Source organism: Pseudoalteromonas sp. SG44-17 (assembly GCF_014164235.1).
In the GTDB taxonomy this organism is placed as follows: Bacteria; Pseudomonadota; Gammaproteobacteria; order Enterobacterales; family Alteromonadaceae; genus Pseudoalteromonas; species Pseudoalteromonas rhizosphaerae.
The window spans coordinates 1-41,768 of sequence record NZ_JACJEV010000034.1; the positions used below are offsets into that span (position 1 = coordinate 1).

At 40.8% G+C, this 41,768-nt stretch carries 47 protein-coding genes and 1 tRNA gene; 30 read left to right on the top strand and 18 right to left on the bottom strand.

Annotation, left to right across the window (positions count from 1 at the left end):
* The 15 genes from H5182_RS22400 to alr form a co-directional block, all read left to right on the top strand.
* Window positions 1-110, top strand: a 110-nt coding sequence (locus tag H5182_RS22400; protein WP_404936222.1) for a TrmH family RNA methyltransferase, incomplete at its 5' end; no start/stop codon positions are given.
* A 253-nt stretch (window positions 111-363) separates the two neighbouring features.
* Window positions 364-705, top strand: coding sequence for a 30S ribosomal protein S6 (gene rpsF / locus H5182_RS18245; RefSeq protein WP_145236974.1), 342 nt, complete (start codon window positions 364-366; stop codon window positions 703-705).
* 54 nt (window positions 706-759) lie between these two features.
* Window positions 760-1,077 carry a primosomal replication protein N gene (gene priB, locus H5182_RS18250; protein ID WP_182731625.1) on the top strand — a complete coding sequence of 106 codons (318 nt, stop codon included), beginning with the start codon at window positions 760-762 and terminating at the stop codon, window positions 1,075-1,077.
* A 12-nt stretch (window positions 1,078-1,089) separates the two neighbouring features.
* Window positions 1,090-1,317, top strand: coding sequence for a 30S ribosomal protein S18 (gene rpsR, locus H5182_RS18255; RefSeq protein ID WP_002962753.1), 228 nt, complete (start codon window positions 1,090-1,092; stop codon window positions 1,315-1,317).
* 36 nt (window positions 1,318-1,353) lie between these two features.
* Complete coding sequence (gene rplI / locus H5182_RS18260) at window positions 1,354-1,806, top strand: 50S ribosomal protein L9 (RefSeq protein ID WP_145236982.1); 453 nt, start codon at window positions 1,354-1,356, stop codon at window positions 1,804-1,806.
* A 278-nt stretch (window positions 1,807-2,084) separates the two neighbouring features.
* Window positions 2,085-2,522, top strand: coding sequence for a type IV pilin protein (locus tag H5182_RS18265; RefSeq protein ID WP_310736427.1), 438 nt, complete (start codon window positions 2,085-2,087; stop codon window positions 2,520-2,522).
* A gap of 2 nt (window positions 2,523-2,524) precedes the next feature.
* Window positions 2,525-2,974 carry a GspH/FimT family pseudopilin gene (locus H5182_RS18270; RefSeq protein ID WP_182731624.1) on the top strand — a complete coding sequence of 150 codons (450 nt, stop codon included), beginning with the start codon at window positions 2,525-2,527 and terminating at the stop codon, window positions 2,972-2,974.
* On the top strand, window positions 2,974-3,387 hold the full coding sequence (locus tag H5182_RS18275; RefSeq protein ID WP_145236995.1) for a prepilin-type N-terminal cleavage/methylation domain-containing protein: 414 nt from the start codon (window positions 2,974-2,976) through the stop codon (window positions 3,385-3,387). Before H5182_RS18270 ends, H5182_RS18275 begins: the two co-directional genes overlap by 1 nt.
* Window positions 3,387-3,911 carry a PilW family protein gene (locus H5182_RS18280; protein ID WP_182760417.1) on the top strand — a complete coding sequence of 175 codons (525 nt, stop codon included), beginning with the start codon at window positions 3,387-3,389 and terminating at the stop codon, window positions 3,909-3,911. The genes H5182_RS18275 and H5182_RS18280 overlap by 1 nt, the downstream gene beginning before the upstream one ends.
* The gene (locus tag H5182_RS18285; protein WP_182760418.1) at window positions 3,911-5,743 is read left to right on the top strand and encodes a hypothetical protein; all 1,833 of its coding nucleotides are present in this window, start codon (window positions 3,911-3,913) and stop codon (window positions 5,741-5,743) included. The genes H5182_RS18280 and H5182_RS18285 overlap by 1 nt, the downstream gene beginning before the upstream one ends.
* Before the next feature lie 191 nt (window positions 5,744-5,934).
* The gene (locus H5182_RS18290; protein WP_182718069.1) at window positions 5,935-6,486 is read left to right on the top strand and encodes an RNA polymerase sigma factor; all 552 of its coding nucleotides are present in this window, start codon (window positions 5,935-5,937) and stop codon (window positions 6,484-6,486) included.
* The gene (locus tag H5182_RS18295) at window positions 6,473-6,955 is read left to right on the top strand and encodes a hypothetical protein (RefSeq protein ID WP_182731620.1); all 483 of its coding nucleotides are present in this window, start codon (window positions 6,473-6,475) and stop codon (window positions 6,953-6,955) included. Before H5182_RS18290 ends, H5182_RS18295 begins: the two co-directional genes overlap by 14 nt.
* A gap of 11 nt (window positions 6,956-6,966) precedes the next feature.
* Window positions 6,967-7,911 carry a DUF4097 family beta strand repeat-containing protein gene (locus tag H5182_RS18300; protein WP_145237012.1) on the top strand — a complete coding sequence of 315 codons (945 nt, stop codon included), beginning with the start codon at window positions 6,967-6,969 and terminating at the stop codon, window positions 7,909-7,911.
* Window positions 7,912-8,011: 100 nt separating this feature from the next.
* Complete coding sequence (gene dnaB, locus H5182_RS18305; RefSeq protein ID WP_145237015.1) at window positions 8,012-9,391, top strand: replicative DNA helicase; 1,380 nt, start codon at window positions 8,012-8,014, stop codon at window positions 9,389-9,391.
* Window positions 9,391-10,470 (top strand): alanine racemase, encoded by a 1,080-nt coding sequence (gene alr / locus H5182_RS18310; RefSeq protein ID WP_145237018.1) that lies wholly within the window; start codon window positions 9,391-9,393, stop codon window positions 10,468-10,470. Before dnaB ends, alr begins: the two co-directional genes overlap by 1 nt.
* Before the next feature lie 9 nt (window positions 10,471-10,479).
* On the opposite strand, the gene H5182_RS18315 is transcribed toward alr, so the two are convergent.
* Entirely contained in the window at window positions 10,480-10,719 is a 240-nt protein-coding gene (locus H5182_RS18315) for a DUF2960 domain-containing protein (protein ID WP_145237021.1), read from the bottom strand.
* Window positions 10,720-10,850: 131 nt separating this feature from the next.
* Between H5182_RS18315 and H5182_RS18320 the strand changes: the two genes are divergently transcribed.
* From H5182_RS18320 to H5182_RS18330, 3 genes are read left to right on the top strand one after another with little or no spacing between them, the layout of a single operon-like run.
* Window positions 10,851-11,102, top strand: coding sequence for a hypothetical protein (locus H5182_RS18320; protein ID WP_145237024.1), 252 nt, complete (start codon window positions 10,851-10,853; stop codon window positions 11,100-11,102).
* Between the two features lie 25 nt (window positions 11,103-11,127).
* Window positions 11,128-11,751 carry a nicotinamide riboside transporter PnuC gene (pnuC, locus tag H5182_RS18325; protein WP_145237027.1) on the top strand — a complete coding sequence of 208 codons (624 nt, stop codon included), beginning with the start codon at window positions 11,128-11,130 and terminating at the stop codon, window positions 11,749-11,751.
* An 8-nt stretch (window positions 11,752-11,759) separates the two neighbouring features.
* Window positions 11,760-12,566, top strand: coding sequence for a phosphotransferase (locus H5182_RS18330; RefSeq protein WP_182760419.1), 807 nt, complete (start codon window positions 11,760-11,762; stop codon window positions 12,564-12,566).
* On the opposite strand, the gene H5182_RS18335 is transcribed toward H5182_RS18330, so the two are convergent.
* Window positions 12,563-12,745 (bottom strand): helix-turn-helix domain-containing protein, encoded by a 183-nt coding sequence (locus H5182_RS18335; RefSeq protein WP_145237033.1) that lies wholly within the window; start codon window positions 12,743-12,745, stop codon window positions 12,563-12,565. The two genes, H5182_RS18330 and H5182_RS18335, sit on opposite strands and share 4 nt — an antisense overlap.
* Window positions 12,746-13,001: 256 nt before the next feature.
* Here H5182_RS18335 and H5182_RS18340 point away from each other — a divergent pair.
* Window positions 13,002-13,076: transfer RNA gene (locus H5182_RS18340), tRNA-Arg, on the top strand.
* Window positions 13,077-13,429: 353 nt separating this feature from the next.
* The gene (locus H5182_RS18345; protein WP_145237036.1) at window positions 13,430-15,535 is read left to right on the top strand and encodes an ATP-binding protein; all 2,106 of its coding nucleotides are present in this window, start codon (window positions 13,430-13,432) and stop codon (window positions 15,533-15,535) included.
* A 6-nt stretch (window positions 15,536-15,541) separates the two neighbouring features.
* On the opposite strand, the gene H5182_RS18350 is transcribed toward H5182_RS18345, so the two are convergent.
* Entirely contained in the window at window positions 15,542-16,513 is a 972-nt protein-coding gene (locus H5182_RS18350; RefSeq protein WP_145237039.1) for a zinc transporter ZntB, read from the bottom strand.
* A gap of 149 nt (window positions 16,514-16,662) precedes the next feature.
* Between H5182_RS18350 and H5182_RS18355 the strand changes: the two genes are divergently transcribed.
* From H5182_RS18355 to H5182_RS18365, 3 genes are read left to right on the top strand one after another with little or no spacing between them, the layout of a single operon-like run.
* Window positions 16,663-17,091, top strand: a complete 429-nt coding sequence (locus H5182_RS18355; RefSeq protein ID WP_145237042.1) for an ATP-dependent zinc protease — start codon at window positions 16,663-16,665, stop codon at window positions 17,089-17,091.
* 10 nt (window positions 17,092-17,101) lie between these two features.
* Complete coding sequence (gene rimK / locus H5182_RS18360) at window positions 17,102-18,007, top strand: 30S ribosomal protein S6--L-glutamate ligase (RefSeq protein ID WP_145237045.1); 906 nt, start codon at window positions 17,102-17,104, stop codon at window positions 18,005-18,007.
* A complete protein-coding gene (locus tag H5182_RS18365) occupies window positions 17,994-19,052 on the top strand; it encodes a succinylglutamate desuccinylase/aspartoacylase family protein (RefSeq protein WP_145237048.1) in 1,059 nt (352 codons plus the stop codon). Before rimK ends, H5182_RS18365 begins: the two co-directional genes overlap by 14 nt.
* 72 nt (window positions 19,053-19,124) lie before the next feature.
* On the opposite strand, the gene H5182_RS18370 is transcribed toward H5182_RS18365, so the two are convergent.
* The 4 genes from H5182_RS18370 to recQ all read right to left on the bottom strand — a co-directional run bounded on the left by H5182_RS18370 (window position 19,125) and on the right by recQ (window position 23,658).
* Window positions 19,125-19,691 carry a mechanosensitive ion channel domain-containing protein gene (locus H5182_RS18370; protein ID WP_145237051.1) on the bottom strand — a complete coding sequence of 189 codons (567 nt, stop codon included), beginning with the start codon at window positions 19,689-19,691 and terminating at the stop codon, window positions 19,125-19,127.
* Window positions 19,692-19,743: 52 nt separating this feature from the next.
* Complete coding sequence (locus tag H5182_RS18375) at window positions 19,744-21,450, bottom strand: hypothetical protein (RefSeq protein ID WP_404936223.1); 1,707 nt, start codon at window positions 21,448-21,450, stop codon at window positions 19,744-19,746.
* 69 nt (window positions 21,451-21,519) lie between these two features.
* Window positions 21,520-21,819 carry a DUF3630 family protein gene (locus H5182_RS18380; RefSeq protein ID WP_182760421.1) on the bottom strand — a complete coding sequence of 100 codons (300 nt, stop codon included), beginning with the start codon at window positions 21,817-21,819 and terminating at the stop codon, window positions 21,520-21,522.
* 15 nt (window positions 21,820-21,834) lie between these two features.
* On the bottom strand, window positions 21,835-23,658 hold the full coding sequence (recQ, locus tag H5182_RS18385; protein WP_182760422.1) for a DNA helicase RecQ: 1,824 nt from the start codon (window positions 23,656-23,658) through the stop codon (window positions 21,835-21,837).
* Between the two features lie 110 nt (window positions 23,659-23,768).
* Between recQ and H5182_RS18390 the strand changes: the two genes are divergently transcribed.
* Window positions 23,769-24,224, top strand: a complete 456-nt coding sequence (locus tag H5182_RS18390; protein ID WP_182731614.1) for a thioesterase family protein — start codon at window positions 23,769-23,771, stop codon at window positions 24,222-24,224.
* Window positions 24,225-24,276: 52 nt separating this feature from the next.
* A complete protein-coding gene (rarD, locus tag H5182_RS18395) occupies window positions 24,277-25,200 on the top strand; it encodes an EamA family transporter RarD (protein ID WP_149980647.1) in 924 nt (307 codons plus the stop codon).
* Here the strand turns inward: rarD and H5182_RS18400 are convergent.
* On the bottom strand, window positions 25,197-26,432 hold the full coding sequence (locus tag H5182_RS18400; protein WP_182760423.1) for a response regulator: 1,236 nt from the start codon (window positions 26,430-26,432) through the stop codon (window positions 25,197-25,199). The genes rarD and H5182_RS18400 overlap by 4 nt on opposite strands.
* Window positions 26,433-26,521: 89 nt before the next feature.
* Complete coding sequence (locus H5182_RS18405; RefSeq protein ID WP_182760424.1) at window positions 26,522-26,896, bottom strand: DUF413 domain-containing protein; 375 nt, start codon at window positions 26,894-26,896, stop codon at window positions 26,522-26,524.
* A gap of 91 nt (window positions 26,897-26,987) precedes the next feature.
* Between H5182_RS18405 and H5182_RS18410 the strand changes: the two genes are divergently transcribed.
* Both H5182_RS18410 and H5182_RS18415 read left to right on the top strand, forming a co-directional pair.
* Window positions 26,988-27,863, top strand: coding sequence for a LysR family transcriptional regulator (locus H5182_RS18410; RefSeq protein WP_145237078.1), 876 nt, complete (start codon window positions 26,988-26,990; stop codon window positions 27,861-27,863).
* Between the two features lie 159 nt (window positions 27,864-28,022).
* Window positions 28,023-28,940: a porin gene (locus tag H5182_RS18415; protein ID WP_182735124.1), complete on the top strand. Its 918-nt coding sequence runs from the start codon at window positions 28,023-28,025 to the stop codon at window positions 28,938-28,940.
* Between the two features lie 50 nt (window positions 28,941-28,990).
* Here the strand turns inward: H5182_RS18415 and recG are convergent, their stop codons facing one another.
* From recG to asnC, 3 genes are read right to left on the bottom strand one after another with little or no spacing between them, the layout of a single operon-like run.
* A complete protein-coding gene (gene recG / locus H5182_RS18420; RefSeq protein ID WP_182718081.1) occupies window positions 28,991-31,072 on the bottom strand; it encodes an ATP-dependent DNA helicase RecG in 2,082 nt (693 codons plus the stop codon).
* 60 nt (window positions 31,073-31,132) lie between these two features.
* Window positions 31,133-31,819 carry a tRNA (guanosine(18)-2'-O)-methyltransferase TrmH gene (trmH, locus tag H5182_RS18425; protein ID WP_182732244.1) on the bottom strand — a complete coding sequence of 229 codons (687 nt, stop codon included), beginning with the start codon at window positions 31,817-31,819 and terminating at the stop codon, window positions 31,133-31,135.
* Between the two features lie 54 nt (window positions 31,820-31,873).
* Window positions 31,874-32,332, bottom strand: a complete 459-nt coding sequence (gene asnC, locus H5182_RS18430) for a transcriptional regulator AsnC (protein WP_145237092.1) — start codon at window positions 32,330-32,332, stop codon at window positions 31,874-31,876.
* A 198-nt stretch (window positions 32,333-32,530) separates the two neighbouring features.
* On the opposite strand from asnC, the gene asnA reads away from it, so the two are divergent.
* Window positions 32,531-33,526 carry an aspartate--ammonia ligase gene (gene asnA / locus H5182_RS18435; RefSeq protein ID WP_145237095.1) on the top strand — a complete coding sequence of 332 codons (996 nt, stop codon included), beginning with the start codon at window positions 32,531-32,533 and terminating at the stop codon, window positions 33,524-33,526.
* A 51-nt stretch (window positions 33,527-33,577) separates the two neighbouring features.
* On the opposite strand, the gene H5182_RS18440 is transcribed toward asnA, so the two are convergent.
* From H5182_RS18440 to H5182_RS18465, 6 genes are all read right to left on the bottom strand, one after another.
* Window positions 33,578-35,182, bottom strand: a complete 1,605-nt coding sequence (locus H5182_RS18440; RefSeq protein ID WP_145237098.1) for a DUF342 domain-containing protein — start codon at window positions 35,180-35,182, stop codon at window positions 33,578-33,580.
* A gap of 153 nt (window positions 35,183-35,335) precedes the next feature.
* Window positions 35,336-35,728, bottom strand: a complete 393-nt coding sequence (locus tag H5182_RS18445; RefSeq protein WP_145237101.1) for a RidA family protein — start codon at window positions 35,726-35,728, stop codon at window positions 35,336-35,338.
* Window positions 35,729-35,740: 12 nt separating this feature from the next.
* Window positions 35,741-37,846 (bottom strand): bifunctional GTP diphosphokinase/guanosine-3',5'-bis pyrophosphate 3'-pyrophosphohydrolase, encoded by a 2,106-nt coding sequence (spoT, locus tag H5182_RS18450; protein WP_182718083.1) that lies wholly within the window; start codon window positions 37,844-37,846, stop codon window positions 35,741-35,743.
* Between the two features lie 128 nt (window positions 37,847-37,974).
* Window positions 37,975-38,250: a DNA-directed RNA polymerase subunit omega gene (rpoZ, locus tag H5182_RS18455; RefSeq protein WP_064667923.1), complete on the bottom strand. Its 276-nt coding sequence runs from the start codon at window positions 38,248-38,250 to the stop codon at window positions 37,975-37,977.
* A 117-nt stretch (window positions 38,251-38,367) separates the two neighbouring features.
* On the bottom strand, window positions 38,368-38,988 hold the full coding sequence (gene gmk / locus H5182_RS18460; protein ID WP_145237107.1) for a guanylate kinase: 621 nt from the start codon (window positions 38,986-38,988) through the stop codon (window positions 38,368-38,370).
* Between the two features lie 112 nt (window positions 38,989-39,100).
* Window positions 39,101-39,961 (bottom strand): YicC/YloC family endoribonuclease, encoded by an 861-nt coding sequence (locus H5182_RS18465; protein ID WP_182760425.1) that lies wholly within the window; start codon window positions 39,959-39,961, stop codon window positions 39,101-39,103.
* Window positions 39,962-40,139: 178 nt separating this feature from the next.
* On the opposite strand from H5182_RS18465, the gene rph reads away from it, so the two are divergent.
* Both rph and pyrE read left to right on the top strand, forming a co-directional pair.
* Window positions 40,140-40,853 (top strand): ribonuclease PH, encoded by a 714-nt coding sequence (gene rph, locus H5182_RS18470; RefSeq protein ID WP_145237114.1) that lies wholly within the window; start codon window positions 40,140-40,142, stop codon window positions 40,851-40,853.
* Window positions 40,854-40,873: 20 nt separating this feature from the next.
* A complete protein-coding gene (gene pyrE, locus H5182_RS18475; protein ID WP_145237117.1) occupies window positions 40,874-41,518 on the top strand; it encodes an orotate phosphoribosyltransferase in 645 nt (214 codons plus the stop codon).
* The last annotated feature ends 250 nt before the right edge of the window (window positions 41,519-41,768 follow it).

Here is a 41,768-nt window from a genome sequence, read left to right on the forward strand (position 1 = left end):
TGTTAGTTAAAATCCCAATGGCGGGCACTGTTTCAAGCTTAAACGTATCTGTAGCAACAGGTATTTGTTTATTTGAAGTACTGCGTCAGAGAAATACGACACAGCCATAAAAGAAAAGCTTTAAGCTTGTAGCCGTCAGTTTAGAGATAAAATTTGAAACCATGCTTGACTTAATAAGCATGGTTTTTCTTTTTGAGCGGATAGCTGATTTTTCAACTTACCACTTAAAGCTAAAAACCTACTTGCTTAATTTTCCGACTAAGCGTAAAATGCGCGCTCATTTCGGCCTATTTAATATTAATTCCTTGCCTTAAACCGACCGGCTGAAACGGTAGAAGGCTCTATTAACCGTAAGGAATATCCATGCGTCATTACGAAATCGTATTCATGGTTCACCCAGATCAGAGTGAGCAAGTTTCTGGTATGATCGAACGTTATACTGGTTCTATCACTGAAGCTGGTGGTGTTATCCACCGTCTTGAAGACTGGGGCCGCCGTCAACTGGCATACCCAATCAACAAGCTTCATAAAGCTCATTATGTTCTTATGAACGTTGAAGCACCTACTGAAGTAATCAGCGAGCTAGAAACTACTTTCCGCTACAACGATGCAGTGCTTCGTAACTTAGTTATGCGTACTAAAGACGCTGTAACTGAAGCATCTCCTCTTGTAAGAGAAGAGAAGAAAGAAGCACCAGCTGCTTAATTGTTTTGAGTCCAAGCATGGCACTTGATCAGCGATAATTTTAAGGTAAACCATATGGTCAGTCCTTTTATGAATCAGCTGGTTATTTCTGGGGTTGTTTGTAAAACACCTAAGTTTAGCCAAAGCCCTGCTGGTATCCCGCATTGTATTTTTGTTGTAGAACACAAATCAATGCAAATTGAAGCAGATCTTAACCGTAATAGTTATGTACGGCTTCAAGTGGTTGCTAGTGGTAAGCAAATGCAACAACAGACTCAACATTTGCACGTTGGGCAGGCATTGCAAGTGAGCGGTTTTTTAAATCGTCACGAAGGTCGTAACGGCCTTAGCCAATTGGTTTTGCATGCTCAGCATATAGAAAGAATTATTTGAGGAATTTATCTCATGGCACGTTATTTCAGACGTCGTAAGTTCTGCCGCTTTAAAGCGGAAGGCGTACAACAAATCGATTATAAAGATCTAGCTACTCTTAGAAACTATGTTACAGAAAGTGGCAAAATCGTACCTAGCCGTATTACAGGTACTAGCGCTAAATACCAGCGCCAGCTAGCAACTGCTATCAAGCGTGCTCGCTACTTAGCCCTTCTTCCATACACTGACTTACATAAGTAAGCAGCGGATTAACACGTTTTTAAAAGGTGTAGAAACATGCAAGTTATTCTACTAGATAAGATCGCTAACCTAGGTGGCCTAGGTGACCAGGTTGTAGTTAAATCTGGCTTCGCACGTAACTTCCTTTTCCCACAAGGTAAGGCAGTTCCTGCAACTAAAGCTAACGTTGAAACTTTTGACGCACGTCGTGCTGAGCTTGAAGCGAAAATCGCTGACCAGCTTGTTGCTGCACAAGCACGCGCTGATAAGCTTGAAGCATTAGCTGAAGTTACATTAGTATCTAAAGCCGGTGACGAAGGTAAGTTATTCGGTTCTATCGGTACTCGCGACATCGCTGACGCTATCTCAGCTGTTGGTGTTGAAGTTGCTAAGTCAGAAGTTCGTTTACCTCTAGGTACTATCCGTGAGACTGGCGAATTTGACGTATCAATCGCAGTTCATTCAGAAGTAACGGCTACTATCAAAGTAATCGTAATCGCTGAAGCTTAATTTCTAATTAAGCGAAAAAAGCCGTGCTGAAAAGCACGGCTTTTTTGTTTATTATTCTCACACATATCACTAGCTAGCATATCATTTCCCACATAAATAATTGATTAAAGTCCCTTTTTTAGGTTTTTTATCTGGTATAGTTTGATTTAAAATAAAAACTAATTATTTATACCTATTAAAATGTAGCTGCATTGTAATTAGGTTACAGATTATTGACAGTGACAGCGTTGTCACTGTATATTGTTTGTGCACTGGGCATAGTGTTAAGGATGTTTAAATTGAAAGAGCAGATGATAAAAAATGCGAAGCTTTCTTCTGGTTTCACATTAATCGAGTTATTAATAGTCGTTGCCATTCTAGGCATATTATACAGTGTAGCTATGCCTTCATATATTGAGCATATGGAGCGTAGTCGCCGTGCCGATATTCAACAAGTAATGTTGCAACATGGTGCAGTATTAGAGCGTATTTATTCGCGTAATGGTGGTTATCCAAATGCTTTTGATACGGCAAAAAATACAGATTTTTATACTTTTACTTATACAGCGCTAAACCGCGTTAGTGGCGCTGCAGCTGATGCTAATTTTAAAAGTCGTGCTTTTACATTAACTGCAACCCCAAAAATCGGTTCTGCCCAAGCAGGAGATCGCTGTGGTGCATTAGTGATTAAGCATGATGGCACACAATCAGCTGATGCTAATAGTTGCTGGGAGTAACAATGACTAGAACAGCCGGTTTTACATTAGTGGAGTTGATGATTGTGGTTGGGATCGTTGCGATTATGGCGGTATTAGCGTTTCCTTCTTTTAGCCAGCAAATCATGCAAGATCGGGTTGTTACCACCGCAAATCAGCTCAATAGTGTGTATAAATATGCGCGCAGTGAGGCGGTAAAACGTAATCGTGAGATTAAGCTAGTGGTAAGTGGTGATAAATGGCAGGTAACAGCAGCTGTTGATGGTGTTGATACAGTATTAAAAGAATTCGTCATCCAACATCATGGTGTAACAGTTGGTTTAGTTGATCGTACCGTGTGGTCAAGTGGCGAAATCTCTGCGGCGAGCGAGATTTTAATTAAAGATGACAATGATAAAACGGTAGATTATTACTTGTGCATTTTAAAAAGCGGCCAAAATTGGTTAGCTGAAAAATCAGTGGCATGTGCATAATGATTAAACAAAGTGGCTTTTCATTATTAGAAGTGATGCTGTCAGTTGTTATCGCCGGTATTGCTTTATTAGGGTTGGCAGCAGCTCAGCTCAAATCGCTACAATATGCCACTAACAGTTTTAATTACACTGTATCGCTGGTGCAAGGGCAAAATACTTTAGAGCGTATTTGGCCTCGCTTGTGTGAGTTACAAACGACAAATCCAGCTTTATTCACGGATGCTAACTTTCGTGCCTCTTTAGACCCGCAAATCGATGATTATCAGCTGAGCTTACCTGCGGCGTATGCGCATGATATGCAAATCACAGTTTCATGGGCTGATGAGCGGATCAAGCAACAAGACCCTGCTCAATTAGAAAATCAAATTACCTTAAATGCTAGTTACCCTGAGCTACCAGTTGGGTGTATTTGATGATGGCAATTTATCGTCCGCGAGGTTATACCCTTGTAGAACTGATGGTGGCTCTAGCCGCTGGTTCATTCCTACTAGCTGGAGTTAGCCTTTCATACTCAGCTATTAAAGGCACTATTTCAGTTAGTAAAGAGCTTGAAAATGCGCAAGAAGTAATACGTTACACAAGTAAGGTTTTTACGCGTAGCATTAAACAAACACCAAGCGCACCTTTGGTTGCAGCAGATGGCTCGGCAATTACTGTTACTCAGCCAACTGGGGTTATCACCTGTAATGGCAGTGTATCAACAGCTGATATAAATGAAGTTTATAGCCTAGTAGGCAATAATTTAATGTGTACATTAGGAGCAGCTCCAGCAGAGCGGTTATTGACGGGAGTCGCCCGGTTGAGTTTTGCAATTGATAATAACATTGTCACTATTAATGTTGGCCCAGAGAACTTACCTGCGCAATTTGGAAACACTATTGCCATTGATATTGCGGTCTCTAATGTTATTTTAAACAATGCTTTTGGTGGTGTGTAATGGCTAAAAAACAAAGTGGTTTTACGCTTGTAACAGTACTTATCCTCACCAGTATGGCGAGTATTGTGGTACTTAATTCATTGCGTGAAAATATTATTCAAGAGCGTATGAGTGGCAATTTTCAAAAGAAAATAAATAGCCGTTTACTCGCTGAAAAAGGTGTTTTCGAAGAAGCTAAGTTATTACAGCAAGCTTTTTCAGATGATAAAACCTTAGATATCGATGGCTTGATCGCAGCTACAGGCGCAGCATCAGGCCGCGGTTTGATTGGTGAAGATGCAACTTATAATGCCAGTATTAGTAAAAATGCTGCTGGAGAGCTGGAAATCATCAGCTTGGGTGAGCGTTATGGTGGTGATGCACAAAGTAATTTAGTCGCACGGTTTGGATTTACGCCAGGTAAAGGAGGCTCTGTTTTTGAGAACGCAATTGTGGGCTGTGAAGGGGTGTCACTCAGTGCCAGTGGTCGAATTGATAGCTATGACTCAAGTAAAGGGGATTACGATCCTGACAAGGCTGAGGCTGGCGCTGTCATAGGCACGGTTTATAAAGATAAGGATGTTACATTATCAGGTGCTTCAACTATTTGGGGGAGTGTTCATGCGACTGGCAGTATTACTTTTTCCGGCTCATCTCCAATCACAGGCACATTGCGTGCAAATAACCATATTACAATTGATTCGAATTTTACAGTATCGACTGATCCTGTTTTACCCGATGGTTTTCCACTTGATACAGCTGTAGGCGGAGATGTTTTATCGGCGGGAGGGGTTACCTGGAAGCAAGGAAAAATATTAGGCGTAGTTAGAGCAAATAAAGATCTTAACTTCCCTAATAACAGTGCGAGTACTGTGCTAGAAAATAGAAATAATGACGGCTTAGACGTTTTATATGGCGGCAAATTAAATGCAAAAGATTTAGCACCACACCTTGAACAAGGTGGTATTCCTTACTCAGATCCACGTTATAATGTATCACCAAATGTTGAGTTGGTACCTTTTCAAGATCCTGATAATTTTACAGCAGGGCAAACACAGTGCGATTCAATAAATATAACAACGGTTGTTGATGGTCTGGTTGATCCTAGCGCCGAAAATATTATTGTGAAACACGGTAGTTCAACACTAGTCTCTGATAAGCCAGAAACACGTGTTATCTACGAGTTAACGCCTGAGATAGCTCAGTCTAAGATTGAAAATCAAGGTGATTATGTATGGGAAAAGTGGTTAGGCGCACGTCCTGCGACACTTAATTATACGTTAAACACAATTGAGAACGTTGTTGATGTAAAAGTATTAAAAGCAGGTAACTTCTCATTAAATAATGGCATTTTAAAAGTCGCGGGTGGTGATGTAACCTTGATAGTAAATGGTCACTTCATGATGGAAGGCGCTTCAGAGATCCATATAGCACAAGGCAGCAGCTTAAGCCTTTATGTCAACGGTAAAGTAAAATTGAAAGCGTCTCCAGGGTCGATCACAATGAAGCATGGGTTAACCAAAACTGGTAAACCGGTATTCAGTATTTATTCCAGCAATGAACAAGCCAATGGTATTGATATTGATGCTGATGCTAATTTGTATGCAGCCATCTATGCGCCAAAGACTGATGTTAAAGTCGTCGCTAATGGTGGTTTCAGTGGCTCAATTCGGGGCAAAACGGTTTCAGCGTCTGGCAAAGGTGGTATTCACCATGATTCAAATCTAGCAAATATAAGTAGTGGTGGGGGCAGCGCGTCTGACGGCAAATTAGTTTTCCTTGGCTGGTCATATAAAGTACCGGAAAAAACCACTGAAGGGCCCGAAGAAGATCCCCCAGAAGCAACGTTATAAAACCACTTGATAAAACGGCTAGCTGATAAGTTAGCCGTTTTTTGTTAAAAATAATTTCATGTCATTTAAACCTTTTCACTTACATCTCACGTCTAACTATTCAAGAAACTTAAAATTCTGAAAGATCGTATTTCCTGAGTGCTTAGGTATACTCATTTCATAATAATAATCATAAAGGGACAACATCAACGATGTTGATAGATGCAAAACATGCTTTTACACAGCTAAGCGAAGATGCACTTATTACCCGTGTAAAAAGCGGTGATCAAAATGCTTATGCTGCACTTTATGAATTACATGTAAAGCGGGTTTATGGATTGTGCTTACGGTTACTCGCAGATCGCGAACATGCCGAAGATGCAACTCAAGAAGTATTTGTGCAGCTGTGGCATAAAATCGCTAGCTTTGAAGGACAGTCACAGTTTTCAACTTGGCTGCACAGTGTCACCAGTAATATTGCGATTAGCTATTTACGTAAACATAAGAATTGGTTGCAAAAAGTAGTGAGCTTCGAGCAAAGCGGTATGGATGAACAAAGCGCAACAGATTGCCAAGGTCTAAATGGACTCGACAAGTTAGTATTACGACTACCTGAGCGAGCTCGTATGGTATTTGTGCTGCACGCCATTGAAGGTTATCGCCATGAAGAGATTGCCACTATGTTAGGAATGGCAGTGGGTTCTAGTAAGTCGCAATTTCATCGCGCCCGTCAGTTATTAAAAGAGTGGTATGAAAATGAGTAAGCCTAATTTTGAAACATTTTTAGCTGAGTCAATCAATAACACTGAGTCAGAGATCTCACCACAAAAAGATTTATGGCCAGGTATCGAAAAAGCATTAACGCATGCTCCTCAGGCGCAAGGTAAAGCTGCGCTGTGGCCTAAATTAGCGGGTGTGGCAGCATGCTCAGTGGCGGCTTTATTAACCGTGCAGTTGCTGTTTTCCGGCTCTGAGCCTGCGACAAGTGTGGTGATGAGTGACTATTTTACCCAGCAAAAACAAACCTTGTTGGTGCAATATCAAAATCAGCCTGCATTGACAGATAACTGGCAACAGCAATTAACAGAATTAGAGGACGCTGAGCGGGCAATAAAGCAAGCCCTCGACAATGAGCCTGAGAATCCAGCGTTATTAAAAATGCTCGCACAGGTTTATCAGCAGCAATTAGATCTAATCAATAAGGTGCATGCACCGAAGTGGCAACAAATTTAGGAGTATCAACCATGAAAACATTACTATTAGCACTAACTTTATTGCCGTTTTTCGCCTCTGCTGGTGAGAAAATCAATGAACAAATTGAGGTGCCCGCTAATAAGCGTATTTTTATAGATAACCAACGCGGTGATGTACGTATTGAGGGCTGGGATAAATCACAATTACAGATCACCGGTGAGCTTGATGATAAAGCACAAGGGTATCGTTTAGAAGTGGCAGGAGATCGTATCGAATTTATCGTTAAAATGCCGCGTAACAATAATAACGGTTGGAATAGTGGCGATGGTTCTCAATTAGTTATTTATATGCCAAATAGCAGCGAACTTGAATTTACCGGTGTTAACGCCACTATCAGTGCTAAAAATTTGATCGCCGGGGCTGATATTGATGTCGTTAATGGTGATATTAACTTACAAAACATCAGTGGCAATATTAGTGTGGATACCGTTAATGGTGATGTCAGTGCGATAGGCTTAAAAGGTGATATACGCTATGAAACCGTAAACGGCGAAATTAATGACAAAGACTCACAAGGCACGCTGCGCTTTACTGCTGTCAATGGTGATATTAAATCCAAAACAGCAGCTCAAGAAGTTCGCTTAGAGAATGTTAATGGCGATATCGACTTTGCTTTTCAGGCATTAAAAAGCTTACGTATTAGCACGGTAAATGGTGAGAGTGAAATACATATTAATGAGTTACTAAAAGGTGCGCAAATTACTTATGAATCTGTTAGTGGCGATGCCGATTTTTACTTCCCGACGGATGTTTCTGCGCGGTTTGAAATTGAAGCGCATGCCAATGGTAAAATTATTAATGAGTTGAGTGACGATAAAGTTAAAAAAGCGAAATATGGGCCATCAAGTGAATTGGAGTTTGCGGTTAATGGTGGTGATGCTGATATTGAAATAGACACTATCAGTGGGCGCATAGAATTACGTAAGCAAAAGTAATCTCCCGTAGCAAAGTAGGAAAAGAAATCCTGCTTTGCTCTTTGCACAACGTAGCCAAGTAGATAGAATAGAGGCCATTCATTGTTAGTATTGCGAAGTTATGGCTAAACCAGATAAACAAGTCGACACTCTTAAAGTTCCTCCTCATTCCATTGAAGCAGAGCAATCTGTTTTAGGTGGCTTAATGCTTGATAATCAAGCCTTTGACCGTGTTGCCGAGTTGGTCGTTTCGCAAGATTTCTATACACGTACCCATAAGCTTATTTTTGAAGCCATGGTCGAGCTTGCTGAAATAGGCGATCCAATCGATTTGATCACCATATCAGAGAGCTTAGAGAAAAAGAATTTACTCAGTGGTATCGGTGGTTTTGCTTATTTAGCTGAAATTGCTAAAAATACGCCAAGTGCGGCGAACATCGACGCCTATGCGAATATCGTACGCGAACGTGCTGTGGTACGTGAAATGATTGGCGTTGCCAATGAAATAGCCGAAGCAGGTTTCAATCCGGAAGGGCGCACCAGCCACGATTTACTCGACTTTGCAGAGAGTAAAGTGTTTAAAATTGCTGAGCAGCGGACAAAAAGTAACGATGGTCCGCAAAGTATTCACAGCATCTTAGAAAAAACAGTCGATAAAATCGAAGAGTTGTACCAGTCGCCACAAGATGGTGTGACGGGGGTAAGTACCGGTTATGCCGATCTAGATAAAATGACCACTGGTTTGCAGCCATCAGATTTAATCATTGTGGCCGCCCGTCCGTCGATGGGTAAAACCACATTTGCGATGAACTTAGCTGAACATGCCGCAATGACACAAGATAAGCCTGTGCTTATTTACTCATTAGAAATGCCCTCGGAGCAGATTATGATGAGGATGTTGGCATCCCTTGGTCGAATTAATCAGACCAAAGTGCGCACCGGTCAATTGGATGATGACGATTGGGCGCGTCTTTCATCAACCATGGGGCTACTGATGGAAAAAGGAAAGATGTATGTTGATGATGCATCAGGTCTAACTCCAACAGATGTTCGCTCACGTGCGCGTCGTATAGCTCGTGATCACGGTGGGATAAGTATGATCATGGTCGATTACTTGCAGCTGATGCGCGTTCCCAGCCTCTCTGATAACCGTACTTTAGAGATTGCTGAAATCTCACGGTCACTTAAATCATTAGCAAAAGAACTCCAATGCCCAGTCGTAGCACTGTCGCAGCTAAACCGTACTCTAGAGCAGCGTGCCGATAAACGCCCAATTAACTCCGACTTACGTGAATCAGGCTCTATCGAGCAGGATGCCGATTTAATCATGTTTATCTACCGCGACGAAGTATATAACGAAGACAGTACTGAGAAAGGGATTGCTGAAATTATCATAGGTAAACAACGTAATGGTCCAATTGGTAAAGTACGTTTAACTTTCCAAGGTCAGTTCTCGCGTTTTGATAATTACGCCGGACCTGCTGTAGATGATGATTACTGATGCGTTTAGCTATTGCCGAAATTAACTTACAAGCACTTGCTCATAATTTAGCGCAAGTGCGACAGTTTGCGCCTAATAGTAAAGTTATGGCGGTATTAAAAGCCAATGCTTATGGCCATGGTTTAGTGAAAATAGCGCAGCACCTTAATGATGCTGACGCATTTGCAGTGGCACGAATAGATGAAGCTCTAGCACTGCGGGCGGGTGGGCTGACCAAGCCTATTGTGTTGCTGGAAGGTTTTTTCCATCAAGATGATTTGCCGATTTTATTAGCCAATAACTTTCAAACCATTATCCATGATGAAAATCAGCTCAGGGCACTTGAAAATGCAAAGCTCGATGAACCAATCAGTTGCTGGTTAAAAATCAATACCGGTATGCATCGTTTAGGGATTGCACCAACGCAGTTGAATGATTTTTATCAGCGCTTGCAAGCGACGAATAACGCTAAAGATACAATCAATTTAATGACGCATTTTTCCAGTGCCGATGATGTTAATGATCCCAAAACAGCTGAGCAAATTGCTTTGTTTGATTCATTAGTGCAAGGCAAACAACAAGCACATTGTTTAGCAAATTCGGCTGGTATTATAGCTTGGCCTGCAGGTCATGGCGACTGGGTACGTCCAGGCTTGATGATGTATGGTGTATCACCAATGCTTAACACTTCTGGCAAAGACCATCAGCTGAAGCCAGTGATGCGCTTAACCACTAAGGTCATTGCAATTCGCGATGTTGATGCCGCGCAAGGTGTTGGTTATGGTGGTTGTTGGCAAAGTGCTCAGCCGACTAAGCTTGCAGTGGTTGCCATGGGCTATGGTGATGGTTATCCGCGCCATGCTAGACATGGCACACCTGTAGTGATTGCTGGCAAACGTTATGGTATTGCTGGCAACATCTCTATGGATATGATCAGTGTTGATATTGGTGCAAATGCTGATGGCATCAAAGTCGGCGATGAGGTGGTGATGTGGGGCCCAGAATTACCCGTTGAAGAAATCGCCCAATGTGCCACGACAATCCCTTACGAGTTAGTCTGTAATATTACCCCACGGGTAAGCTATGAATATTTAGAGTAATGCTAAGCGTTACTCTTTGATAAAATACACATCGCTAAAACCCATGCGAGCAAACTCTTCATCACGAAAATTACGCACTGCCGCAGAACCTTTTGAAGTCATAGCAATTTGTTGTTCCATCTTTAAATAATTTGTTAAATCAATCCCTTCAGCCGCGGCAATAGCCTGATACATATCGCGATATTTATCTTTTGCAAAATTAATTTCGCGAGGCTGATTTTTAAATTTGTACGTAATGCGTCGTGCCATGAGTCACTCATAAAATAATTTAATTGCGTTAATTTTACACCTTCTTCGACATCCGCTCTACCTTTGAATGACTTGTAGCTTAGCTCAAGTTACAATAACGGTCATATTTTTAAATAAACCAAGGAATTGTCATGAAATTATCTGTAGAGATCAGTAAGTACCCACTTCATCAAGATTATATCCCATTTATTAAGGGGTTTATTGATCGCTTAAATGAATATGACGATTTAAAAGTAATAACAAATACCTTGTCGACGCAAATTTTTGGGGATTACGATTTAGTAATGTCAGTGCTTAGTACAGAGATAAAACGTTCATACGAAGAGTTTGGCAAAGCTATTTTTGTTTGTAAATTCCTCAATGGTGATCTCTCTCCCCAATAGCAGCTAAAGCCTTAGTGGATCAATTATGGAATTTATTACAGAAACTCTCGCAGGGTTTACTGCAATGTCGCACTGGGAATATATCGCAGTGGCGCTCTCTATGGCATATTTGCTATTAGCAATAAAAGAAAATCTGTGGTGTTGGCCTGCGGCATTTTTTAGCACCCTTATTTATACCATAATGTATTGGAATGGTGCTTTATTAATGGAATCGCTATTGCATTTTTACTATATGTATATGGCGGTTTATGGGTGGGTAATATGGCGAAAAGGCGACGCTAATAAACATCAATTAGTGATTACCTCATGGTGCTTGCATCAACACTTATTCATTATTATTGCGACTTCGATTGTGGCATTAATATTTGGTTATGTGATGAACAATCACACCCATGCAGACTTTGCTTATTTAGATAGTTTTACAACCTGTTTTGCTGTTGTTACAACGTATTTAGTTGCGAAAAAAGTACTGGAAAATTGGCTGTATTGGATTGTTATTGATGCGGCTTCGATGTATTTGTATTACGAGAAAGGCTACTACCCAACATTAGCGCTGTTTATTTTCTACACCATAATGGCAGCATGGGGGTTTAAAACCTGGTATGAAGAGTATGAGCAAAATCAAGCTAAGCCTTTGGCGCAATTATAAGAAGCAGTATGACAGGTAAAGAAATTAGCGGCATTTTTGCCGCTTTTGATCCACAACTAAAGGTATTGAGCAATGAGCGGCTATTTAGCGGCTTAAGTAACGATAACTTTTTAGTGCGTACTGCACAGCAGGCTTTTTTATTAAAGTGCTATCGCGAGCATTGGCCAGCGCAAGGCTTGGCAGCACAAACTGTATTTGCGCAGCAGCAGGTATGCCCCAAACCACTGTGGACTGATGAAGTTAACAAGCTGGCGATTTTTGAATACCTAGAGGGGGATATTGCACAAGGGGATTACACTTTAGAGTTGTTGCAAAAGTTGATTGCTTTTCATTGCCATGATGTTGTTACTGAGGCGATGGATATAAAGTATGAGCTGGATTTTTATAAACAAACTCGCTTATATCAGCAATATCAAGCAAGCGTTGAGGATGCATTAAAGCAAATCGCGTTATTACCCCGTGATGAAGGTTTTTGCCATAATGATTTAGTAAAAGAAAACATTATTGTGAATAGCCAAGGCATGTTTTTAATTGATTTTGAGTACGCTAAAAGTAATGACGTATACTTCGATTTAGCAGCACTAACTGTTAGCTTTGCGTTGAATGATAAGCAAAAAAATAGCTTACTTTCAAACTACCAACAGCAATTGCCTGCTATTCAAAAATTTCACAATTCACTGCAAAAGCTTGAATGCTATCAGTTGGTGTTTTTAGTGTTGTGTATTTGTTGGTATAGCGCACGCTCAGTCGATAATAAAGTGACTGAGTTGCGTACGCAGTTGGATTGTTTGATTAGCTCAATGGAGCATCGTTAAAGACCACCAAAACGCGCCGCAAGTTCTTTGTATTTTGCAACTTCATCTGCATCAAATAGTGGTTCGCCGTTTTCATCAACAGATTTCGATATTAATAAACTTTCCCGGGCAAGACGCTTTACACGTTCAACTTTAACCCCTAAAAACTCCGCTACTTGCTCGGTTGACATTAAACTCATAGATACTTCCTCATGTTAAACCTTTTACAAGCGCCTTAAAAAGTCGTTAAACGGGCATTTATATGTTGCAAAATGGTTAGTGATTTTTATTAAGTATAATTTAATAGCTGTTTTTTGCTTGCTTGTGAAGTAATTTATTATAATTTGCTGAATTATTAAGCATCTAAGCGATAGAAGCTAGCATTTAATTGCATATGCCTTTATTATTGCTCGGCCTAAGCACTGATATCGCGAGTTGGTGTGGTGGCACAAATGTGCTCTCGTGGTGAAATGGATATCACGTGGCCCTCCGGAGGCTGAGTTGTAGGTTCGATCCCTACCGAGAGCGCCATTTGCAATAATGCCCAGCCTTTCATCAAAGGCTATCAATAATAACTCTCTATCTTACTCCACTGTGTTTGCCCTCAATCACACTCTTTTAGTACTCATGATGTAAATAAACCCCTACTAATATTTTGAATTAAATAAATTGCACAAGTGGTAAAACTGACAACTGGACTATACTCATAATTCATTATCTTAGGGAATTGTATTATGCACTACAGCTCGCCTCCATTAAAAATGGGGGGATTACAGTTTCATGTCCTTTTGCATACTAAGTAAGTCGAGCACAGTTGTTATTAGGCAATGCCTGTGAGTGTTGTGTTAAATGAGCTCTTTAGCAAAGGGTACTCTGGAGATTGAATGAATATTAAAACCCGTATTCTGGTGTTTGTCATTTTGTTTGAGATATTGGCTTATTCAACCCTACAGTTATTCAACACGCTAATTTACAAAGAATCTTTGGATGAATTTAAGCAAAATGAAATTCAGGCTGTGTTTAATGGCACTATTTCCCGTATCAATCATCTTACAGAACAAATGCAAGGTCATGCGATCGATCTGGCTCTAAGTGGTGAACAGTTATACTTTCTGCGTCATCAAAAATCTACTCCCATGGCTGATATCAAGGAACTGGCTCAGCGCACGTTACAAAACAAGTTTACTAGTTTTGAGCAAGCTATGGGCGGAGGGCTTTGGTATCAACCGCAGGTACTGGATGAGCAGTATCGTTATTTTGGCCCATATGTATATAAAGAAAATAAACAGCTGCAATTTACGTGGGATCTCAATACACCACAGTACGATTATTTTTCTCAGGATTGGTACCAGCTTGCTGTACAGCAAGGGTGGGGATTAAACCAATCAAGCTATCGTCCTATATTTTGGACTAACCCTTATTACGATGATGCAGGCTCATTCTCGTTGATGATGACCATAGATGCGGTGATGCTTGACGATAACCGCAGTCCGATTGGTATGGCGACGCTCGACTGGTCTTTAGCTGAGTTAAGTGAGTTTTTAGTCAGCATTAAAGTGACCGAAAATGCACAATCATTTTTATTTCACCGGGATTCTGAGTTAATTATTGGCTTTACAGACAAGCCTCAAACGGTACAGCAGTTGACCGATGACTTTCCTTGGGCGGCAACATTAGTAGCTCAAAGTCGGTTAAGTAAGGTCAATAGCTTTGGGTTTGAGCAGCTAGCAATTGAAGATAAGTATATTTTTTATCAGCTTAGTGAGAGCGGTTTTATCTTTGGCTCATTAGTTCCTAAAAATGATTTAAGTAAACAAGTTGATAAAGTGTCTTCTTGGGCTTTAATCACAGGCAGTGGCATAGGGCTCGGCTTTATTATACTGATGATTTTTATCCTCAAAGCTTTGTTTAGCCCTTTTGATCAGGTATTAAATATCATAAAAAGCTCTATTCGTTATGGTAGTAATAAGCAAGTTAATCTACTGCCAGTTGAGTATGCTAAACGCAATGAGTTTACCCCAATTATTACTGCTTTAAATGATGTGTACTTACAAGTAAAAAGCTACGTCAGTGAGATTGAAGATGCGAATACCAAGTTGATGTCTTCACAGCAACAAGTAAAACAGTTAAATGCGGTACTTGAGCGTAAAGTGGCTCTGCGTACTGCTGAGCTTGAGACTAAGACCAAAGAAGCAACATTATCGCTGGAACAGCTAAAACGTACTCAGCAACAGTTAATTGAAAATGAAAAGCATGCGTCGTTAGGACGATTGGTTGCTGGAGTTGCTCATCAAATAAATACCCCATTGGGTATTTGCGTCACGGCTGCATCAGTACTGGAAAGCACCTCGAAAACCATTCATGGCAAAGCGGCTGCGGGTAATATGTCGAGAGAGGAGTTTAATCAGGCCTATGATCATATAATACAAAGCACAGAGTTATTGAGCGTTAATCTCCACAGAGCTACAAATCTAATCAATAACTTTAAACAAGTTGCGGTAGACAACGATACACAGGAAAATCGCTGGTTTAACTTAGGTGAGTATATCGATAATATTCTGCTGTCAATCCACTCACGTGTTGACCAAACGCCTCATAAAGTTAAATGCCAATACCAGCAAGAAATTCGTTTTTTTGCCTCACCAAGTGCATTCTCGCAAATTTTAGGGCAGCTAGTGGAAAATGCCTTAGTTTACGCTTTTGATGATTCAACGCCTGGGGAGGTGAACATTACAGTGAGTAAACATGATGAACAACTTCAGCTGATAATCAGCGATAATGGTAAAGGCATGCCAGAAGATGTCCGCAAGCAAGTATTTGACCCGTTCTTTTCTACGAATAACGCACAACTGAGCTTAGGTTTGGGGTTGCACATTGTTTATAATTTAGTAATACATAAACTAGCCGGTACGATAGAGTGCCAGAGTCAATTAGGTACTGGCACTACTTTTATCATTACTATACCAATCAATGTAATTGAACAACCGTGAGTATTTTTAAAGCCACTTTTTATTTTTGAAGTAAACGCCGATGGCACCGGTGATCACGACTAAAAATATAACAAAAAAACTAAATGCGTAAGGGCTCTCTGTACCAGGGATACCGCCTACATTTACGCCAAGTAAACCGGTTAAAAATCCTAGCGGTAAAAACAGTGCCGCAACCACCGACATCACATACATACGCTGATTTAATTGTTCAGAAACCTGATTAGTAATGGTTTGTTGAATAATTTGCGCACGTTCAATAGAGCTGTCTAATTCTTCAATAAAGCGGATCAGTAGATTGGTGGTTTCGTTTAACTTGGCTTTGTCGTTTTCACTAAGCCAGCTGTATTTGTTTGCCATTAAAGTACTGAGCGCTTCTTTTTGTGGCCTTAAGTAGCGTTTTAAACCAATTGATTGACGGCGTAACTGCGACAGTCCTTGGTTATCAAAGCGCTTGGTCGGCTCGTCAATTTCATCTTCAAAAATATCTAGAGTGTCATCTAAACCATCAATTACCCCTTGCATACGTGAGGTAAGATTTTGTGTAAGTTGGCAAACTAATTCAGAAATGCTAACTGGCCCAGTTTTTTCTTCCAGTGCAGCTAAAATATCTTGGACTGAAAGTAAACGGCGTTTTCGGGTAGTGACCACTACATTTTCATTGATAAATAAACGAATTGAGACCATGTCTTCAGGGCTCTGCGCAGGATTTAAATTCACGCCTCGTAAAAACAACATACAACCGTTAGTTACTTTGGTGATACGAGGGCGTGTTTCATCGGCTGTTAATGATGCAAGTTCATAATCAGTCAACAATTCACTGTTTTGTAACCAATCTATGGCTTCACTTTGGCTATAATCAAGATGAACCCACAATTTACCTTGCTCAGGCTGCCAGTTATGTAGGTCTGCGCTATTATCAATTGTGCGTGCGCCGCCTTGTTCATCAAGTATAAGTGCGTGTAGTAAACCATTGAACATAGTAAATTCTCATTAATCCTGTATGTTAATATAGTTGACTATTGAGTGACTTAGGTCAATTAAATTAGCTTATCATTTGGATAAAATTATTTCATTTGTGTTTTTATCCGTGTAGCGTATAAGACAGTTTTTTATTAAAGGGCACATTTATGACGGCAAAGATAATTGTTGGTTGGCGTGAGTGGTTAAGTTTACCTGAGCTTGGCATTAATCAAATTAAGGCTAAGATTGATACGGGCGCCCGTACGTCATGTATTCATGCTCTTAATATTGAAGAATATGAGCGAGAAGGCGAAAAGTGGGTTAAATTTATTGCTCAGCCTTTGCAAGAAGATGAGCACACTCAAATTGAGTGTGATGCTAAAGTAAAAAAGATGAAATATGTAACCAGCTCAAGTGGGCAGCGTGAGTTGCGGTATTTTATTGAGACTAAGCTCTGCGCTGGTGATAAAAGTTGGCCAATAGAAGTCACTTTGACCAGCCGAGCGAGTATGAAGTTTAGAATGTTATTAGGGCGCACAGCCATGGAAAATCGTATAGTCGTTGATCCGGCTTTATCTCATTTATTAGATAGTTAAGGTTTTAACTATGAAAATTGGTATTTTATCTCGTAACAAGAATTTATATTCAACGCGTCGTTTAATTGAAGCAGCTGAGATGCGTGGTCATGAAGTAAAAGTGATCGATGCATTACGTTGTTACATGAACATTAACTCTGAGCAACCAGAGATCCATTATCGCGGTGAAAATTTAAAAGATTTTGATACCATAATCCCGCGTATTGGTGCTTCAGTTACTTTTTATGGTTGTGCAGTACTGCGTCAGTTTGAAATGATGAATGTATTTCCTGTTAATGAATCAGTTGCTATTTCACGTTCGCGAGATAAATTACGTTCGTTACAGTTGTTATCACGTAAAGGCGTTGGTATGCCGGTAACCGGTTTTGCTAGCAAGCCAGATGACGTTAAAGACTTACTTGAAATGGTTGGCGGTGCACCTGTAGTTATTAAGCTGTTAGAGGGTACTCAAGGCATTGGTGTGGTGTTAGCTGAAACACGTAAAGCAGCTGAGAGTGTTATTGAAGCCTTTATGGGCTTAAAAGCTAATATCATGGTACAAGAGTATATTAAAGAAGCTGGTGGTGCTGATATCCGCTGTTTCGTACTTGGTGACAAAGTGATTGCCGCAATGAAGCGTCAAGCACAAGATGGTGAGTTCCGTTCTAATTTACACCGCGGTGGCAGTGCAACATTAGTGCGTATTACGCCAGAAGAACGTAGAACAGCAGTAGCTGCAGCTAAAGCAATGGGCTTGAACGTAGCTGGGGTTGATTTACTTCGTTCATCACGCGGACCTTTGGTAATGGAAGTTAACTCTTCACCAGGTCTTGAAGGTATCGAAGTAGCAACAGGAAAAGATATTGCAGGTATGGTGATCGAATTTATCGAAAAAACCGCTGCAACCAAAAGGACCGCAACGCGTGGCAAAGGTTAGAATCAATAGTGCGTTTACCTTATTAGGTGAAACGGTGGGTGTCGGTGAGCGTAAGACGCTGGCTCTAGAAGCAGCTAAGCTGTACACCCATTCGCCGTTGAATATCCCAATAGAGGTAGTGAATGGAGTTCAAGCAGGGCCTGTTTTAATGGTCTGTGCGGCTATTCATGGTGATGAACTCAATGGCGTAGAGGTCGTACGCCAATTATTAGCAAAAATAGATGCTAACCAGCTGCGTGGTACGCTGATTGCTGTGCCGATTGTTAACGTATTTGGTTTTATTCATAAGTCACGTTATTTACCTGATCGCCGTGATATGAATCGTAGTTTTCCGGGCTCTATTCGTGGATCGCTTGCTGGACGTATGGCACATATGTTCTTTTCGCAAGTGGCCATTCATTGTACGCATATTATTGATTTACATACTGGCGCAATACATCGCACCAATTTACCGCAAATTCGCGCAGATTTGAGTGATGAAGCAACGGCACAAATGGCGAATGCATTTGGTACACCAGCCGTTATTGACGCGTCACTTCGTAATGGTTCACTGCGAAGTGAGGCCGCGAACTTAGGTATTCCGGTGATCACATACGAAGCTGGAGAAGCGCTGCGGTTTGATCCAATTGCAATAGCGGCTGGTATGCAAGGCGTTGATTATGTCATGCGTCATTTAAAAATGATCCGTGGCAAGCGTGCTAAAAAGTTACCTGAGCCAATTATTGCCAGCTCTACCAGTTGGGTGCGTGCTGAAGTCGATGGCATTGTGCGTGCGCAAGTATCATTGGGTGAGCGAGTAATGAAAGGGCAAATATTAGCTTATATCAGTAGCCCGCTCGGTGATTCTGAGCTGGAATTATTAGCGCCAAGAAGTGGTATAGTGATTGGTCAACAAACTATGCCACTGGTTAATGAAGGTGATGCAGTGTTTCATTTAGCATATTTTGCTCACGCAAACAGCTTGGTAGAACAACAGCTTGAAACCTTTATTGATGAAATAAGTGATATTGAAGATGAGTTAAAAACAGCGGAATTAAATAATTAATTGCTGATTGTAACTGATCAAAAAAGCCGTTTAAGGATATTCTTAAACGGCTTTTTGTTATGTGCTTTTCGTTTATTGCAGCTTTTTAGGTCCAATAGCGCGCTTAACCGCGATTGCTTTAGTAGGTTTCGGCTCTTTATTTAAAACCATCACCGGGCGAGTAACAAATAGGTTATTAGGATAAATAACTCGGTGCCCATCAACATGTTCTAATACCACATTCATCAAGCCCATCTCGACAATACGCCCCTCAACAAAGTTCGCGCCGTCAATAACTCTAACCCAATAACCAACACGACAGTCATTTTGAATAAACATTAGCAAAAACGAGGTTAGATTGCTTAATAGCGACCAAGCTGCAAATAGTGCAACACCTAGCATGGCAAACAAAGATGAGCCAAGTACCAGTAAACCCCGTAATTCAATACCCCAAAAAACTAACACTAAGCACAGCATTACAAATGCGAGAATAATTTTCAGTAATAGTTCGGCACGATATTTACGGTGAATATCGACTTTGCCCTTAATAGTTTTTTCGAGTAATTTTTTAGTCAGTTTTAATAGTACAGGAAAAAGTAACAGAGCAACTAAAGTGACGACGAGTTTATACTGCGTGCTAAGAATATCTAACAGTTCCACAATCAATCCAAATGCGGTTTAGGAGCAACTAGTTTAGCGTTTTTAGCACACTTTAAAAGGAATTTTTTACAGTGACTAGCCATTGAATAGAATCAACATCATCACTTTTATCAAGTGGAGCGGCGATATCTAAATGGATCACAGTTCCTGCATTTGCTCTGCTTGGAGCGAGCCGTAACCCGATACCTATATTTTTCAATACTTGGCCATTGTTACCGTTATTTTGGTCATTAAACCAAGCGCGACCAATATCAAAAAATGCAGCTCCACCAACTTTAAACAGCTGAAGCAGGTCGTATTCCCAATAATAGCGTTTTTCAAGATTAACTAAAAAACTACGATCGCCTTGTTGGTAGTCTAGCGGATAGCCACGTAGGCCATTTTCGCCGCCTAAGATTAGCTGTTTGTCGGGAGTTAGGTTTTTAGCATAGTCTAAGCGTATTTTGGCATACCACGATTGTTCAAAACTGGTGTTTAAATAATACTGCACTTGAGTGCTCGCGAGTAAGTTCTCTACTTTGCTTTGTTGTTCGTTCCAATTACCATCTAGGCTAGCATGAAAGCGCCAAAGGGTATTATCGCCACTAAAATGAGCTTTTTTCGCATCAAAAGAGTAAATAGCGCGGCTATCGTCATTGCTTAGTTCTTCACTTGCATAGCCTAATAAACCTTGCACATTCCAACCAAGATTTAAATCTTCAGTACGATAAATACTGTCGAAATTACGCACTTTTATGTAGTGATCCTCAAACCAATGACCATTGATATATGGATAGCTTAGCTCCCGTTTTTCAGCCAATGGTGTGACGGTATTTACTGTGCTCTCAAAAGCTTGCTGTTCATGGGTATAACCGACGCTAATGCGTTGAGTCCAATTATTAGCAAGCTGTTTAGAGTGGCCAAAGTGAATGCGATTATAGTCTGTTTTCTGGATAAATTGACTGAATACTTCACCACGTTTGTAAAGAGATTCAGTTCGTTGATCAGAAAAGCTTAATAAACCATAGCTGTAAGGTGTCTCAATAGAGTAAAAAGGGTAGCTAAGCTCGAATAAATGGCGTTTACCATCGTCGTTATCAGAGTATTCTATGCGACCACGGTAGCGGCTAGAAAGTATATTAGGATCATCATAAACAAACAGGTAACCATTTCGTTCAGCATCAGTAGTGCGAGCGAGTGATAAACGTTTACCCCAGCCAAATAAATTGGATTCACGAAAACCAATACTCGATTTATTTTCGCCACCGCTGCGGCTAAAGCTAATTTCTGGTAGTAACGTCCATAAGTCGCGGGTGATCACTTTCACATCTATGTCACCATTGCAGTTAGTTTCTGCTTTTATTCTGGCATCGTATAGATAACTTTGGCGACGTAATAAGCGCTCTGATTCGGCGAGTTTTTTCGGCTCATAGTGATCACCAGGTTCGAACAATAAAATACTTTTTATAACATTAGGCTCTGTGGTCATATGAACGCGATTAGCAAAGCGAAATAATGCGTTATTTTCTGCTTCTAAATTGGTATTGAAAACGTTGAGTTGCTCAAGTTCGACCTGGGCTATTTTTGCATTATTAGTTTTTTCTGGCAGCTGTATATCAACATCAAGTTGGCGACGTAGATTTTTTTCAGTGGGTGTAGTTGTGCGCTGATTACTGCAACTTTGCTGCCCGTCATTAAACGATTGCGCTAAGCCATAGGATGAATAGAGCAAAGTGCTGCAACAGCTAGACAATAAAAGTGCATAAGCGTTATTTATCACCATTGAAATCCTTGATTATGGGTTTTTAGCGTTTACCCACTACACACTAAGTTAGTGTATAAGTCTACCTCATTGTTGCAATAGTGTAAGAAAATAGTGTGCTAAAGTTGCTAATAAATGCTCAGCTTCAATGCCTTCGCCATTAATCCAAATGCTGTTACTGTAATGTTCAAAGTTTAAATTAAAGCTCTGCTGCGCATACGTAAAGCGGCATTGGTGGCGATCCGCTCCCGCTGCAAATTCACCAATTACTATTTCTGGGCCATGTAAAAATAACTGCGCCCAAAGCTCGAAATCATCATCGTTGGGCATTTCGCTGGGGATAATAATAATGGCATTATGTTGATTATCTAGTTGCAGCTGAGTCATCAATTTTCTCTTTATTTAAGACTGGGCTAAGTAGTCGCGTATGGCGTGTAAAAAAGGGCTGCCGTACTTATTGAGTTTAGTAAAGCCAACTCCTGACACTTTGAGAAATTCACTGTCATTGGTTGGCATTAGTTGCGCCATTTCTGCGAGGGTTTTATCGTTAAACACCACATATGGTGGCACATCATCCGCATCGGCAAGCTCTTTACGTAAGGCACGTAGTTTGGCAAATAGCTTTTTATCGTAATTAAACTGAGCGAGCTTGTCTTGGTATACGTGCTTCGCTTGCAGACGTGGTTCAGCCATTTGCAGCGCGTATTGACCTTTCAAAATAGCGCGAGCTCCTTCGGTTAAGCGCAGTGCTGAGCCTTGGGTGATATCTTGACTCAGTAAGCCTTGGTGAATCAGTTGGCGTAAAATACTGAGCCAAAATTCACTACTGTGGTCTTTACCAATGCCATAAGTGCTGAGTTGGTGGTGATTGTTATCCCTAATGCGGCTGGTATTTGCTCCGCGCAGTAGCTCAACTATGTAGCCTAAACCAAACCGTTGTTCGGCACGATACACACACGAAAGGGCTTGTTGTGCCACTAAAGTACCATCAAAACTTTTTGGTGGATTTAGGCAAATATCGCAGTTACCGCACGGTTCGCGTTGATATTCACTAAAATAGTTAAGAAGTATTTGTCGACGACATGTTTGTGCTTCTGCGAAGCTGGCCATGGCGTTAAAACGTTGCTCTTCGACACGACGACGTTGTTCATCTTCAATGTCTTCAAAAAATCGCCTAACACGGCCAATATCGGCCGGATCAAAATACATAATAGCTTCAGCGGCCAAGCCATCACGGCCAGCACGGCCAGTTTCTTGATAGTAAGACTCGATACTTTTGGGAATATCATAATGCAGTACAAAACGGACGTTGGGTTTATTGATGCCCATGCCAAAGGCTACAGTAGCCACCACAATTTGGATATCATCACGGGCGAAACCGGTTTGTACAAATTGGCGTTGCTCGTTACTCATACCAGCATGGTAAGCCGCTGCGTTCATTCCCGCATCAGCGATCTTTTCAGCTATTTCATCAACTCGTTTTCGACTGGTGCAATAAATAATACCACTTTGATTTTGTTGTTCTTTTAAGTAGCGAAGTAATTGCGCCAGCGGTTTGAATTTTTCTTCAATGGTGTAACGAATATTTGGTCGATCGAAACTACCAGTGTGTATATAGGGGGCATTTAAACCAAGCTGCTGGACGATATCAAACCGCGTGGCTTTATCAGCTGTCGCTGTGAGCGCCATCATAGGCACATCTGCAAAGCGTTGTTTTAGTTCGCTTAAGCGGCAGTAGTGAGGGCGAAAATCATGACCCCAATGTGATACACAGTGAGCTTCGTCAATCGCAAATAAACTAATATTAAGGTGACTTAAGCGCTCTTTAAATTCATGTTGCAGCACTTTTTCAGGTGCAACATACAGTAGCTTAAGCAAACCACTGTGCAGTTGTTGATATATTTGCTGCTGTTCGTCGCGGTTTAAACTGTTATTGATATACGCCGCTTTCACCCCGAGCGCTTGCAATTGTGATACTTGATCTTGCATAAGGGAAATTAATGGCGAAATAACGACTGTCAGACCGCTTAAGGCAAGCGCGGGCACTTGGTAGCATACTGATTTGCCGCCGCCAGTTGGCAGCAATACTAGCGAATCTTGGCCGTTAAGGGCTGCATTGATCACCGTTTCTTGGCCATCACGAAATTCGCTATAGCCAAACACTTGTTTGAGTATAGCTGCGGGACTGCGCACTACGGTGCTTGCTGTGGGATTTGGTGTATTCATCGCGGACATTTTAGAGCTTTTAGGCGACCTTGCATAGGTGCTTTTTATCGCACTTTCTTTTTAGTTGTGCTTTACTCATCTTACCAGTTATAAAGTTGCGGATAATAATAATGAATAAAGCCCAATTAATTGACCAAGTTGCTAAAGTTTTTGTAGAGCAAATGCCGTTTAACCAGTTTTTACAAATAAAAGTTAAATCACTAGATGCGGAACAAGCGCAAATAAGCTTTCCTTGGCAGGATGTCTTTATCGGTAATCCCGCTCAAAAAATTCTCCACGGTGGTGTGATCTCTGCGGTGCTTGATAATGTGGGGGGGATGCTCGCTGCGGCGGCGATGATAGATAAGCTCACTGAGCTTAATATAGTTAGTATTCAAACCAAGCTAGCGACACTCGGCACCATCGATTTGCGCACTGATTACTTGCGTCCAGGCAAAGGACTTGAATTTACCGCTAGTGCCAAGCTAATTCGCTCCGGTAATAAAGTATGCGTATGTCGTATGGAGCTCCATAACGAACAAGGTACTCAAATAGCTTTTGGCACGGCAACTTATTTAGTTGGATAAAGCGTAGCTGGCAGGTAAACTAGCGGCCTTTCATCTACATCAGAAACAATCTATGCCAACTAATCCTGAACAGCGTAAAGGTGTTATCTTAGCCTGTATGGCTTTTTTTATGTGGGGCTTAGCACCTATTTATTTTAAATTACTACAGCATATATCAGCTTTTGAAATACTGATGCATCGTGTGGTTTGGTCGGTATTATTCATCGTCATCATTGTTGCAGTAATGAAGCAATGGCATAAAGTGCAGCATGTGCTTAAACACCCTAAACTCATTGCTATGCTGGTTATTACGGCCACCTTACTTGGCTTTAACTGGGGGCTATTTATTTGGGCGGTTAATAATGATCATATGCTTGATGCAAGTCTTGGTTATTATATCAATCCGTTATTAAACGTACTGCTAGGTATGCTTTTTTTAAGTGAAAAACTACGCAAATGGCAAGCGCTAGCGGTTGCTCTGGCGTTATGTGGAGTGGTGATCCAAGTTATTAGTTTTGGCTCATTTCCGGTGGTCGCACTTTCATTAGCAGGGTCATTTGCGGTGTATGGCTTACTTCGTAAAAAGTTACCTATCGAATCATTGCCGGGGTTACTACTAGAGGCATTAATATTATTGCCAGTTGCTTTAGTATATTGGTGGTTAATGGCGCCATCGAATAGCTCTGATTTCGTAGCGAATGATTGGCATACTAATGTATTGTTGATCAGTGCAGGCGTTATTACCACACTGCCACTACTTTGCTTTACAGGTGCTGCCAAGCGATTGCAGTATACTACCTTAGGGTTTTTCCAATATATTGGGCCAAGTTTAATGTTTGTGTTGGCGGTGGTATTTTATGGTGAAGTATTTAGTCCTGAACGAATAGTAACATTTGCTTGTATTTGGAGTGCGCTGGCTATCTTTAGTTGGGATTCCTATCGACAATCACAAAAGCGTAAACGTGAAAATATCCCTGCACCCACTAAGCCTGTTTAAGCAATGACTTTATTGCGGCCAGTTGCTTTAGCCTCATAAAGCTTAATATCGGCCTGTTTTAATAATTCATCAATTTGATAAACAGGCCCGTGTGCGTAACCAATAGAAAGCGTGAATTGAATTTTTTCTTTGCTAAATTCAGGGCTATTGAGCTCAACAAAGTGACGAAAATTATTCAGACGTTTTAATACTTCATCTTTATTTGTGTCATTAAAATACACAGCAAACTCTTCACCGCCTAAACGAGCCGCCAAGTCTTTTGTAAAGTATTTTGCGAAACAAATTGAAAGCCCTTTTAGTACTTCATCACCAGCATCATGGCCGTAGGTATCGTTGATTGCTTTGAAATGGTCAATATCGAGCATCGCCAAAGAGGGAATTAACTCTTTTTTCTGCATTTGCTTTAATGATTTTGTGGTTTCTTCAAAGAAGTAGCGACGATTAGGTAGTTTAGTTAAATAGTCAGTGTTCGCTTGCAAGCGAATGGTGGCAATTTGTTCCAGCATGTCAACGTTCTGGCTCAAACGGCAATAAAATTCTTCGTTATTAAATGGTTTGCGTAAATAGTCGTTTGCGCCATTTTTCAAAAAAAGCGCCGAAAGATGCGCTGCATTTGAGCCGGAAATACCGATTATTGCTTTTTCATCATTACTGTATAAGCGACGAATTTCACCGCATAACTCATCACCATTCATGTTAGGCATTTCGTTATCTGCAATTATAACGGCTATATCGGGTGTTTGTTCGAGCACTGCAAGTGCTTCAATGCCATCACAGGCTTGTAATATTTGATATTTATGACGTCTAAGCAAGCTGCATATATGCAGTCGTGCTGATTGTGAGTCATCAACGACTAATACTTTAACGTTTTCGTTGCGAGGTAAGCGCTGTAGTTGCTTTTCTAAATAATGGTAGGCTTGCTTGTTCTCTTTAGTGATGTAATCAATTATTGGATATTTTTCGACGATATCACGGGTCTTTTCATCTATATTGCCGGTCATTACTATGGTAGGAATTTGAGCTTCAATAGTGCAGGGTACAGCCTCTCCTTGTGGTGCGTCAGGTAGAATAAAGTCTACTACAGCGCAAAAATAGTTATTTTTACTAATTAACTCTTTTGCTTGCGCTAAAGAACAGGCTATATCTGCATCATAGCCAACTTTAATTGCAATGTGTTTTTGCACTCGCGCTATAGTTGGCGTATCTTCAATGATGAGTATTTTTCGTGTCACGTAACACCTTGTTTTTGGCATAGCCAAGTTTATTCAGTTATACAAGTTGTAACTGTTAAAACACGAAAAAGCAAATAACACCATTACTTTTATAAACTATCAGACTCCGAATAGTAGTCTGGATTTTGTGGTGCAGGACTTGAAATTTTAGAACGCCCAAACAGAGTATGAAACTTTGCTTTACAGGTCGTTAGCTTTAGGTATTTAATCCACGCACGTTCAATTGCGTTGGTTGGTTCTTGATTGCCAGAGACAACGGCAAAAAATTGTTCTTGGATTTCATTTTGTGGTTCAAGGGTTTTATAATATAACCCTTTTAGAACAACACCGTGTTGTTCAAGGATACTGGCTTCTAGTAAGGTGAAATTACCGCTGCGGCCGAATCCGCGCGGAAAGTTTTGATCATCATAAAACTGACGTTGGCTTACAAATGCTTGGCGAAGTAGTGAAATATCATTGCTCATGGCTGTTTCCTCATACCCTATTTTCAAGCTGGAGTATGGATCAAGTTGCGCAATTTATTAAACAAAAAATTTTTATCGTGAGGATAAATAATTGGATATAGATTTATTGAAAACCTTTGTCGAAGTGGTACGTACTCGTCACTTTGGTAAAGCGGCTGAAAACCTTTACATTACGCAGTCTGCGGTGAGTTTTCGAATTCGTCAATTAGAACAAGGACTAGGGGTTAATTTATTTATCCGCCAACGTAATAACATCCAATTGACTGCACCAGGGGAGCGCTTATTACCCCATGCGCAAATGATTATTACTGGTATGCAACGAGCTAAAGTCGATGTTGCTCTTGCTGATAATATGCATAAGCAAGTAAGTTTAGCAGGGACGCCCAATATTTGGGATGCTTTTTTACAGTTTGGTATCACTAATATTGTTTCTGCAATGCCAGGGGTATCGCTGGTGGCTGAAGTTAAAGCACAGCAAGAAAGTACAAGGTTATTATTAGAGCGCACCTTAGATCTAGCGATTTTATTTGATCCACCAAAAGTGGATGAATTAGTAGTTGAGCGTATTTGCACCTTGCCAATTATACCTATCAGTGCATTTGAAGGAGCTGCTAATGATAACTTTTTTGATAATCAATATGTCTATGTTGACTGGGGAACTACCTTCTCACTTTGGCATGCACGGCAATTTACTGGCCACACTCCACCATATTTTCGTACCAGCACAGGACGCATTGCATTAGATTTGATACTACAATGTGGAGGTAGTGCATTTATTCCTGAAGTTTTAGCGAAAAGCCATATAGATAAAGGGGAGCTACATCGAGTGTCTGATGTGGAACATACTTCTCGGGATATTTTTGTCGCTTATCACAGAGATAATGAACAAAAACCCTTGCTTGAGACGTTGGTTAATTTATTACTGGAATTAACACCAACAATAAGCAGTGAATTTAGTGCTAAGTAAGCTATATATGACAGTTTTGTGTTGATTTGATGTCTTTTGTTGTTCCTTTTTATGAATAATATGAGTCATAAATATTTCTGTTGTAATATTTCTGTCATTTACCGCAGGCAAAATGCAGCGAATTAAAAATTAGTCTGTTGCGTTTATTGAGGAAATAATATGAAATTTGCAAAGTCGAGCCTATTACTAGCTGTGTTAAGTGGTTTATCTTTTTCTGCATTTGCTGATGTTGATGTGTATGGTAAAGCAAATGTCTCTGTGCAATCTTCGGATGACGGTGAAGGGTCATTCAGCGAAATTAAAAGCAATGCATCGCGAATCGGTTTTAAAGGTTCTGAAAACATCAGTGATGGCTTAGAAGCTATTTATAAGTTCGAATTTCAAGTTAATGTTTCTGATGATTCAAAAGACACGGTTACATCACGTAATCAATACGTTGGTTTAAAAGGTGGATTTGGTCAACTAGTGATTGGCCGTAATGATACTGCTTTAAAGCAATCACAAGGAAAGTTGGATTTATTTGATAACCTTGAAGGTGATATCAAAAATTTATTTAAAGGTGAAAACCGTCTTAGTGATACAGTTACTTATTCATCAAAGGATTTAAGTGGCTTTAAAGTGCTTGCAACTTACGTTGCAGAAAAAGACAGTGATGGCGATAGCGGTTATTCATTAGCACTTACTTATGGCGATGCTGGACTGAAGAAAAGCAATGTTTATGCATCAGTTGCTGCCGACAGTGAAGTTAATGGTTATGATGTTGTACGCGCTACCGTGCAAGGGAAGGTAGCTGATTTTAAATTAGGTGCAATGTACCAAAGCCAAGAAAAAGTGGATGGTAGCGGTGATGCCGATGGTTATTTAGTTAATGCGGCTTACACTCTTGATAGCAATACATTTAAAGTTCAATACCAAGTAATGGATTTTGATGCGGGTGATAAAAAGTCTGCCATCTCTGCAGGTGTTGATCACTCCTTGAGCAAAAACACCAAGTTATTTGCCTTCTACACTAATTTTGATATGGACAGCAATGTTGATCAAGATTACTTAGGTGTTGGCATGGAATACAAGTTTTAGTCTTTAGACTGTTGAAAAAGCCTTACTTATTACAGTAAGGCTTTTTACTATTAAGCTTGTGCATACACTGATTTACCCGCAAGCCAGCGATTGATTAGTTGTTCTACTTGTTCAGGATACTGGCGGAGCATTTGTAGTGCGATAGGTCTGACTAAGTTGAGTGTGTGCTTATCTCTGGTTAAGTCAGCAATTTTAAATTCCGCTAAACCTGTTTGTTTTGTGCCGAGCACTTCACCTGGACCACGAATTTCCAAATCACGTTCTGCAATTACAAAACCATCATTGCTATCTCTTAGAACAGCCAAACGTTTTTGTGCAGTATGAGACAGCGGTGCGTGGTATAAAAGCACACAATGGGATGCGATTGCACCACGACCAACTCGACCACGTAACTGATGTAATTGTGCAAGGCCAAGCCGTTCAGGATTTTCAATGATGATCAAACTGGCATTCGGCACATCTACACCGACTTCAATGACCGTTGTCGCCACTAATATATGAATCTTTCCAGCTTTGAACTCGCTCATAATAGCTTGCTTTTCTGCTGCTTTCATACGGCCATGAACTAATCCTATAGTTAACTCTGGCAGTGCATGAGTTAATTGCAGTGCGCTATCTTCTGCTGCTTGGCATTGCAATGCTTCCGATTCATCAATTAAGGTGCATACCCAATATACTTGACGACCTTGCTCGGTACAGGCTGTTTTTACACGAGCAATAATTTCATCACGACGCGTATCAGGTAGTGCAATGGTTTTAATTGGGGTACGTCCTGGTGGCAACTCATCAATCACGGACGTTTCTAAATCGGCATAAGCTGTCATCGCCAGTGTACGTGGGATCGGTGTTGCTGTCATAACCAGTTGATGGGGATAGCAATCACCAAAACGGCCTTTTTCTCGTAGCGATAAGCGCTGATGGACGCCAAAGCGGTGTTGTTCGTCAATAATAATAAGCACTAGGTTATTAAATGTTACTTGTTCTTGAAATAACGCATGAGTCCCAACAATCATTTGCGCTTCACCTGATGCTATTTTTTCAAGCGTTGCGCTGCGTTCTTTTCCTTTGGTTTTACCACCGAGCCATGCTGTAGTTATACCTAAAGCCGTAAACCAATTTTCGAAAGTAATGCCATGTTGTTCTGACAGAATTTCGGTGGGTGCCATTAATGCCACCTGATAGCCCTGTGCGATAGCTGTTAAGGCGCTCAGTGCCGCAACCAGGGTTTTACCTGAGCCAACATCGCCTTGTACTAAGCGCATCATTGGATAAGGAGACTGCAAATCGTTTTTTATTTCAGCGACGACTTTGTTTTGCGCGTTGGTTGGAGCAAAGGGGAGCTGCGCTAAAAAGTCATGCTCCAGATGATTAATAGGGTTCAGAGCAACTGCTTTTACTTGCTGTCCTTGTTGACGTAATTTTAATAAGCTCAAATTTTGCGCCAGTAACTCTTCAAACACTAAACGTTGTTGAGCCGGGTGCAGGCCTTGCTCTAATGCGGTGATATCTACATCATTAGCGGGGCGATGTAAAAGTAGCAGTGCTTGAGTTAAATCCATACCAGCGTGTTGGAATTGCACTGGCAATAACTCTTCTACCTGATATTTTTCAAGTAATGCAATCGCCTGATCACTTAATGCACGGATCGACAGTTGTTTTAACCCTTCCGTTGTCGAGTAAACAGGCGTTAGTGTGGTTGCTGTTGGTTGTTCGCTCGGTGTATCGCTGAGGCTGTATTCAGGATGAGTCATTTCATAACCGACTCTGCCACGTCGTACCTCGCCAAAACAGCGGATCACCTTACCGCTACTTAAGGTATTCTTTTGTGCTGCAGTAAAATTAAAAAATCGCAGGGTGAGTCGTCCAGTACCATCGTTAACTTGGCAAACGAGCATTTTACGTTTACCAAAGGTAATTTGGCTGGTTTCTATGGTGGCTTCAATACTGACATGACTATGCACAGCTAAATCACTGATAGCATAAATACGGGTGCGGTCTTCATATCGAAGCGGTAGATGAAAGAGCATATCTTGCACTGTGCTAATGCCGAGTTTTTTTAGCCGCTCGGCCATCTTTGGACCAACGCCTTTGAGGTCAGTGATTGGGTAGCGGCTTAAAGTTGGCTTTGACACAATACGCTCAAATCTTTCATTTTTAGATACTTTTTAGTTTACGTGCGAACAGGCCTGTCATCAAGCATGTTTTAATTTGTGCCAAAACTCATCATCAGCGATGATTTCACCATTTTCATCGAGGGCTGGATAGGGTTGCGATTTTTCTTTGCATTTTTGTGCAATGATTGGATGGCAACCTTCAAATAGCATCTTATGTTTTATGCTCTCATCCAGCATAGTGCGCTCATATAAGCCGGCTTGCAGGCGTTGGTTTTGTGCCTCAAATAATATCAGTGCAGCGGCCACAGACACATTCAGAGACTGCGCCATACCTTGCATTGGAATAATAATGTTTTTATCTGCGTGGGCAAGTGCTTGTGGAGAGATCCCGGTTTTTTCTTGGCCGACAATAATGGCTGTTGGCAGAGTATAATCAATCTCACGGTAGTCAACAGCATCAGGGCATAAGTTAGTAGCGAGTATTTGTACTTGCGGATTATGCAGGCGCATCATAGCCACAGCGCTGTCGATATCTTTATGTAAGTGAGTTGCGATCCAATTTTTACTGCCCCCAGAGGTATTATTGGTGAGCCATTTTTGGTTTTGTGGCCATACTGCATGAACATTATGGCAACCCACAGCATCAGCGCTGCGAACAATTGCAGACAAGTTATGGTGTTTGTGCACATCTTCTAAGCACACGGTTAAATCGGTTTGACGACGATCTAGTACGTGTTTAATGCGATGATAGCGGGTGTTTTCCATTTGTAGCCTTGTCTGAACTCATAAAATTGCCGCTATTATACGGGAATTACCGTCTTAAGGCATTACTGAGCGGCTAATTGGGTTTTGCAGTGATATTAGCGTTTCGGTTGACTGAATAGCTTCGATAGCTTGAATCTTATTGATCAATACATCTTGTAAATGATCAATTGAACGGGTCATTACCTTAATAAAAATACTGTAGTTACCGGTTGTGTAATAAGCCTCAACGACTTCTTCAAGTTCCTTTAGGTGCAATAAGGTTTGTGGGTAGTCTCGAGCATTATTGAGGTTGATGCCAATAAAACAACATACATCGTAGCCTAACTGCTTGGCATTGACGCTAACTTGGGTGCCTGTAATGATCCCGGCTTGTTTCATTTTTTCAATCCGTACATGAATTGTACCTGCGCTAACGGCGAACCGTTTGGCTAATTCTGCATAGGCTGTGCGGGCATTATCCATTAATGCGTGGAGGATCTGTTTATCAAGATTATCGATTTGATAATTTTCCATATAAATATCATCTTTAAATTATTGAATCATCATTTTTTATACCACTAAATTAATCAAATTAATATGGTAAAGGTGTTTTTGTTGTTGGTTATTGAATTAAAGTGCAAAATGATTGAGGATTGCTTTAACGACATGGTTGCTCATAGTGCAATCATGCATTTATGCAAGTAACAATAACTGGGAATGAGGCCAATTATTATGAGTTCACACTTTGTCCAGCAACAGCTGCAAATTAGTAAAGTTAAACAGTATTTTTCACACCAGCTAGAACAACAGCTAGGGTTAATTGAAGTACAAGCGCCTATTTTGGCTAAAGTAGGCGATGGTATCCAAGATAACCTAAGTGGCACTGAAAATGCGGTTGCGGTAAAAGTTAAAACTATTCCAGCGAGTCAATTTGAAGTGGTTCACTCTTTGGCAAAATGGAAGCGAAAAACACTAGCTGAGCACGGCTTTGCAATTGGTGAAGGTTTATACACACATATGAAAGCGTTGCGCCCGGATGAAGAGTCATTAAGCCCCATCCATTCTGTTTATGTTGATCAGTGGGATTGGGAGAAAGTAATTTGTGCCAGTTCTGAGCGCTCTCTTGATAAGTTAAAAGAAACAGTACAAGCCTTGTATAAAGGCTTAAAAGCAACCGAGCAATTTGTTGCTGATGAATTTGGTATATCACCATTTTTACCCGCTGATATTACTTTTGTACACAGTGAACAGTTACGTCAAATGTACCCTGATTTTACCGCCAAGCAGCGCGAAAAAGCGATTACACAAGAATATGGTGCGGTGTTTTTGATAGGCATTGGTGGGGCATTAGCCGATGGTAAGATTCATGATGTACGCGCACCTGACTACGATGATTGGTCGACTCAGACCTGCGAGCAATACAGTGGCTTAAATGGTGATATTTTACTGTGGAACCCTGTGCTTGAAGATGCTTTTGAAATTTCATCAATGGGTATTCGCGTATCACCAGAAGCATTAGTTGCACAGCTTGCAATTACCGGTGACCAAGCTCGTTTAGAATTTGATTGGCATAAGCAACTACTAGCTAAACAATTACCACAGACAATAGGTGGTGGCATTGGTCAATCTCGATTGGCGATGTTGTTATTACAAAAACCTCACATCGGTCAAGTACAAGTAAGTGTATGGCCGGAGGAGTTAAAACAACAAGTGGCTGGTATTTTATAACGTAGACGAGAGAATAGAGACTATCTGCTGTTAGTCTCTATCTGCTTGCGATCAACTGGTTTTAAATTCAATCTCTATTTTTCCTTCTTGCAGTTTTACGTTACAAGGAGGATAGCTGCGATTTGTTCTTAATACTTTATCGAAAATGTGGATTTCTACCCCAGAATGCAATTTTTTATTGACCGCTAAATTAGCATTATCAAGTAGTTCATATAGACTTTGTTCTAGCGTTGTTAGGCGTTTTTCTAGCTGCTCTGCTTGTTGGCAATAATGTTGCTGAGTAGCTCCAATTTTAGCGAGCAATAGTTTTTTCTTATCTAAATCTTTTACTAAATCGGCCTTTTCTAGCGTTGCTTGCAGGGTGTCTAATTGCTCATCGGTTTTAGCTAATTCTTTAAGGCATTCATCGGTTTCAGTAGTAACAGACTTTCCTGAGGCAACCATGTTTATGAGCATTTTAGCGCCAGATTCATTACCAATTTCACCAGCGATAATCATTCCGGCATCCAGAATCTCGCCACCAAATAACTTCCCTTGTGGATTGTCTGCTTGGCCTATCTGTAAAAGCTTAGTCGCTTTCATTGCGCAGTGGCTAGCTTGGCGCTCAATAAAAATATTATTACCTTCAAGGTAGCTATATTGGGCGTGAGATAAATGAATATCACCGTTACAAATAATTTTGCACGAAAGTGTTTTATCATCTAGCTGGTGGCCAATCACACCTTGTTTAATGGTGATATTACCTTGCGCTGTCAGTTCTCCGGATTCAACCGTCCCCATCACAGTTATATCGCCTTTCGCGGTTACTTTCATGCCTGGCTCTATATTATGAGTGACAATAATGCTGCCATCAAAGTTTATATGGCCGCTTTTAACTGTGACATCGCCAATCGTAAAAATATCATCAACGCGCATGCCATTTTGTATTTCTACTGGTACGCCCGCAATACTTGAGATTAATTCAAGAGGATTAGTTTTTGATATTTCACTGCCCTCACCAGCAACTAGCGGGCTACTTTCTCCTGCTTTTGCCGGAAGTACATCGCCTTTTACGGTAAAACCTTCTTTACCAGGGGTTGCGGGTTGCTGTCGAACTAACAATGTACCGGGTTCAACACTTGCTAACTTGCCAAAGTCGCGCATATCGACAGTGCCATCTTCGCGCAGTTTCGGGGTATGCAAACGCTCTTTTAAAGTTAATACTTGAGGGAGTAATTTTGATGATTTGCCGTCTTCTGGTAAGCGACCTTTAGCGAGGATACCTTTAACGGTAGTGCCAGCGGGTAATTCAAATTGTTTTTGTAGCAGCTGCTCTAAAAATGCTTGTTTGTAGCCCCGAGCAACCCCAGCTTTGATCAGCTGCTGTTTCGCTTGATCAAGGGCTAAAACTTTGCCACCTTGTGCGAGTGTGAGTTCGCCTGTTGCTAACATTTTATCATCACTGAGTGTAACAGTTAGTGTGGCGTCATGCTTACTGGCAACCACTAAACTACGTTCGCTACTAGGCTCTTTAAAAAAAGCATTGATAGCATCATAGTCTATGCGACATTCACAGAATGTTGATTTTTCTAGAGCCTCAATAACAAAAGCGGCACTAGGCGGCGAATGTTCTATAACATCGAGTAGTACATTACCGTTATGAGCAAGCTTAAACACGGATCATCCTTTTACAACACTTAAGTTAAAGGTTTTTATAATTATATAAGGATAGAGTGCTAGAGATTTGAATAACTGTCAAGAAAATCGAGGAAAAGGGGACTGATGAGTTAATACACCTAAGCATAAATACTTAGGTGTATTGCTGTAAGCTTAATTTGTTGAAGGCAATTCCATAATACCGTCAATTTCAACTTGCACGTTTTTTGGTAATGCGCGCACGCCAATTGCTGCTCGGGCAGGATAAGGTGCTTTGAAGTATTGGCTCATTACTTCATTTACCGTCGCAAAGTTAGATAGATCAGTTAAATAGATATTAACTTTTACCAAGTCTTGGATGTTGCCACCGGCTTCTTCACATACCGCACTAATATTTTTAAATACTTGATGTGTTTGTTCTGCGAAATCTTCAGAGATCACTTCCATCGTTGCGGGAACTAATGGAATTTGACCCGATAAGTAAACTGCTGTACCAACTTTTACTGCTTGGCTATAAGTGCCGATGGCAGCAGGTGCTAGATCCGTAGAAATAAATGCTTTATTCATGATTTTCCTATATTATTTTTTACGATAGACTTTTTGCACATCAGGCATTACGCGAATGCGGCGCATGATATTAGCAACATGGACACGGTTTTTCACGGTGATCCCTAAATCTATCACGTATAAATTACTTTCTTTTTCATCTGTGGCAATTTCCACTATGTTTGCTTGGGTTGTAGCAATTACATTGGTTAGTTTTGCGAGTGCGCCTTGGTGGTTTATGATTTCTACACGCAGTGCTGCAATATATTCTTTTTCTGGATTATCATCCCATTTAACAACCAAGTACTTGGAGCGTTCAGTTTCCCAGCCACGAATATTTTTACATTCTTGGCGGTGAACCGTGATGCCTTTACCTTGGCTTATATGTGCGGTGATAGCATCCCCTGGCACTGGTCGACAACATTTAGAATAATTAACTAGCATGCCTTCAGTACCAATAATGGTCGCTTTAGCATTTTTAGTCATATCGCCTAAATCATCATTGTCATTTTGCAGTAAGCGGCGTGCGATCAGCATGCTCATTAAATTACCGCAGCCAATTTCAACTAATAGCTCTAATACAGTATTGAGTTCATGTTCTGCTAATACGCGACTAATATTTTCGTCAGGCAGATCATCGAACTTCGTTTCACCTAAAGCTGAGTCGAGTAAGCGACGGCCAAGTAATAAAGCTTCTTCATGATGTTGGCTCCTCAGGTAATTGCGAATTCCTAAACGTGCTTTACCGGTAACAATAAAGTTTAACCACGTTGCGTTAGGGTGCGCACCTGAGCTGGTAATCACTTCAACTGTTTGACCCGTATCTAATGCTTTACTTAACGGATGAGGTTTGCGGTTAACGCGTGCACCCACACAGGTATTACCAACATCGGTATGGACCGCGTATGCAAAATCAACGGCGGTTGCACCCATAGGTAACTCGACTATGCGACCATCAGGAGTGAACACGTAAATTTCTTCTGGGAATAGCTCTGTTTTAACGTTTTCAACAAATTCAAATGATGAGCCTGCGCTTTGTTGTAATTCCAACAAACTTTGCATCCACTGACGTGCACGTTGTTGTGCAGTGTGGCCTGCGTTATCACCGGATTTTTTATACATCCAATGAGCAGCAACTCCTTTATCTGCCATGTGATCCATATCGTGAGTACGGATCTGGATCTCAACAGGGATCCCATGAGGACCAACTAATGAGGTATGCAACGATTGATAACCATTAGTTTTAGGTACTGCTATATAATCTTTAAAGCGAGTTTCGATTGGCTTATATAAATTATGGGCAACACCAAGTACCCGATAGCAGATATCCATTGAATCAACTGCAATTCTAAATGCGTAGATATCCATGACTTCATTAAACAGTAACTCTTTATTAAGCATTTTTTTATAAATACTATATAAGTGTTTTTCGCGCCCAGAAACAGTGGCTGTAATGCCAGCTTCTTCAAGGCGTGCTGTTATCTCGGTTTGGATATTTGAAATGACTTCTTTGCGATTGCCGCGCGCTTTGGCAACTTCTGACTTTAAAGCGCGATGACGCATCGGGTAGAGGGCTTGAAAACCTAAATCCTCTAACTCATTTTTAATATCGTGAATACCTAAACGATTAGCAATCGGCGCATAAATCTCTAACGTTTCGCGGGCAATACGTCGACGTTTGTCAGGACGTAATGCTCCAAGAGTGCGCATATTATGAGTACGATCAGCAAGTTTGATTAAAATAACACGAATATCTTGTGTCATTGCCATAATCATTTTTCGATAGTTTTCAGCTTGGAATTCTTTTTTATCTTTAAAGCTGAGCTTATCAAGCTTGCTTACGCCCTCAACTAATTCGGCGACTGTCTCGCCAAAAATTTCGGCTAAATCTTGTTGGCTAAAGTCGGTGTCTTCAATCACATCATGCATTAATGCAGCCATTAACGTTTCGTGATCTAAATGCATACCAGCCAGAATTTGGCTTACTTCAACAGGGTGAGTAATGTAAGGTTCGCCACTTGAGCGAGTTTGACCCTCATGGGCCTCTCGGGCTACCACATAGGCTTTTTGTACCAGCTCTACATCAGCAGCAGGTAAGTATTCTGATATTTTCTTTTTTAGACCTTCAAAAAGATACATTCACACTCCAATGTTCTCGTGAAGCAAATAGGTAACGGTATGTTAAGAATATACGATGAAAAGAAGGGATTGCCAACGGCTAGAATAGAAATACTATACCGTTGGCTAAATCAGACAAGGAAGTCAGATTATTGGTTGCCGCCTACAATAGCTGCAACTGCAGCCATTTCAGCCGCCTCTTGATGTTGTTGCTCTTCACGATCAATAAGATCCATTGATGAGCTATCTACTAAACCAAGTTCAATTTCACGTAAAGCAACAACCGTTGGTTTATCGTTTTCAGGATCAACCAGTGGCTTTTTACCACCGACCGCGATTTGACGGGCACGACGGGCCGCAACTAAAATTAAATCAAAACGATTACCAATTGCATCTACTGCATCTTCAACAGTTACGCGAGCCATCTTAGCACTCCAAATAAATTTTTAAGCAAAGACGTAGTTTACTGCACCGAGTCAGATTCGCCAATAGCTTGTGGTTAATTTAAACAAATAAAATACTTACTGAACCCAAATTAGGATTTAACGCAGTAAGTCTACGAGTAAATCTTGATGGCGAATAGCTTGGCTTTGTAGCGATAAGCGTTTTGCCAATACGATCGTCTCAATTTCCTTCAGCGCAGTTGCAAAATCATCGTTAACCACGACATAGTCATATTCATTGTAATGAGACGTTTCAGATTGTGCTTTTGCCATGCGACCAGCAATGATTTCTTGTGAATCTTGGCCGCGATTATTTAAGCGCGCTTCAAGCTCAACTTTTGACGGTGGTAGGATAAAAATGGTTTCAACATCAGCGACCAGATCACGAACTTGACGTGCACCTTGCCAATCAATATCTAAAAATACATCAATACCTGCTGCAAGCTGCTCTTCAATTGCTTGCTTTGATGTACCGTAGTAATTATCGAACACTTGCGCCCATTCAAAAAAATCATTCTTTTCAATTAATGATTTGAATTCATCAACATTTACAAAGTGGTAATGCACGCCATTTGCTTCGCCCGGACGAGGCGAGCGAGTAGTATGCGATACAGATACTTTCATATCATTATACTTAGTTAACAATGCATTGATTAAGCTGGATTTACCCGCACCAGATGGTGCCGATAAAATAAATAAGTTTCCGCGAGTTTGCGTCATTACTTTGCTCTCTACTAAAAATAAATAGGCTTGAGTTACAAGTAACTCAAGCCTTAGATAACACCATTATACTTTAATAACCAAACACTGCTCAAGTTGAGCCAAGAAACACTTACTCAATATTCTGGATCTGCTCACGCATTTGCTCTATCAATACTTTAAGCTCAACCGCCGCATTGGTGATGTCGCTATTGATTGATTTAGAGGCGAGGGTGTTTGCTTCGCGGTTAAACTCTTGCATCATGAAATCTAAACGACGACCACAAGCGCCACCTTTTTTAAGGATTTTTTTAGTTTCTTTGACATGAGATTTTAAACGGTCTAGTTCTTCAGCTACGTCTTGTTTTTGTGCAAGGTAGATGAGCTCTTGCTCAAGGCGAGCTTCGTCAATATTTGCAGTTAAATCTTCTAATTTTTGTGCTAATTTTTCACGCTGCCATTTGGCAATTTCTGGCATGTGAGTTTCAACTATCGCTACTTGATCTAAAATAGCATCAAGGCGAGTGGCTATCATCTCTTCAAGATTAGCGCCTTCATCACCACGTGCAGATTTAAAATCTTCAATCACTTGATCAAAACCAGCAATGAGTGCGGTGTTAACGCTATCCATATCTAGCTCTTCAGCTTCCATAACACCAGGCCAACGTAAGATGTCGACAGGATTAATATCGCCATTACTTTGTTGTTGCACCCATTTGGCGCTATTGATCAGTTGTGCAGCCAACGCCTCATTAATTGAAAGTTCACCAACATGGGCTGGGTTTGCCACAAACTTTAAGAACACTTCAACCTTGCCGCGTTGTAAATGTTTACGTAGGCGCTCACGGATCACCGGCTCCATGCCACGAAATTGCTCAGGTGCGCGAATAAAGGTTTCAAGGTAGCGTTGGTTAACTGAACGAACTTCCCACGTGCCAGTGCCCCAATCGCCTTTTATTTCGCGACGCGCGTAAGCAGTCATACTGTGGATCATGGATGGTTTCCTAGTTTTATTAAACAATATTAAAAGTGATTATACCGTAACACTGGTTAAGCTCTAGCGGAAATTTTTGTTGCTGCGAATTTTACAATTTGCTTTTGTTTAAATCAGCATGGCATCTACAGCTATATATACATATAATGTGGGAAATTCTGAATTAAGGGGATCGTGAATGCGTCCAAGCGAAAGAACACCTAACCAAATTAGACCGGTTACATTTACACGTAATTACACTTTGCATGCTGAAGGCTCTGTGTTGGTTGAGTTTGGTAACACAAAAGTACTTTGTACAGCCACTGTTGAATCAGGTGTACCGCGTTTTATGAAAGGCCAAGGTAAAGGCTGGATCACAGCTGAGTACGGTATGTTACCGCGCTCTACCCATACCCGAAATGGCCGTGAAGCGGCGCGTGGCAAGCAAAGCGGTCGTACTATGGAAATTCAACGTTTAATTGCACGCGCACTTCGTGCCGCAGTTGATTTAAAAGCGTTAGGCGAAAATACCATTACTATTGATTGTGATGTTATTCAAGCTGATGGCGGAACTCGTACTGCATCAATCAGTGGTGCTTGTGTTGCTCTAGTCGATGCGTTAACACATATGCGTAGCAAGGGTATGATCAATTCAAATCCTCTTAAATTTATGATTGCAGCTATTTCGGTAGGTATTTATAAAGGCCAAGCTATTAGCGATTTAGAATATTTAGAAGATTCTGACGCTGAAACAGATATGAACGTAATTCTGACCGAAACAGGTAAAATTATTGAAGTGCAGGGTACAGCCGAGGGCGAACCTTTCTCGTTTGATGAGCTTGATGAATTACTCACTCTTGCGAAGCATTCAATCCGCGAAATCATTGACGTTCAGAAGCAAGCATTAGCTTAATAAGTAATAGGTTTATAGTAATGAAAGATTATCAAATAGAGTTTATTGAATTCGCCTTAGAAAAACAGGTGTTAAAGTTTGGTGAGTTTACTTTAAAGTCTGGCCGTACTAGCCCTTACTTCTTTAATGCGGGGTTGTTTAATACAGGTCGTGACCTTGCACGTCTTGGTCGTTTTTATGCTGCCGCCCTTGAAGATGCAGGCATTGAATATGATGTTTTATTCGGTCCTGCTTATAAAGGTATTCCAATTGCAACAACTACCGCAGTAGCACTTGCAGATCATCACAATAAAGATGTGCCTTATTGCTTTAACCGTAAAGAGAAGAAAGCACACGGTGAAGGCGGCACATTAGTAGGCTCTGAGCTAAAAGGCAAAATCATGTTAGTAGATGACGTGATCACTGCTGGCACAGCAATTCGTGAGTCTATGGAAATTATTGCAGAAAATGGTGCGGATCTAAGTGGTGTCTTGATAGCTCTTGATCGTCAAGAAAAAGGCAAAGCTGAACTGTCTGCAATTCAAGAAGTAGAACGTGACTTTAATACTAAAGTAGTTTCAATAGTAAAACTTGCAGATTTAATTAGCTACCTTGAAACTAAAGGTACTATGAACGAGCATCTTGCATCAGTAAAAGCTTATCGTGAGCAATATGGTATAGCTTAATCTAAGTATACTTAAAGCTATTCAACAAAAGCCCGATGATTTTCATCGGGCTTTTGCGTTTTATAACCGTATAAAGTTATTTTGAAGTTAAAAAAGTATCTCTTTTGTAGGGTTTGGCTTGAATTTTGAACGAACAGCACTTTATTTCAAGTTTTCTTTAAAAAACGCTTGCGTAAAATTCGCCGCGCCCTATAATGCGACCCCACTGAGACGGCAGACAGCAACGCTTAGCGAGGCAAGAGTTAATCAG

Excerpts from the sequence above, each read along its gene's own strand:
- H5182_RS18345 (WP_145237036.1), top strand. The coding sequence starts at position 13,430 with ATGAATATTAAAACCCGTATTCTGGTGTTTGTCATTTTGTTTGAGATA.
- dnaB (WP_145237015.1), top strand. The coding sequence starts at position 8,012 with ATGGCTAAACCAGATAAACAAGTCGACACTCTTAAAGTTCCTCCTCAT.
- asnA (WP_145237095.1), top strand. The coding sequence starts at position 32,531 with ATGAGTTCACACTTTGTCCAGCAACAGCTGCAAATTAGTAAAGTTAAA.
- H5182_RS18320 (WP_145237024.1), top strand. The coding sequence starts at position 10,851 with ATGAAATTATCTGTAGAGATCAGTAAGTACCCACTTCATCAAGATTAT.
- H5182_RS18295 (WP_182731620.1), top strand. The coding sequence starts at position 6,473 with ATGAAAATGAGTAAGCCTAATTTTGAAACATTTTTAGCTGAGTCAATC.
- H5182_RS18405 (WP_182760424.1), bottom strand. The coding sequence starts at position 26,896 with ATGAGCAATGATATTTCACTACTTCGCCAAGCATTTGTAAGCCAACGT.
- H5182_RS18330 (WP_182760419.1), top strand. The coding sequence starts at position 11,760 with ATGACAGGTAAAGAAATTAGCGGCATTTTTGCCGCTTTTGATCCACAA.
- H5182_RS18315 (WP_145237021.1), bottom strand. The coding sequence starts at position 10,719 with ATGGCACGACGCATTACGTACAAATTTAAAAATCAGCCTCGCGAAATT.
- H5182_RS18285 (WP_182760418.1), top strand. The coding sequence starts at position 3,911 with ATGGCTAAAAAACAAAGTGGTTTTACGCTTGTAACAGTACTTATCCTC.
- pnuC (WP_145237027.1), top strand. The coding sequence starts at position 11,128 with ATGGAATTTATTACAGAAACTCTCGCAGGGTTTACTGCAATGTCGCAC.
- priB (WP_182731625.1), top strand. The coding sequence starts at position 760 with ATGGTCAGTCCTTTTATGAATCAGCTGGTTATTTCTGGGGTTGTTTGT.
- rpsF (WP_145236974.1), top strand. The coding sequence starts at position 364 with ATGCGTCATTACGAAATCGTATTCATGGTTCACCCAGATCAGAGTGAG.
- H5182_RS18350 (WP_145237039.1), bottom strand. The coding sequence starts at position 16,513 with ATGTTCAATGGTTTACTACACGCACTTATACTTGATGAACAAGGCGGC.
- H5182_RS18445 (WP_145237101.1), bottom strand. The coding sequence starts at position 35,728 with ATGAATAAAGCATTTATTTCTACGGATCTAGCACCTGCTGCCATCGGC.
- trmH (WP_182732244.1), bottom strand. The coding sequence starts at position 31,819 with ATGGAAAACACCCGCTATCATCGCATTAAACACGTACTAGATCGTCGT.
- H5182_RS18280 (WP_182760417.1), top strand. The coding sequence starts at position 3,387 with ATGATGGCAATTTATCGTCCGCGAGGTTATACCCTTGTAGAACTGATG.
- H5182_RS18415 (WP_182735124.1), top strand. The coding sequence starts at position 28,023 with ATGAAATTTGCAAAGTCGAGCCTATTACTAGCTGTGTTAAGTGGTTTA.
- H5182_RS18380 (WP_182760421.1), bottom strand. The coding sequence starts at position 21,819 with ATGACTCAGCTGCAACTAGATAATCAACATAATGCCATTATTATTATC.
- H5182_RS18275 (WP_145236995.1), top strand. The coding sequence starts at position 2,974 with ATGATTAAACAAAGTGGCTTTTCATTATTAGAAGTGATGCTGTCAGTT.
- rplI (WP_145236982.1), top strand. The coding sequence starts at position 1,354 with ATGCAAGTTATTCTACTAGATAAGATCGCTAACCTAGGTGGCCTAGGT.
- alr (WP_145237018.1), top strand. The coding sequence starts at position 9,391 with ATGCGTTTAGCTATTGCCGAAATTAACTTACAAGCACTTGCTCATAAT.
- pyrE (WP_145237117.1), top strand. The coding sequence starts at position 40,874 with ATGAAAGATTATCAAATAGAGTTTATTGAATTCGCCTTAGAAAAACAG.
- rimK (WP_145237045.1), top strand. The coding sequence starts at position 17,102 with ATGAAAATTGGTATTTTATCTCGTAACAAGAATTTATATTCAACGCGT.
- rpoZ (WP_064667923.1), bottom strand. The coding sequence starts at position 38,250 with ATGGCTCGCGTAACTGTTGAAGATGCAGTAGATGCAATTGGTAATCGT.
- recQ (WP_182760422.1), bottom strand. The coding sequence starts at position 23,658 with ATGAATACACCAAATCCCACAGCAAGCACCGTAGTGCGCAGTCCCGCA.
- H5182_RS18390 (WP_182731614.1), top strand. The coding sequence starts at position 23,769 with ATGAATAAAGCCCAATTAATTGACCAAGTTGCTAAAGTTTTTGTAGAG.
- H5182_RS18290 (WP_182718069.1), top strand. The coding sequence starts at position 5,935 with ATGTTGATAGATGCAAAACATGCTTTTACACAGCTAAGCGAAGATGCA.
- H5182_RS18270 (WP_182731624.1), top strand. The coding sequence starts at position 2,525 with ATGACTAGAACAGCCGGTTTTACATTAGTGGAGTTGATGATTGTGGTT.
- H5182_RS18335 (WP_145237033.1), bottom strand. The coding sequence starts at position 12,745 with ATGAGTTTAATGTCAACCGAGCAAGTAGCGGAGTTTTTAGGGGTTAAA.
- asnC (WP_145237092.1), bottom strand. The coding sequence starts at position 32,332 with ATGGAAAATTATCAAATCGATAATCTTGATAAACAGATCCTCCACGCA.
- rpsR (WP_002962753.1), top strand. The coding sequence starts at position 1,090 with ATGGCACGTTATTTCAGACGTCGTAAGTTCTGCCGCTTTAAAGCGGAA.
- rarD (WP_149980647.1), top strand. The coding sequence starts at position 24,277 with ATGCCAACTAATCCTGAACAGCGTAAAGGTGTTATCTTAGCCTGTATG.
- gmk (WP_145237107.1), bottom strand. The coding sequence starts at position 38,988 with ATGACGCAAACTCGCGGAAACTTATTTATTTTATCGGCACCATCTGGT.
- spoT (WP_182718083.1), bottom strand. The coding sequence starts at position 37,846 with ATGTATCTTTTTGAAGGTCTAAAAAAGAAAATATCAGAATACTTACCT.
- H5182_RS18300 (WP_145237012.1), top strand. The coding sequence starts at position 6,967 with ATGAAAACATTACTATTAGCACTAACTTTATTGCCGTTTTTCGCCTCT.
- H5182_RS18355 (WP_145237042.1), top strand. The coding sequence starts at position 16,663 with ATGACGGCAAAGATAATTGTTGGTTGGCGTGAGTGGTTAAGTTTACCT.
- H5182_RS18465 (WP_182760425.1), bottom strand. The coding sequence starts at position 39,961 with ATGATCCACAGTATGACTGCTTACGCGCGTCGCGAAATAAAAGGCGAT.
- rph (WP_145237114.1), top strand. The coding sequence starts at position 40,140 with ATGCGTCCAAGCGAAAGAACACCTAACCAAATTAGACCGGTTACATTT.